At 74.4% G+C, this 41,119-nt stretch carries 39 protein-coding genes; 25 read left to right on the top strand and 14 right to left on the bottom strand.

Features of this window, described 5'->3' with window-relative positions; genetic code table 11:
- Positions 1–64: 64 nt before the first annotated feature.
- The 3 genes from ACFUEL_RS03780 to moaA all read right to left on the bottom strand — a co-directional run bounded on the left by ACFUEL_RS03780 (position 65) and on the right by moaA (position 2,801).
- Positions 65–814 carry an HNH endonuclease family protein gene (locus ACFUEL_RS03780; protein ID WP_380234331.1) on the bottom strand — a complete coding sequence of 250 codons (750 nt, stop codon included), beginning with the start codon at positions 812–814 and terminating at the stop codon, positions 65–67.
- A 180-nt stretch (positions 815–994) separates the two neighbouring features.
- Positions 995–1,678 carry a pyridoxal 5'-phosphate synthase gene (locus ACFUEL_RS03775; protein ID WP_380234329.1) on the bottom strand — a complete coding sequence of 228 codons (684 nt, stop codon included), beginning with the start codon at positions 1,676–1,678 and terminating at the stop codon, positions 995–997.
- Positions 1,679–1,781: 103 nt separating this feature from the next.
- Entirely contained in the window at positions 1,782–2,801 is a 1,020-nt protein-coding gene (gene moaA, locus ACFUEL_RS03770) for a GTP 3',8-cyclase MoaA (RefSeq protein ID WP_380234328.1), read from the bottom strand.
- 130 nt (positions 2,802–2,931) lie between these two features.
- Between moaA and ACFUEL_RS03765 the strand changes: the two genes are divergently transcribed.
- Positions 2,932–3,546 (top strand): NTP transferase domain-containing protein, encoded by a 615-nt coding sequence (locus tag ACFUEL_RS03765; RefSeq protein WP_380234326.1) that lies wholly within the window; start codon positions 2,932–2,934, stop codon positions 3,544–3,546.
- Positions 3,547–3,592: 46 nt separating this feature from the next.
- Here the strand turns inward: ACFUEL_RS03765 and ACFUEL_RS03760 are convergent, their stop codons facing one another.
- Positions 3,593–4,318, bottom strand: coding sequence for an alpha/beta fold hydrolase (locus ACFUEL_RS03760; RefSeq protein WP_380234324.1), 726 nt, complete (start codon positions 4,316–4,318; stop codon positions 3,593–3,595).
- A gap of 258 nt (positions 4,319–4,576) precedes the next feature.
- Here ACFUEL_RS03760 and ACFUEL_RS03755 point away from each other — a divergent pair, with 258 nt between their 5' ends.
- The 4 genes from ACFUEL_RS03755 (at position 4,577) to ACFUEL_RS03740 (ending at position 8,574) form a co-directional block, all read left to right on the top strand.
- Positions 4,577–5,440: a hypothetical protein gene (locus ACFUEL_RS03755; RefSeq protein WP_380234323.1), complete on the top strand. Its 864-nt coding sequence runs from the start codon at positions 4,577–4,579 to the stop codon at positions 5,438–5,440.
- Positions 5,441–5,725: 285 nt separating this feature from the next.
- A complete protein-coding gene (locus ACFUEL_RS03750; RefSeq protein ID WP_380234322.1) occupies positions 5,726–6,505 on the top strand; it encodes a hypothetical protein in 780 nt (259 codons plus the stop codon).
- 95 nt (positions 6,506–6,600) lie between these two features.
- Positions 6,601–7,401 (top strand): (2Fe-2S)-binding protein, encoded by an 801-nt coding sequence (locus ACFUEL_RS03745; protein ID WP_380234321.1) that lies wholly within the window; start codon positions 6,601–6,603, stop codon positions 7,399–7,401.
- 153 nt (positions 7,402–7,554) lie between these two features.
- Positions 7,555–8,574 (top strand): DUF2637 domain-containing protein, encoded by a 1,020-nt coding sequence (locus tag ACFUEL_RS03740; protein WP_380234320.1) that lies wholly within the window; start codon positions 7,555–7,557, stop codon positions 8,572–8,574.
- A 214-nt stretch (positions 8,575–8,788) separates the two neighbouring features.
- On the opposite strand, the gene ACFUEL_RS03735 is transcribed toward ACFUEL_RS03740, so the two are convergent.
- Positions 8,789–10,990, bottom strand: coding sequence for a SpoIIE family protein phosphatase (locus tag ACFUEL_RS03735; protein ID WP_380234319.1), 2,202 nt, complete (start codon positions 10,988–10,990; stop codon positions 8,789–8,791).
- 287 nt (positions 10,991–11,277) lie between these two features.
- On the bottom strand, positions 11,278–11,700 hold the full coding sequence (locus ACFUEL_RS03730; RefSeq protein WP_380234318.1) for an ATP-binding protein: 423 nt from the start codon (positions 11,698–11,700) through the stop codon (positions 11,278–11,280).
- Between the two features lie 560 nt (positions 11,701–12,260).
- On the opposite strand from ACFUEL_RS03730, the gene ureA reads away from it, so the two are divergent.
- The 3 genes from ureA to ACFUEL_RS03715 are packed head-to-tail and all read left to right on the top strand — an operon-like array spanning position 12,261 to position 15,844.
- Positions 12,261–12,971 (top strand): urease subunit gamma, encoded by a 711-nt coding sequence (ureA, locus tag ACFUEL_RS03725; protein WP_380234316.1) that lies wholly within the window; start codon positions 12,261–12,263, stop codon positions 12,969–12,971.
- Between the two features lie 46 nt (positions 12,972–13,017).
- Positions 13,018–14,739 (top strand): urease subunit alpha, encoded by a 1,722-nt coding sequence (locus ACFUEL_RS03720; RefSeq protein WP_380234314.1) that lies wholly within the window; start codon positions 13,018–13,020, stop codon positions 14,737–14,739.
- A gap of 58 nt (positions 14,740–14,797) precedes the next feature.
- A complete protein-coding gene (locus tag ACFUEL_RS03715) occupies positions 14,798–15,844 on the top strand; it encodes an agmatine/peptidylarginine deiminase (protein WP_380234313.1) in 1,047 nt (348 codons plus the stop codon).
- Between the two features lie 34 nt (positions 15,845–15,878).
- On the opposite strand, the gene ACFUEL_RS03710 is transcribed toward ACFUEL_RS03715, so the two are convergent.
- Complete coding sequence (locus ACFUEL_RS03710) at positions 15,879–16,715, bottom strand: hypothetical protein (protein WP_380234311.1); 837 nt, start codon at positions 16,713–16,715, stop codon at positions 15,879–15,881.
- Between the two features lie 192 nt (positions 16,716–16,907).
- On the bottom strand, positions 16,908–17,141 hold the full coding sequence (locus ACFUEL_RS03705) for a hypothetical protein (RefSeq protein ID WP_380234310.1): 234 nt from the start codon (positions 17,139–17,141) through the stop codon (positions 16,908–16,910).
- A gap of 140 nt (positions 17,142–17,281) precedes the next feature.
- On the opposite strand from ACFUEL_RS03705, the gene ACFUEL_RS03700 reads away from it, so the two are divergent.
- Together ACFUEL_RS03700 and ACFUEL_RS03695 are read left to right on the top strand one after the other, a co-directional pair.
- A complete protein-coding gene (locus tag ACFUEL_RS03700) occupies positions 17,282–18,040 on the top strand; it encodes a GntR family transcriptional regulator (protein WP_380234309.1) in 759 nt (252 codons plus the stop codon).
- Positions 18,041–18,166: 126 nt separating this feature from the next.
- The gene (locus ACFUEL_RS03695; protein WP_380234308.1) at positions 18,167–18,769 is read left to right on the top strand and encodes a TetR/AcrR family transcriptional regulator; all 603 of its coding nucleotides are present in this window, start codon (positions 18,167–18,169) and stop codon (positions 18,767–18,769) included.
- A gap of 270 nt (positions 18,770–19,039) precedes the next feature.
- Here the strand turns inward: ACFUEL_RS03695 and ACFUEL_RS03690 are convergent, their stop codons facing one another.
- The gene (locus ACFUEL_RS03690; protein ID WP_380234307.1) at positions 19,040–20,527 is read right to left on the bottom strand and encodes a protein phosphatase 2C domain-containing protein; all 1,488 of its coding nucleotides are present in this window, start codon (positions 20,525–20,527) and stop codon (positions 19,040–19,042) included.
- Between the two features lie 251 nt (positions 20,528–20,778).
- Here ACFUEL_RS03690 and ACFUEL_RS03685 point away from each other — a divergent pair, with 251 nt between their 5' ends.
- The 3 genes from ACFUEL_RS03685 to ACFUEL_RS03675 all read left to right on the top strand — a co-directional run bounded on the left by ACFUEL_RS03685 (position 20,779) and on the right by ACFUEL_RS03675 (position 22,929).
- Entirely contained in the window at positions 20,779–21,357 is a 579-nt protein-coding gene (locus ACFUEL_RS03685) for a hypothetical protein (protein WP_380234306.1), read from the top strand.
- A gap of 112 nt (positions 21,358–21,469) precedes the next feature.
- Positions 21,470–22,201, top strand: a complete 732-nt coding sequence (locus tag ACFUEL_RS03680) for a DUF3105 domain-containing protein (RefSeq protein WP_380234305.1) — start codon at positions 21,470–21,472, stop codon at positions 22,199–22,201.
- Positions 22,202–22,323: 122 nt separating this feature from the next.
- Complete coding sequence (locus ACFUEL_RS03675) at positions 22,324–22,929, top strand: DUF305 domain-containing protein (RefSeq protein ID WP_380234338.1); 606 nt, start codon at positions 22,324–22,326, stop codon at positions 22,927–22,929.
- Positions 22,930–23,063: 134 nt separating this feature from the next.
- Here the strand turns inward: ACFUEL_RS03675 and ACFUEL_RS03670 are convergent, their stop codons facing one another.
- Positions 23,064–24,491: an MFS transporter gene (locus ACFUEL_RS03670; protein ID WP_380234304.1), complete on the bottom strand. Its 1,428-nt coding sequence runs from the start codon at positions 24,489–24,491 to the stop codon at positions 23,064–23,066.
- Between the two features lie 470 nt (positions 24,492–24,961).
- Between ACFUEL_RS03670 and ACFUEL_RS03665 the strand changes: the two genes are divergently transcribed.
- A complete protein-coding gene (locus tag ACFUEL_RS03665) occupies positions 24,962–26,200 on the top strand; it encodes an RNA-guided endonuclease InsQ/TnpB family protein (protein WP_380234336.1) in 1,239 nt (412 codons plus the stop codon).
- Between the two features lie 27 nt (positions 26,201–26,227).
- A complete protein-coding gene (locus tag ACFUEL_RS03660) occupies positions 26,228–26,734 on the top strand; it encodes a MarR family winged helix-turn-helix transcriptional regulator (RefSeq protein ID WP_380234303.1) in 507 nt (168 codons plus the stop codon).
- A gap of 72 nt (positions 26,735–26,806) precedes the next feature.
- On the opposite strand, the gene ACFUEL_RS03655 is transcribed toward ACFUEL_RS03660, so the two are convergent.
- The 4 genes from ACFUEL_RS03655 to ACFUEL_RS03640 form a co-directional block, all read right to left on the bottom strand.
- On the bottom strand, positions 26,807–27,349 hold the full coding sequence (locus tag ACFUEL_RS03655; RefSeq protein WP_380234301.1) for a methylated-DNA--[protein]-cysteine S-methyltransferase: 543 nt from the start codon (positions 27,347–27,349) through the stop codon (positions 26,807–26,809).
- Entirely contained in the window at positions 27,346–28,932 is a 1,587-nt protein-coding gene (locus ACFUEL_RS03650) for a DNA-3-methyladenine glycosylase 2 family protein (RefSeq protein ID WP_380234299.1), read from the bottom strand. Before ACFUEL_RS03650 ends, ACFUEL_RS03655 begins: the two co-directional genes overlap by 4 nt.
- A 308-nt stretch (positions 28,933–29,240) precedes the next feature.
- Entirely contained in the window at positions 29,241–30,347 is a 1,107-nt protein-coding gene (gene rsgA, locus ACFUEL_RS03645; protein WP_380234333.1) for a ribosome small subunit-dependent GTPase A, read from the bottom strand.
- Between the two features lie 380 nt (positions 30,348–30,727).
- Positions 30,728–31,951: a YihY/virulence factor BrkB family protein gene (locus tag ACFUEL_RS03640; protein ID WP_380234298.1), complete on the bottom strand. Its 1,224-nt coding sequence runs from the start codon at positions 31,949–31,951 to the stop codon at positions 30,728–30,730.
- Positions 31,952–32,124: 173 nt separating this feature from the next.
- Between ACFUEL_RS03640 and ACFUEL_RS03635 the strand changes: the two genes are divergently transcribed.
- The 10 genes from ACFUEL_RS03635 (at position 32,125) to ACFUEL_RS03590 (ending at position 41,098) form a co-directional block, all read left to right on the top strand.
- Positions 32,125–32,208, top strand: a complete 84-nt coding sequence (locus tag ACFUEL_RS03635) for a putative leader peptide (protein ID WP_318264789.1) — start codon at positions 32,125–32,127, stop codon at positions 32,206–32,208.
- A gap of 177 nt (positions 32,209–32,385) precedes the next feature.
- Complete coding sequence (locus tag ACFUEL_RS03630) at positions 32,386–34,110, top strand: nitrite/sulfite reductase (RefSeq protein ID WP_380234297.1); 1,725 nt, start codon at positions 32,386–32,388, stop codon at positions 34,108–34,110.
- A complete protein-coding gene (locus ACFUEL_RS03625; RefSeq protein ID WP_167346421.1) occupies positions 34,107–34,283 on the top strand; it encodes a hypothetical protein in 177 nt (58 codons plus the stop codon). Before ACFUEL_RS03630 ends, ACFUEL_RS03625 begins: the two co-directional genes overlap by 4 nt.
- Positions 34,267–34,965, top strand: a complete 699-nt coding sequence (locus tag ACFUEL_RS03620) for a phosphoadenylyl-sulfate reductase (protein ID WP_380234296.1) — start codon at positions 34,267–34,269, stop codon at positions 34,963–34,965. The genes ACFUEL_RS03625 and ACFUEL_RS03620 overlap by 17 nt, the downstream gene beginning before the upstream one ends.
- A 47-nt stretch (positions 34,966–35,012) precedes the next feature.
- A complete protein-coding gene (gene cysC, locus ACFUEL_RS03615; protein WP_380234295.1) occupies positions 35,013–35,579 on the top strand; it encodes an adenylyl-sulfate kinase in 567 nt (188 codons plus the stop codon).
- Positions 35,576–36,514 (top strand): sulfate adenylyltransferase subunit CysD, encoded by a 939-nt coding sequence (gene cysD / locus ACFUEL_RS03610; protein ID WP_380234294.1) that lies wholly within the window; start codon positions 35,576–35,578, stop codon positions 36,512–36,514. The genes cysC and cysD overlap by 4 nt, the downstream gene beginning before the upstream one ends.
- Before the next feature lie 2 nt (positions 36,515–36,516).
- Positions 36,517–37,860, top strand: a complete 1,344-nt coding sequence (locus tag ACFUEL_RS03605) for a sulfate adenylyltransferase subunit 1 (protein ID WP_380234293.1) — start codon at positions 36,517–36,519, stop codon at positions 37,858–37,860.
- 226 nt (positions 37,861–38,086) lie between these two features.
- Positions 38,087–39,229 carry an ABC transporter substrate-binding protein gene (locus ACFUEL_RS03600; protein ID WP_380234292.1) on the top strand — a complete coding sequence of 381 codons (1,143 nt, stop codon included), beginning with the start codon at positions 38,087–38,089 and terminating at the stop codon, positions 39,227–39,229.
- A gap of 134 nt (positions 39,230–39,363) precedes the next feature.
- Positions 39,364–40,167, top strand: coding sequence for an ABC transporter ATP-binding protein (locus ACFUEL_RS03595; RefSeq protein ID WP_380234291.1), 804 nt, complete (start codon positions 39,364–39,366; stop codon positions 40,165–40,167).
- On the top strand, positions 40,154–41,098 hold the full coding sequence (locus ACFUEL_RS03590) for an ABC transporter permease (RefSeq protein ID WP_380234290.1): 945 nt from the start codon (positions 40,154–40,156) through the stop codon (positions 41,096–41,098). Before ACFUEL_RS03595 ends, ACFUEL_RS03590 begins: the two co-directional genes overlap by 14 nt.
- The last annotated feature ends 21 nt before the right edge of the window (positions 41,099–41,119 follow it).

Below are 41,119 nucleotides of genomic sequence, written 5' to 3'. Positions count from 1 at the left end.
TCCCCGGGGAGCCCCGGACGGCCCCGGGCCTTTCCCGTCGACCGCCGCCGACCCGGCCCCCGGGTCAGCCGCCGCACAGCGCGAGCATGGTCTTCTTGTCGGCGGGCGTCACCGGCAGCTGGTACTTCAGCGAGACCTGCGCCCACCGGATCGCGTACGAGCAGTGCACGGCGGTGTTGGCGGGGAGCCAGGTGGCCGGGCCGGAGTCGCCCTTCGAGGCGTTCTGCGAGCCGTCGGCGGGGATCAGGTTGAGCGGGTCGTTGGCGATCTGCACCCGCTTGGCCTTGTCCCACTGGGCGGCGCCCTGCTGCCAGTCGTAGGAGAGCGGCATCACGTGGTCGATCTGGATCTTCGACGCCTGCTGCTTGGTCCACTGCACGGTCTTGCCGGTGTACGGGTCCCAGATGGTCATGCCGGTGACCGTGCAGGCGGAGCCGTCCTTGTGCTGGACCTGCTGCCCGTCCCGGGCCAGCACGTCGTCGCGCGTCCCGCAGTTGTTGTGGCCCAGCGGCACGCCGTCCACGTTGTCGGTCCACGGCGGCCCGAACTGGTCGCGGTCGTAGCCGGTCTTCGGGCCGGCGTCGGCGGTCTTGACCTTGGCGATGAGGTCCCGTCCGGCCTTCTTGTCGGCGTCGCCGCTGACGGGGGCGAGGCCGGGCTTGGTCCCGTCCGGGTTCTGCAGCGGGTTCGTCCCCTGCGAGACCGCCCCCGAGGCGCCACCACCCCCGCCCCCCTTCTGCGCGCTGGTGCACCCGGCGAGGGCGAGCGGACCGAGCAACAGGACGGCGGCGACGGCGGTACGGCGGGAGCGCACGGTGTTCCTCTGCGGCTGGGCGACTCTGACGGCCCACCAGGAGACCAGCCCCCGATCCGCCGGGTCAAGCCGGTCGGGCCGCGACATGACCCACCTCACAAACCGGGCAAACCCCGCCCCGCCGCGCTCCGCCCCCGCCACGAACCGCAGAGCAACGGTCACCGGCCGCGCCGGATCCGCTCAGGGCCACAGCCGCCCGCGCGTCCAGTCCTCGCCCGCGCGCTCGTAGCGCAGCCTGGTGTGCCTGCGCTCCTTGTCGGCCTGCCAGAACTCGACCTGCTCGGCGCGGACGGTGTAGAGCGTCCACTCGGGCACGACCAGGCCGGGTTCCCGCTCGACCCGCTCCAGCGCCCGCTCGGTGGCCAGTTCGAGTTCCCGGACGTCCCGGAGCGGGCTGCTCTGCCGCCCGGCCAGCGCCTCGGCGCGCGCCCCGGGCGAGCGGGCCAGGAAGTCGTCCGCGCTGCGCTCCGCCGACTCCGGCGCGACGGTGCCGGTGATCCGGACCTGCCGGGCTTGCTGGGGCCAGTAGAAGGAGAGCGCCGCCACCGGGTTCGCGGCCAGGTCGCGCCCCTTGGGGCTGGCGGCACCGGCGGCGAACTGCCAGCCGCGCCGGTCCACGTTCTTCAGCAGCAGCGCCCGCGCCGAGGGCGTGCCGTCGGCGCCGACGGTGGAGAGCGTCATCGCGTGCGGCTCCCGGACGCCGGCGTCCACCGCCCCGGTCAGCCAGTCGACGAACAGCGTCTCGGGCCGCTCCGGCGCCGCGTCCGGATCGAACTCCGGCAACTCCCCGGCGAAGACCGCGAGGCCGCGCAGGTACTGCCTGATGTCCGTCGTGCCGAGGCCCGTCGTGCCGATGTCCGCCATGGGAAATCCCCTCCCCGCCCGGTGTCCTTCGTCCGCCCGGCGATCCTACGCCCGCTCCCGGAACCGCCCGGCCGCCCGGCCGCCCGCGCGCTCACCCGCGCGCTCAGCCGCCGATCGCGGACATCGGCCGGTCCGGGCGGACGAAGTCGGCGTCGCCGATCCGGTGCCCGGGAGCCTTGCGGGCCACGCAGTCCCGCCAGGCCCGTTCGATCCGTTCGTCGTCGGCGCCGCCGCGCAGCAGTGCCCGCAGGTCGGACTCGGCGGTCGCGAACAGGCAGTTGCGCAGCTGGCCGTCGGCGGTCAGCCGGACGCGGTCGCAGCCGGCGCAGAACGGGCGGGTGACGGAGGCGATCACGCCGACCACGTGGTCGGTGCCGTCCAGCCGCCACTCCTCGGCGGGCGCGTTGCCGTGCCGGCCGACCGGGAGGAGCGTCCAGCGGGCGGCGAGGACGGCGAGGATCTCGTCGGCGGTGAGCATCGCGGTCCGGTCCCAGGCGCCCTGGGCGTCCAGCGGCATGGACTCGATGAAGCGCATCCGGTAGCCGTGGCCGACCGCGAACTCCACCAGGTCGACGAGTTCGTCCTCGTTGACGCCGCGCACCGGCACCGCGTTGACCTTGACCGGCTCCAGCCCGGCGTCCCGCGCGGCGGCCAGCCCGGCCAGGACGTCGGCGAGCCGGTCGCGGCGGGTGAGCGCGGCGTACCGCTCGGGGCGCAGGGTGTCCAGGCTGACGTTCACCCGGTGCAGCCCGGCCTGCTTCAACTCGGCCGCGCTGCGGGCGAGTCCGATGCCGTTGGTGGTCAGCGACAGCTCGGCACCGAGTTCGGCGAGCCGGGCGACGAGCGCGGGCAGGCCCCGGCGCAGCAGGGGTTCGCCGCCGGTGAGGCGCAGGGTGCGGATGCCGAGGCGGTGGACGGCGATCCGGGCCAGCCGGAGCAGTTCGTCGTCGGTGAGCGCCTGGTCGCGCGGCAGCCAGTCGAGCCCCTCGGCGGGCATGCAGTAGGTGCAGCGCAGGTTGCACCGGTCGGTGAGGGAGATCCGCAGGTCGGTGTGGACCCGGCCGTACCGGTCGACGAGCGGTGCGGGAGCGCCGGTGGGGGTGTCTGGGGTGCGCGGTGCCATGGGGCCAGTGAACGGGGGCGGCCGGGGCCCGGTCCAGGGACGGAACGGCCGGGAGCGGCGGACGGGCGGCGGGCCCGGCCTGTCGGATCGTCCAAGGCGGCGGGGCGGGGTGCGGCAGCAGACTGTCCTCATGACTGGCGGCGCGGAGGAGTTGCGGGTGCCGGCCCTGGTGCCCGCCCTGGTACTGGCGGCGGGCGGCGGCTCCCGGCTGGGCGGGCGGCCGAAGGCGCTGCTGCCCTACCGGGGGCGTCCGCTGCTGGAGCACGTGCTCGGGGTGGCGACGGACGGCGGCTGCGACGGGGCGGTGGCCGTGCTGGGCGCGGCGGCGGCAGAGGTGCGGGCCCGGACGGCGACCGGGGACTGTCGACTGGTCGACAATCCCGACTGGCGCACCGGGATGGCCTCCTCCCTGCTGGTCGGCCTCGCCGCGCTGCCGCCGGAGGCCACCGCCGTCCTCGTCCTGCTGGTGGACACCCCGGGCGTGACCGCCGAGGCGGTACGCCGCCTGCGCGCCGTCCACACCGCCCGCACCGACCTCGCCGCCTGCGCCTACGCCGGGCACCGGGCCCACCCGGTCCTGATCGGCGCCGCGCACTTCCCCTTCCTGCGCACCACCGCCGCCGGCGACGCGGGCGCCCGGACCCTGCTGGCGAGCCGCCCGGTGACCCTGGTCGACTGCACCGGCACGGGCGCCCCGGACGACCTGGACACCCCGGACGACCTGACCCGGTGGGGCATCGACTGACCCCCGCCGCGCCACCGCGCCACCGCGCCCGCCCGGCGGCAGGGGCTCAGCGCTCGGCTTCGGCCAGCAGCGCGGCGGCGAGTTCGGCGGGCACCGAGAGCATCGGCCAGTGGCTGGACTCGATCACGGCCGACTGCCAGTGGCCGCCGTCGGTCAGTGCGGCGGCGTCGGGGCGGAGCGGTGAGCCGTCGCGGCGGCAGTGCAGGTAGGTGGCGGTGAGCGAGGCGAGCGGGCGGGGGAGGTCGACCGGGTCGGTGAGGGTGGCGCCGGGGTGCGGGACGGCGCGGGCGAGCAGGTCGCGGGTGTGGTCGGGGGCGAGGCCGTGGGCGGCGAAGGCGGCGGGCGGCAGCGGCGGCCAGTCGGTGCCGTGGGCGGCTATCGCCCTCCGGACGACCGTTCCGCCGTCGGGGAGCGAGGCGACGAAGGGCTGTCCGTGCACGGGGAGGTTGGCGTCCACGAAGACGGTGCGGCGCAGGCGGTCGCCGAGCCGGGCGGCCGCGATGCCGACGGGGACGCCGGAGTAGCTGTGCCCGACCAGGACGGTGCCCCCGCCGTCCCCGCCACCGACCGCCTCGGCCGCCTCGACCGCCTCGACCGCCGCCACGACGTCCCGCACGTGGGTCTCCAGTCCGGCGGTCTCGTCGCGGCGCTCGGCCAGGCCCGCCAGGGTGATCGGCACCGCCCGGTGTCCGGCCGCCTCCAGGAGCGGCGTCACCTCGTCCCAGGCCCACCCGCCGAGCCAGGCGCCCGCTGTCAGTACGAAAGTCGTCATGACGGAAACCTACGCCACGCGATCCCCAGCCTCTAAAGGGAGTTGACGGTACATCAGTACCGTCCCGCCGGCACCTTCCCGGCCCATCCGTCACCGGCGTCCCGCCCGGCCGCGTGCGCCCCCGGCGCGCGACCGTTCGCTCACCTTTCCGCCACCTCAACTGCATTGGAGGAATCCCTCATTCCGCACCGGCCGGGCCCCCGATCGGCCAGGATGGAGTCACCCCCTCCCGCTCGACCCGAACGGACGGTGACCGCCATGCCGCTGCCCGAGGACGCCGCCGACGCCACCGATGCCCCCGGCGCCGCGGTGCCCGCCGGTTTCTCCCCCGGTTCGCCGTCGGGGGCCAGCCAGGTCCGCTGCCCGGCCTGCCGGGCGGAGCACCGGTACGAGCCGCCGAGCCTGCCGTGCCCGTGCGGGGCGCAGTTGCGGGTGCCGCTGCTGCGCGGCGGGGTGCCGGTGCAGGTCAGGTTCCGGTCCTGGGAGGACTCCTGGCTGAGCATGCGCTGCCCGCACTGCGGGCGCAACGACCAGTGGCCGCAGCCGGAGTTCACCTGCGACTGCGGGGCGACGGTCCGGCTGCCGGTGGACCGGGTGCCGCGGATGCAGGGCGCGGACGCACGGTCGAGCCGTCCGGTGGAGAGCGCCCGCCCGTACACCACCGCGGTGCCGCCGGCCGCCGACCCGGCGCCGGACCCGCTGGCCGCCGGTTCGGGCGCGGCCCGGGCGCTGCGTCCGCCGTTCCGGCCGCAGCCGGTGCGCACGCCGCAGGACGCGGTGCTGACGGCGGCCCGGTACCTGCAGTGGCTGGGTTTCTACCACCTGGAGCTGACGCCGGGCCAGGAGCGCGACTCGACCACGCTGCTGGGCAGCCGGATGGTGGCCCGGGTGGACACCTGGTCGGAGCCGGCGGACGTGAAGGAGGTGGAGTGCCTGTGGCTGGAAACACTCCACAGCGAGGACGTCGCGGCCGCCATGTTCACCGTCGCCGGGTACTCCCGGCAGACCGTGGTGCGCGGCGAGCAGCTGCTGGTGGCGCTGTTCACGCTGGACGCGGCGGGCATCCCGCAGCCGTCGAACGGCGCCGCCGAGGCGCTGATGGAGACCGGCTGGACGTCCTGACGCCCCGTCCGCCCGCCCTGCCCGCACGCTCCCGACGCGCCCCTGCCGCGCGCCTGTCGCACGCCCGTCGCGCGCCCGGAACACCCCCTGGGCGCCCCCGTCGCACGCCCTTGACGACCACCGTCCGGATCGGGCCGTTCCGGATTTCCTCGCGCTCGTGATCTGGTGCACAAGCTCCCGCGCGTGTTGAATTGCCGCCACGACGCGGGCCCTCGGGCCGGCGGGTCGTTGCATGGCGCGCACAAGGAGGTGGCGTTGTCGGTGCACGGTACTGCCCCGGGGGGCATGGCGGACGTCGTCTGGCGGCTGCGGTCGCGCGGCTGCTGGCAGGAGGCCGCGGACCTGCTCCGCCCGCAGGCCGGGCGGGACCCGGCCGCCGCGCTCCAGCGGGCCGAGCTGTTGATCGAGCAGTGCCTGTTCACCGCGGACCACTGGGAGCGCGCGGAGGACGCGCTGCGCCACGCCGAAGCCTCGGTCGCGGGCATCGAGACGCGCGCGGCGGCGTCCTGCGCGCGCGGGTTCCTGGCGTACGTGGCGAGCGTGCTGGGCCGGCGGGACCGGCTGGACGAGGCGCAGGCCGCGCTGGGACGGACCTCGGCGCTGCTGGCCCCGCGGGCGCCGGGCCGTCCGCTGCTGGACTTCCGGCGGGGGCTGGTCGCGGAGAACCTGCTGCACGATCCGGTGGCGGCGCACAGCGCGTACACCCGGGCGCACGAGGGGGCCCGGGAGCGGGGGGACGAGCTGCTGCGCTCCTCGACCTGGCGGCACCTGGCGGGCCTGGCGCAGGCCGCGGGCGACCGGGAGCGGGCGCACGCGGGGTTCGCGGCCTCGCTGCGGCTGCGCGAGGAACTGGGTTTCACGGTGGGGGTGGCCCCGGCACTGGCCTCGCTGGCAGAGGTGTCGGATCCGGGGGAGGCGGAGCGGCTGCGGGCGGAGGCGGCCCGGCTGGTGCAGGCGCTCGGCGGGGTGCCGGTGTGGCTGGCGAAGCGGTTGGCGCAGGTGCCGGCGCAGCCCGGCCCCCCGGACGGCGGCGCCCGGCGCGACCTGCGGCACGGCATCAGCTAAGGTGAGCCTTACCTGCCCGGGGCGAGCAGCAGTCCGGGCAGGTCCACCTCGCCCTGCCCGGGTCCGCCCCCGGGAGCACCACCCCGGGAGCCCGCGTGACCGCCCACCAGGTCGAGCAGTCCCCCTCGTCCGCCGGAGCGCCGCCCTGCCAGGACAGCTGGCTGCGCCTCGGCCGGGCCTTCCCCGACCTGCGGATCCACCACGCCGCCCCGCGCACCGGCCCCGACTGGACCGGCGCCGCCGCGCTCGCCGGGGACCGCGCCGCGCTGGACGCGATGATCGCCTTCGACGAGCGGCTCGGCCTCGACCTGTACGGCACCCCGACCCGTCCGGACGTCACCGCCGGGTTCAGCCTGCACCGCTACGCCTGGCCGGTCGCGCTCGCCTTCACGCTGCCCTGGCTGCTGGAGCGCCGCGTCCCGGTGCTGCCGGTCGACCGGGTCTCGATCAACCGCACCACCGGCGAACTGACCGCCGACCCGGCCGGCTTCCACTGCCTGCCCGGCGACCCGGCGGCCGGCCGCCCCGGCGCCCTGGTCGTCCCGGACCGCCCGGCGCTCGACGCCGCCCTGCGCACCGCGCTCGCCGAGCACTTCGCGCCGCTGCTCGACTCCTTCCGCCCCGCGGTGCGCCGCGGCCCGCGCACCCTGTGGGCGCTGGTCACCGACGACGTGGTGGACGGCCTCTGGTACGCCGCCGGGCTGCTCGGCGAGGAGCCCCCGGCGGTGGCCGCGCTGGAGGCCCTGCTCACCGGCGACGCCGCCGCGGCCCCGTTCGTCGGTACCCCGGGCTTCCGCGGGACGGCCGGCGCCCGGACCAGGACCCGGGTCAGCTGCTGCCTGTACTACACCGTCCGCCCGGCCGAACTCTGCGTCAGCTGCCCGCGCGCCTGTTAGCACCGCACGGCACCGCCGGTCTGACGATAATTCATTAACTCCGCCGGAATTCCCCCCTAACGGGGTAATGCCCCCGATCCCGCCTTGATCGCCGAATTTCTCCGCCATGATGGTCCCCGCCATCACGACCGGAAAGCGAGGCTGGATCAGGCTATGAGACTGTCGGACATACCGCTGGGCTGGGCCGTCGCCGGTACGGCCGCACTGCTGGCCGTCGTCGCCCTGCTGGCCTTCGCCCGCAGCCGCAGCGGACCGGCCACCCGCACCACCGGCAGCGGACCGGACTCCGCCTGGGAGCGCGCCGAGGAACGCCGCCGCCGCACCGAGTCCCTCTACGGCGGCGCCTCCTACCTGCTGCTGTTCTGCTGCGCCGCGGTCGCCGCCGCGCTCTCCTTCCACGGGCTGGTCGGCTTCGGCGTCCAGAACCTCGGCCTCTCCGGCGGCTGGGAGTACCTCGTCCCGTTCGGCCTCGACGGCGCGGCCATGTTCTGCTCCGTCCTCGCCGTCCGCGAAGCCAGCCACGGCGACGCCGCGCTCGGCTCCCGCCTGCTGGTCTGGCTGTTCGCCGCCGCGTCCGCCTGGTTCAACTGGGTGCACGCCCCGCGCGGCCTCGGCCACGACGGCGCCCCGCAGTTCTTCGCCGGCATGTCGCTCTCCGCGGCCGTGCTCTTCGACCGCGCCCTCAAGCAGACCCGGGTCGCCGCCCTCCGCGAGCAGGGGCTCGTCCCCCGCCCGCTCCCGCAGATCCGGGTGGTCCGCTGGCTGCGCGCCCCGCGCGAGACCTACGCCGCGTGGTCGCTGATGCTCCTGGAGGGGGTCCGCACCCTGGACGAGGCGGTCGAGGAGGTCCGCGACGACAAGCGGACCGCCGCCGAGAACCGCGAACGCCGCCGGATGGCCTCCCGCCGCGAACGCGCCGAGATCCGCGCCATCGGCCGCCAGCCCGGCGCCGGCTGGCGCCACCGCGCCGCCCGCCAACTCGAACCCGCCCCCGCCCCCGCGGCCTCCGCCACCCCGACGGAGCCCGCCATAGCGACCCCCACCGGCCTCCCCGCCACCCCCACCACCCACCGCAGCGTCGTGGACCTCACCCCCGAGGAGGACACCGTGACACTGCCCCGGCTCGACTCGCTCGAGCAGAAGCTCAAGGACCTGGAGCAGCAGTTCGGCTGATACGGAGCCCCGACAGGGAGCCCCGACAGGGGCTCGGGGAACGGCGAGTCCGTGCTGCTGACGGCCGGAGCCCATCGAAGGTTCGTGCTGCTGCGTTGTAGTAACAGAACCCGAAGCCGATGCGCGCCACGGCAGTGAACCGCCAGCAGACCGGGCCTCGCCGTTCCCCGAGCCCCTGTATGCGCGCACCCGCCGAGCCCCCGGCAGGGGCTGCTCAGGTGCTGAGCTCGAACCACATCCGCTTGCCGGTCCCCCGGGGTTCCACGCCCCAGGTGTCGGCGAGCGCCTCGACCAGCATCAGTCCGCGGCCGGAGGACGCCTGTTCGCCGGGGGTGCGGCGGGTGGGCCAGAGGTCCGACTCGTCCTCGACCTCGACGCGCAGGCGGGCCCGGCCGTGCTCCTGGTAGAGGCGGGCGGTGAACATCGCGTCCCGGTCGGTGTGCCGGATCGCGTTGGTGACGAGTTCGGAGGAGAGCAGCTCGGCGGTGTCGATCAGCTCGGGCACGCCCCAGCGCCGCAGCGCGTCCCGGAGTTCGCCGCGCAGTTCGGCGATCCGGGCCAGGTCGGCCTGGCCGATCCGGCGGCGCAGCTGCTGCGCGGCGCGCCCGCCGGCCGGGCCGTCCCAGCGGAGCAGCAGCAGGGCGATGTCGTCCTCGCGTTCGCTGGTGTCGGCGGCCTGGGAGGCGATCCGGTCGGCGAGTTCCTCCAGCGGTTCGCGGGGGGACTCGTCGATGCCGGGGAGGTGGCCGGAGACGGTCGCGCAGAGCCGGGCGAACCCGGTGTCGAGGTCCATGTCGCGGGCTTCGACGAGTCCGTCGGTGCAGAGCACGACGGTCTCGCCGGGGTCGAGGCTGAACCGGGTGACCCGGTACTCCTCGTCGGGGTCGACGCCGAGCGGGAGGCCGCCGGAGACCGGGACGGGGTGCGCGGTGCCGTCGGCGCGGCGCACCACGGGGTCGAGGTGGCCGGCCCGTACGGCGTAGACCACGCCGTAGTCGACGTTGACCTCGGCGTAGGTGCAGGTGGCGAAGTGGTCGGTGTCGAGGTCGGCGAGGAAGCGGGAGGCGCGGGCCATCACGGCGGCGGGCGGGTGGCCCTCGGCGGCGTAGGCGCGCAGCGCGATCCGCAGCTGGCCCATGATGCCGGCGGCGTGCACGTCGTGGCCCTGGACGTCGCCGATGACCAGGCCGACGTGGCCGCCGGGCAGCGGGACGACGTCGTACCAGTCGCCGCCGATCTGCAGGCCGGAGCCGGCCGCGAGGTAGCGGACGGCGGTGCTGACGCCGGGGACGGCGGGGACGGTGCGGGGCAGCATGACGCGCTGCAGGCCGGCCGCGAGTTCGTGTTCGGCGTCGTGCAGGCGGGCTCGGGCGAGGGACTGGGCGACCAGCCCGCCGAGGGTGGAGAGCAGGGTGCGCTCGTCGGCGTCGAGTTCGCGGGCGTCGTCGAAGGAGACCACGCAGACGCCGGTGGGGCGGCCGCTGGCCACCAGCGGGAGGAACGCCCAGGAGGAGCGGCCGCTCTCCTCGGCCCAGTCCCACGCCTCGGGGTAGCGCTCCCGGTACTCCTCGCGGCTGGAGACGAAGACCGGGGCGCGCTGCCGGATCGCCTCGGCGGCGGGGTGGGCGGGGGCGAGCGGGATCCGGTCGAACTGGTCGCTGAGCCCGTTGTGGTAGCCGCTGGAGCCGAGCAGGGCGATCCGGCCGGCCTCCAGCGAGGCCAGTGCGAGGCCGTCGGGGCCGAGGCCGGGCAGCGGGAGTTCGGTGAACACCCGGGCGACGTCCCGCACGGTGACGGCTTCGGAGAGCGCCCGGGCGGCCTCCTTGATGAACCGGGAGCGCTCCTCGCGCAGCGCGGCCTGCTCGTCGGCGCGCTCGCGCTTGTGCAGTTCGACGGTGGCGTCCCAGACGAAGCCGACCATCCGGGACGGGCGGCCGAAGGCGTCGGCGAGGACCCGGCCGCGGAAGCGCACGGCGTGCAGTTCGCCGTTCGGGAAGACGGTGCGGTAGTAGGCGCCGCACTGGCCGAGCTCGGCGACGGCGCGCTCGACCCGGCGGCGCACCACGGGCGCGTCCTGGGGGTGCAGCAGGGCCAGGAAGGAGGCGGAGGTGCGGTCGAAGGGCTGGCCGACCAGTCCGAGGATGGTGCAGGCGCGCTGGTCGCCGACCAGCACGTCGCGGCGGATGTCCCAGTCGAAGGAGCCGATGCCGTTGGCGGCCATCGCGGGTTCCAGCCACTCCGGGCTGGAGTCCCCGGTGCGGGTGGGCAGGCCGCGGCCGGAGGGCGGCGGCACGGCCCGGCCGGCGGCGGGCGGGCCGACGGCGGTGCGCAGCGGGTTGGCGTTGCTCTCGTTCCTGGTGGCCTGGGCGGGCGGGGTGCGGCGGGCGGGCCCAGGCGCCTCGGGCTCTGTGGCCATGCTTCTCCTGCCGGTGCCTTGCCTGGCGGCCGCTGGTGTTCCCGTGTCCCCTGCTGGGCCGGCCGGACCGCGATGGTTGCGTGTGCCTACTGGCACACATTCTCACTACCCTCTCGTATGTTCGGCAAGGCGGCAATGCCAGTGCGCCGAACGGTACGGATCGCACACGATCGCCGCTGGCATATTCACCCGCACCGGCCCCCGCCGCGGCCCCGGAATTCCCCGCTCCCCCGCCCCACCCGTCCCGCCGGGCACCACCCGCCCCCGTCGGACGCCGCCGGCGCCGTTCAGGCCGCGGAGAGCTCGAACCAGGTGGTCTTCCCGTCCGCCCGCAACTGCACGCCCCAGTCGTCCGCCAGCGCCTCCACCAGGAACAGCCCGCGCCCCGACGTCGCCGTCTCGGAGGCGGCGCGCCGGCTGGGCACCTGGGCCGCGCCGTCCTGCACCTCGACCCGCAGCCGGGACTCCTCGGTCAGCACCGCGTCGAAGACCGCACCCCGCCCGGTGTGCACCAGCGCGTTCGTCACCAGCTCCGAGGCGAGCAGCTCCGCGGTGTCGGCCAGTTCCTCCGGCACCCCCCAGTGGTCCAGCGCCGCCCGCAGCCTGCGCCGGATCGCCCCCACCGCCGGCAGGTCCGCCGCGTCCAGCGAGGCGTGCAGCCGCCGGTGCAGCGCGCACGCGGGCTGGTACGCCGCCGCCGTCCCGTGCACCGGCCCCCGGTGCTCGGCCCCCTCCCGCCACGTCGCCGACCGCTGCCGCGGAAACCTCGCCTGACCGTCCATCAACCTCTTACGCCCCCGCCGTAGTCCCGTCCCGGCCACACCGTTCCCCCCACCGGGCCGATGGCCGCCTCTCGCCTTCCTCTTGCCCACTCCACCACCGGAAAACCCCTCCGTACAGGAGAGAGCAACCACAACGGGGGCTCGGGAGAGCACCGCCAGGGACTCGGAAGAGCACCGCCAGGGACTCGGAAGAGCACCGCCAGGGGCTCGGGGAACGGCGAGGCCCAGGCTGCTGACGGTGCACTGCCGTGGCGCGCATCTGCTTCCGGTTCCCTTGAAAACACGCAGCCGCCTCAACCTCCGATGGGCTCCGACCACCAGCAGCACGGACCCGCCGTTCCCCGGGCCCCTGATTTCGCCCCCCACCGTTCTCCCCGGACCCCTGGCAGTGCTCTCCCTTCCCGCCGGGAGTGTCGGCGGTGCTAAGTTTGAACGGCGTTCTAACATCTGTACCGACCACCCCCCGCGACCCCGCAGAGCGAGGCACCGTGCGACTGACCCCCACTGAACGGGACCGGCTGCTGATCTTCACCGCGGCCGAACTGGCCCGCGCCCGGCGGGCGCGCGGCTTGCGGCTGAACGTGCCGGAGGCCACCGCCCTGATCGCGGACACGGTCTGCGAGGCGGCCCGCGACGGCCGCCGGCTGGCCGAGGCGATCGAGGCCGGGCGGACGGTGCTGAGCGCCGCGGACGTGCTGCCCGGCGTCGCGGACGTGGTGACGGTGGTGCAGGTGGAGGCGGTGTTCGAGGACGGGACGCGGCTGGCCGTGGTCACCGACCCGTTCCGCGGCGCGGGCTCGCTGGGCGAGGACGCGCCGGGTGCGGCGCTGCCGGGCGCGGGCGAGGGGTACGACCCGGTGGAGGAGACGCTGCTGCTGCCGGTGCGCAACACCGCCTCGGTGCCGGTCTCGGTGACGTCGCACTTCCACTTCTTCGAGTCGAACCCGCGGCTGGCCTTCGACCGGGCCGCCGCGTACGGCACGCACCTGGCGGTGCCGGCCGGTTCCTCGGTGCGCTTCGACCCGGGCGCGACGGTCGAGGTGGGCCTGGTGCCGATCGGCGGGGCCCGGGTGGCGATCGGGTTCGCCGGGCTGGTGGACGGTCCGCTGGACGCGCCGGGCGCGAAGGAGGCGGCGCTGGCGAAGGCTCGGGCGACGGGCTACCTGACCGAGTTCGACGACGCGGAGCCGGCCCGGTGACCGCCCCCTCGACCCCCCGGAAGTCGACCACCCGGAAGGACCCCGCATGAGCGCCATCACCCCGCACGACTACATCTCGGTGCACGGCCCGCGCGCGGGCGACCGGGTCCGGCTGGGCGACTCCGGGCTGATCGTCCGGGTCGAGTCGGACTCGCAGGCCCCGGGTGACGAGTTCCTGGCCGGGTTCGGCAAGACCGCCCGGGACGGGCTGCACCTGAAGCCCGCCGCGGTCCGCGACACCTGCGACGTGGTGATCTCCAACGTGCTGGTGATCGACGCGGTGCTGGGCGTCCGGAAGACCTCGATCGGCATCCGGGCGGGCCGGATCGCGTCGATCGGCCGGGCGGGCAACCCGGACACCCTGGACGGGGTGGAGGTGGTGGTCGGCACCGGCACCACCATCGTCTCGGGCGAGGGCCTGATCGCCACCGCGGGCGCGGTCGACACCCACGTGCACCTGCTGTCGCCGCGCATCATGGAGGCTTCGCTGGCCTCCGGGGTGACCACGATCATCGGCCAGGAGTTCGGCCCGGTCTGGGGCGTGGGCGTCAACTCGCCGTGGGCGCTGCGGCACGCGTTCAACGCCTTCGACGCCTGGCCGGTCAACATCGGCTTCCTGGGCCGCGGTTCGTCCTCCGACCCGGCCCCGCTGGTGGAGGCGCTGGCCGAGGGCGGCGCGTCCGGCTTCAAGGTGCACGAGGACATGGGCGCGCACACCCGGGCGCTGGACACCGCGCTGCGGGTCGCCGAGGAGTACGACGTCCAGGTGGCGCTGCACACCGACGGGTTGAACGAGTGCCTGTCGGTGGAGGACACCCTCGCGGTGCTGGAGGGCCGCACCATCCACGCCTTCCACATCGAGGGCTGCGGCGGCGGCCACGTGCCGAACGTGCTGAAGATGGCGGGCGTGGAGAACGTCATCGGCTCCTCCACCAACCCGACCCTCCCGTTCGGCCGGGACGCGCTGGGCGAGCACTACGACATGATCGTCTCCGCCCACGACCTCAAGCCCGACCTGCCGGGCGACGCCGCGATGGCCCGCGACCGGATCCGGGCCGGCACGATGGGCGCCGAGGACGTGCTGCACGACCTGGGCGTCATCGGCATCACCTCCTCCGACGCCCAGGGCATGGGCCGGGCCGGCGAGACGGTGCGCCGCACCTTCGCGATGGCCGGGAAGATGAAGGCCGAACTCGGCCCGCTGGACGGCACCGGCTCGTACGGGACGGCCGAGGGAGGCGACGACAACGAGCGGGTGCTGCGCTACATCGCCAAGCTGACGATCAACCCGGCGATCGCGCACGGCCTCGCGCACGAGGTCGGGTCGATCGAGCCCGGCAAGCTGGCCGACATCGTGCTGTGGCGCCCGGACCACTTCGGCGCCAAGCCGCAGCTGGTCCTGAAGGCCGGCTTCCCGGCGTACGGCGTGGTCGGCGACCCGAACGCCTCCACCGACCGCTGCGAACCCCTGGTGCTGGGGCCGCAGTTCGGCGCGCACGGCGCCACCGCCGCGGACCTCTCGGTGGCGTTCGTCGCCCAGGCCGCCGCCGACAGCGCCTACTTGGACGTGGCGGGCGACCAACTGCCCACCCGCAGGCGGCGGGTGGGCGTGCGCGGGACGCGCGGCATCGGGCCGCGCTCGATGCTGCGCAACGGCCGGATCGGCCGGGTCGACGTCACCGAGACCGGGCTGGTCTCGCTGGACGGCGAACCGCTGCGCTCGGCGCCCGCCGACTCGGTCCCGCTCAGCCGCCTCTACTTCCTCTGACCTCCCGACGAATCCCCCGACCGAACAACCACCCTCCCCCGCTTAGGACTTCACCCTCATGACCAGCTCCCCCACCCCCGCCTCGCTCGGCTTCCGGATGCCCGCCGAGTGGCACCCGCACGAGCGCACCTGGATGGCCTTCCCCACCCCGAACCCGACCTTCGACGGCCCCGAGCAGCTGGACGCCGCCCGCCGCGCCTGGGCCGAGGTCGCCAACACGATCGTCCGGTACGAGCCGGTCACCCTGGTGGTCAACACCGGCGAGGGCGAGGACGCCCGCCGGTACGTCGCCCCGGAGGTGGAGATCGTCGAACGGCCGCTCAACGACGCCTGGATGCGCGACACCGGCCCGTCCTTCCTGCTCGGCGAGAACGGCGAACTCGCCGCCGCCGACTGGGTGTTCAACGGCTGGGGCGCGCAGTCCTGGGCCCGCTGGGACAAGGACCAGGACATCGCCGAGCACATCACCGACCTGACCGGCGTGCGGCGCTTCGCCTCCCGGCTGATCAACGAGGGCGGCGGCATCCACGTCGACGGCGAGGGCACCGTCCTGGTCACCGACACCGTGCAGCTCGGCGAGGGCCGCAACGCCGACTGGACCCGCGAGCAGGTCGAGGCCGAACTGCACGCCCACCTCGGCACCACCAAGGCGATCTGGCTGCCGCGCGGACTGACCCGCGACTACGACGAGTTCGGCACCCGCGGCCACATCGACATCGTCGCCGCCTTCGTCCGCCCCGGCACCGTCCTCGTCCACTCCCAGCCCGACCCGGCGCACCCCGACCACGCCGTCTGCCGGGAGCTCGCCGACCTGCTGCGCACCGCCACCGACGCCCGCGGCCGCACCCTGGAGGTCGTCGAACTACCGGCCCCCACCGTCCTGTTCGACGAGGACGGCGAACCGGTCGACTACTCGTACATCAACCACTACGTGGCCAACGGCACCGTCGTGCTGTGCGCCTTCGACGACCCCCGCGACGAGCAGGCCAAGGCGATCCTGGAGAAGGCGTACCCGGGCCGCACCGTCGAACTGGTCGACGCCCGGGAGATCTTCGCCAACGGCGGCGGCATCCACTGCATCACCCAGCAGCAGCCCCGCGCCTGACCCCGCCCGGCGGCGGTGGGGGGGCCGGCGGCGGTCACGGCCGGGCGGGACCGGTGCGGTAGCCCACCCTGAGGGAGAGCGCGAGGACGGCGGCGTGCGCGGGGTAGGCGGCGGACAGCCGGGCCCGGTCGTACTGCTGCCAGTCGACGTAGTACGAGGTGGTGGACGACGGCGACTTGAGCACCCGGTCGTGCGCGGCGGTCCCGTCGTCGAGGGTCGGCAGGTAGGGGGCCTGCGCCACCTGGACGGCTCCGCCCGGCAGTACGGCGGTCCCCGAACCGGCGGGCGTCACGGAGCCGGAGCCGACCGGCACGGTGTACCGCACGAGGGCCACGTTCGGCCGCGCGGCCGCCGCCGCAGCCTCCGACGGGCCCGCGCCGTCGCCGGGGTTGTGCGCGTAGGCCAGCGCGCCGACCAGCCCGCCCTGCTCCCCCAGGTAGTACGGGGGATCGCTGGGACGCCAGCCCGCGGCGGCCAGGGCCGCGTCGAGCTGCCCGAGGCGCTGCTGGAAGTCGCCGTCGAACGCCTCGTACACCGTGGTGGTCCTGGAGCAGGCCACCTCGGTCCACGTCCGACGGGTGAGCGCGAAGCCGTGGTTGACCGGCTCGGTGCCGCAGACGTCCGCCACCGTGGTGCCCAGGTAGGTCGCCCAGGGCAGGGCGGCGCGCAGCCGGTCGAGCCCGCGGTCCGACTCGGCGGTCACCTCCTGGTCCGCCGCACGGGCGGCGGCCGACCGCGCGGCCTTCGCGACGTCGGGCTGCGGCTCGGGCCGCAGGCTCAGGTAGACCCAGGCGGCCGCCCCGACGACCCCCGCGAGCACCACCCACACGACCGCCGCGCACCCGCGCGACACGCCTCCGCGCCCAGACATCGCACCCGCCCCCCGAGTCTTCGACCGCATCCGATCCGCATGAGATCAGATGCGCTTCCCGGCCGTTCGGTTGCCCCGCCCCCGCTCCCGCCCCATTTATCGATCAACTCGCTTTCCCTGGAAGGGATCTGACGTACAGTCAGTTCGTGGTGCGGCGTTTTCCGGCCATTCTCCCCGCCCTCTCGGAGCCGGTCAGGGCCGCTCCTCGACCTGGGCCCAGAGGACGGTCCGCCCCTCGGCGGTGACGGACCCCCAGCGGTCGGCGGTGCGCAGCGCCTCGAGCAGTTCGCCCCAGGTCGGGACGTCGGCGGGCGGGGAGGGGACGCTGATCCTGGTGGCGCCAACGGCGGCCCGCACCTCCGCCCGCGCGCCCGCGGCCCGTTCGATCGCCGCCCGCAGCCCGGACGCGCGTGCGCTGATCTGCACCACTCCCACCCCTCCCCCAGGTGTACGGATACGGCCAAACCCTACACGTAGAGTGGTGCGGCGGGGGATACTGTTCCCCCATCGGCCGGACCACTCGACCGGGCCACTCGGCTGGACCGCACACCTCCGGAGGACGATCCATGACCACCAGCGGGCCCTCCGCCTACCTGCAGGTCGCCGAGCAGGTCCGGGACCGGATCACCGCCGGCGAGTTCCCGCCGGGCAGTCAACTCCCGTCCCTGGCCGACCTCCAGGCCCAGTACGGCTTCTCCCACGGGGTCGGCCAGTCCGCGTACCGGCTGCTGGAGCAGGAGGGCGTGGTGCTCGCCAAGCAGGGCCGCGGCTACTTCGTCCGCCGACCGGAACCGCGCGCCGCCCTGGTCCGCCGCCGCCCCGCGGACGGCACGCCCGGCCCGGACAACGCCTGCCTCGCCGAGCAGGGCGTCAGCACCGGGCTGCACAGCCACTCCACCACCGAGCCCGCGACCTCGGACACCGCCGAGCGCCTCGGCGTCGAACCCGGCGCCCCGGTGATGCACACCTCGTACGTCTACCTGGTCGACGGCGAACCCGGGTACCTCGCCGACTCCTGGGAACCGATGGCCGTCACCGGCCACCACCTGATCGCCCTGCCCGAAGCCGGGCCGTACAGCGGCCTCGGCGTCGCCGCCCGGATGGCCGCCATCGGCATCGAGGTCGGCGAACCCGTCGAACTCGTCACCGCCCGCGCCCTCACCCGCACCGAGGCCCAGGCCCTCGCCCAGCTCCCCGGCGCCCCCGCCCTGGCCGTCCGGCGCACCCACTACGACCGGGCCACCGGCCGCCCCGTCGAGACCGCCGACCTCGTCCTGCCCGGCGAACGCTGGGCCACCCAGTACGGCCGGCGCCCCGGCGCCTGACCCGCCAAGGCCCACCAAGGCCCACCAAGACCCGTCCGCGCCACCGCGAACGCGGCGGCTGGTGGCCTCCGCCCCGACCCCGTGCGGGAGACTGGACCCGAACCAGCAACGCACCGAGGAGTACGGATGGCGCAGCCCCGCACCCGCCGGCCGGCCCGCCCCCGCGAAGAGGTCTACGCCGCCGCCCGCACCGCGATCGCCGAACACGGCCTGGCCCGGCTCACCATGGCCGGCCTCGGCGAACAGCTCGGCATGAGCGCCGGCCACCTCCTCTACTACTTCGGCAGCAAGGACCAGCTCCTCCTGGAGACCCTGCGCTGGAGCGAGGCCCAGCTCGGCGAGCGCCGCGGCCGCGAACTCGCCCGCCGCGAGGCGCCCGTCCTCGAACGGCTCGCCCGCTACCTGGAGCTGTACCTCCCGGAGGGCCCCGGCGACCCCCGGTGGATCCTGTGGATCGAGGTGTGGAGCCGCTCCCCCGGCACCGCGGACCTCCGCCAGGGCCAGCTCGAGATCGAAACCCCCTGGCAGGACGACCTCACCGCCCTCCTCGACGAGGGCCGCGCCACCGGCGTCCTCCCCGCCGCCACCCCGCCCGCCGCCCGCGCGACCCAGCTCCGCGCCCTCCTCGACGGCCTCGCCATCCCACTGGCCATCGACCTCCCCGGCACCACCCGCGAAGACGCCCTCACCCACGCGACCTCCGCGGCGCACGCCCTGCTGGGCGTATAAGAGGCGCAATCAGGGGCTCGGGAAGAACGGCGAGAGGCAAAATCAGGGGCTCGGGGAACGGCGAAGAGCCCCGCCAGGGGCTCGGGGAACGGCGAGCACGGGTCTGCTGACGGTTCACTGCCGGAGCGCGCATCTGCTTCCGGTTCCGTTCAAGACACGCAGCAGCACGGACACTTCGATGGGCTCCGACCACCAGCAGCACGGACCCGCCGTTCCCCGGGCCCCTGATTTCGCCTCTCACCGTTCCCAGAGCCCCTGGTCTGCCCCCTGTTAGTCCGTCCAGACCGCCACCGCGCTGCGGTCGTCCGCGTAGCCCTTGGCGCGGACCTGGATCTGGCGGAGGAAGTCGACGGTGCCGGGCGGGTGCGGGTGGGCCCAGTGACTGGAGAGGAAGTGGGCGACGGCGGGTTCCTCGGCGATCGGGGCGGCCATGCCCGGGGTGCACAGCAGCAGGATGTCGCCCGAGGTGGCCGGGACCAGGCGGAAGCGGAACGGCCGGGGCGTGGGCATCGAGGCCGGGGGCAGCGGGGGCTGCCCGTCGGGGTGGTGCAGGAGGCGCGCGGCGTAGGCGTCGATCCAGTGGCCCGAGCGCAGCAGGTAGAGGCCGCCGGGGCCGGTGCCGAACGCGGCGCGGTGGGTCGCGGCCGGGTCGGCGGACATCAGCAGGCAGTGCAGCGAGGCGGTCTCCTCGGGCGGCAGGTCGGACGGCGCGTCGCCGTCCTGCGCGGCCTGCTCCGCCGCGCTGCGCAGGTGCACCGCGGACTGCAGGGCGATCCGCTGGAGGCCGTAGCGGAGGCGGTCCCGGGCCCCGGCCCGCAGGTCGGCGGAGAGTTCGGCCCGGCTGCGGCCGATCGCCGCGGCGAGCTGCCGGGCGGACTCGGCGGCCGCGGCGGACCCCCACTGGGCGTTGGCCCGGCGGGCGGGCGCGGCCAGTACGGTCAGCACCAGCGCCTCCGTGCCCTCGCCGAACCGTACGGTGAGCAGGGCATCGGTGCGCGGCTCGCCCCGGTAGCGGGCCGAGTCGCCGCGGACGGACACCGCCCGCAGCGTGGTGCCCGCGAACTGGGCGCCGTCGATGGCGGTGTCGGGCACCACCGCGGCCAGCCCGGCCGGGTCGGCGGCGGCCAGCGCGGTCGGCTCGGGCGCGTACGTCGGGGGCCGCTCCCCCACGTGCGGCACGGCGGGCGCCTGCGGGCGCCCCAGCCAGGGCGCGGCCCGCTCGGGCTCGACCACCGGCCCGGACACCGGCTCCGGTTCCGGCTCCGCCGCGTCCTCTGGCACGGGCACGGGCCCGTCCTGCGAGGGCGGTTCCGGCTCCGCCACCGGAACGTCCGTCAGGGTCGGCGTCGGCTGCGGTGCCGACTCGGTGACCGGCTGCGGCTCCGCCCGCGGTTCCGGCTCCGGCTGCACGGCCGGTTCTTTCGAAAGGTTCGGCTGGAAGTCGGGCCAGGCGGCCTCCGCCCAACTGCGCGACGCGGGCCCGACCGGTGCCTCTTCCTCGACCGCCTCTTCCTCGACCTCGACGGCCTCGACGGCCTCGGCTTCGGACTCGGCCGCCGCCTCCGGCGTCCGGTCGTCCTGCGCGGGGCGGCGCTGCGTGCCGATGAGTCCGGCGGCGGTGGTGAACCAGTCGTCGACGGTTCCGGTGTCGGTGTTCGCGGCAGGGGTGTCGGGCAGGGTGTCGGCGGGGCCCGCGTAGACGGTGTGCCACCAGGTGTCGTCGGGACGGGGCTGCCTGGGTGCGCCCTGCTCGTTCAACTGACCGCTCCTGATCCGTGAGGGGGCCGGACGTCAGGTCATTCTTCCGAAGGAGGCTGACGGTGTCCGGGATTCGGGACATCGCGCGGACGGCCGGGAAGGGTTCCGGCCACGGGGAGCGGGGCGGGAACGGGGCCGGTCCGGGCGGGCCCCAACAGGGCCTTCGGGGGCCGGGTTGGAGGGCGTCGGGCCGGAAAATGAGAGTCCAAGGGGGGCATCGCTTCACCCGATCGGCTGATTAATATGTGCGCATGGCCGCGCCAGGATCTCGTACCCGCCCCGGGGGGCCCGCATTCGCGGTGCTCCGTCCGGTGGCGGTGCTGTGGTCCCTGCTGCTGGCCGCGCTGCTCGCGCTGCTGCCGTGCGCGGCGAGTTCGGCGAGCGCCCGGACGCTGAGCGCACCGGCCCCCGGCCAGGAGTCGCACGGCGCGTCCGCGCGTCCTGGTCACGCCCCCGCCGCGGGGCCGTCCGGTCAGGCCCCCGCCGCGGGGCCGTCCGGTGGGGCGGTCCGGACGGCGGCCGCCCGGCCGAACGCGCGGTCGGCCGGGGCGGCGGTGTCGCCGCACCTGCCGGTGGCCGCAGGTGCCCCCGGTGCGGAGTTCCTCCTGTGCACGGCGGAGGCCCCGGGCCCGGTGCCCGGCCACGGCTGTTCCAACCACCCCTTCTGCGGGCCGGAGTCGCACCTGCCGAACGCGCCCCCGCAGCCCGGCACGGCCGTCCGTCCGCAGCTGGTCGCCCCGCCGGTGACGCCCGCCGCCCAGGTGGGCGGCGCCCCGACGGGGTCGCACCACGCACCCGACCTGCACGTCCTGCAGGTCCACCGGTCCTGAGCGGAACCCACCGCCGGCCTGCGCCCCGCTCGGGCGGGGAGGCCGTCGGCTCCGCTGCCCCCACCTCACCGCAGACCGCCGTGCACACCACGGCGGGGACAAGGAAGACACCATGGGTTCCGCCTCGAAGCAGTCCAACCCCACCGGCAAGCAGCCCAAGCCGGGTGGCAAGTCCGCCCAGCAGGCCGACCGCCGGGCCCGGATCGCCGAGCTCCGCGCCATCGAGCAGCGCCGCGAGCGCCGGAACAAGGTGCTGACCATCGGCGTCTCGTCGGTCCTGGTGCTCGCCATGATCGGCGGCGGCACCTGGCTGGCGTTGGACGCCAAGCACAAGAGCGACAAGAAGGCCGCCGCGGCGCAGGCTTCGGCCGACGCCGCGCAGAAGGCCAGGGAGGACGCCGCGAAGGCCGACATCCCGGGCCTGCAGACCTTCGGCAAGCTCACCCAGAACCACGTCCAGACCGAGGTGAAGTACCCGCAGACCCCGCCGGTCGGCGGCGACCACAACCCGGTCTGGCAGACCTGCATGGGCAACGTCTACGACAAGCCGGTCAAGAACGAGAACGCGGTGCACTCGCTGGAGCACGGCGCGGTCTGGGTCACCTACAACGGCAAGGCCACCGCCGAGGACATCAAGATCCTGAGCGACAAGGTCAAGGCCACCCCGTACAGCCTGATGAGCCCGTACCCGGACGAGCAGGGCACCATCACGCTGACCGCGTGGAGCAACCAGCTGATCGTGGACTCGGCCAGCGACCCGCGGGTGGAGACCTTCTTCGCCAAGTTCGTGCAGGGCCCGCAGACCCTGGAGCAGGGCGCCAGCTGCAGCTCGGGGGCGATGTGACCGCCCCCGCCGGCGGCGGGCCGGAGCAGGAGTTCGACGGCGGGCAGGAGGAGTACGAGGACGCGTACGGGCCGGAGCGGCCCGTCCGGCGCGGTCGGCGGGCGTTCTGGTGGCCCGCCGCGCTGGCGGCCGTGGTCGCGCTGGGGCTCGGCGTCCCGGCGCTGGTCTCGGGCAGCACGCCCGCGTCCGGCAGTGCGGCGACCGCCCCGGCCGCTCCGGCCACCGACTCGGCGGACGCCGGGTTCGCCCGCGACATGGCCACGCACCACCAGCAGGCCATCGACATGTCGTTCATCGTCCGGGACCGCACCCAGGACGAGGCGGTCCGCGGCTTCGCGTTCGACATCATCAACACCCAGGCCAACCAGCGCGGCATGCTGATGGGCTTCCTCGACCAGTGGGGCCTGTCGCAGAGCACCACCGCCAAGCCGATGGCCTGGATGGGGCACACCTACGAGGCGCACGACGGTTCGCTGATGCCCGGCATGGCGACCAACACCGAGCTGGACAAGCTCCGTTCGCTCAGCGGCCGGGACGCCGAGGTGTTCTTCCTGCAGCTGATGATCAAGCACCACAGGGCGGGTGCGGAGATGGCCCAGGCGTACGTGGACGCGGGGACCAACGCCCCGGAGAAGCGGCTCGCCCAGGGCATGGTCGACGCCCAGCACGCCGAGATCCAGCTGATGACCGACATGCTCGCCGAGCGCGGCGCCCAGCCCGCTCCCTGAGCCGCCGGCCGAGCCGCAGCACGGAACGCACGTCGCGCCGGAGGGCGCCGTCCGGGGCACCGACCCCGGGACGGCGCCCTCCGGCGTTCCGGCGGCGGTGCCCCCGGCCCGCTTCAGCCCCTGCAGAGCCGGATTCAGCCCCTGCAGAGCCGGACGGCCAGCACGGCGGTCGCCGCGAGCAGCAGCGGGACGACCCGGCCGCCCGCCGGCGCCCCGACCTGGTGGACGGCCAGCACCGGCAGGGCGGTGCCGAGCGCGGTGCCCAGGCTGCGCACCATGTTGACCAGGCCGCCGCCGACGGCGGAGCTCTGCGCGGGGATCGCCCGCATCACCAGGGCGTTGTTGGCGGGCAGCAGCAGCCCGAGGCCGTAGCCGGTGAGCAGCAGCGGCGCGGCCGTCGTCCAGGGGCCGGGGGCGGGCAGGGCGGCGAGGGCGAGCAGTCCGGCGGCGGCGGTGAGCGCGCCGCGGCGGCAGCGGGCGGCGTCGCTCCAGTGGCGGGGCAGCAGGGCGCCGCCGACGGTGGCGGCGAGGGCGAACGCGGCGGGGAGCGCGGTGATCGCGGCGCCCGCGGCGGTGGTGGTGGCGCCGCGTCCGGCCAGCACGGCGGGCTCCAGCACCAGCGGGCAGAACAGCAGCAGGTAGCCGATCAGCGCGACCAGCAGGCCGGCCCGGATGCCGGGGGTGTTGACCAGGCCGGGCGGGATGATCGGACGGTCGGCGCGGCGCTCCTGCCGGACCAGGGCGAGCGTGCCGGCGGCGGCCGCGGCGAGCAGCACGGCGACCGCCCAGCCGGGCAGCGGCAGGCCGGAGGCGGCGGACAGGGCGAGCAGCAGGCCGGTGGAGGCGGCGGCCAGCAGCAGCAGTCCGGCCAGGTCGAACCGTCCCTCGCGGCCCGCCGTCCGGGCCGGGCGGCGGCCGTCGGGGAAGGTGCGCGGCAGCAGGAACCAGCCCGCCAGCATCCCGATCACGCCGATCGGCGCGTTGACCCAGAACGCCCAGCGCCAGGAGGCGTGCGCGACCAGCAGGCCGCCGAGGGTCGGGCCGAGCGCCAGTCCGAGCGCCTGGGCGGCGGCCTGCACGCCGAGCGCGGTGCGCATCGCCCGTTCCGGTACGCCGCGGGCGACCAGGGCGACGCTGTTGGCCTGCATCATCGCGCCGCCGACGGCCTGCACGGCCCGGCAGGCGATCAGCAGGCCGAGGTTCCCGGCCAGTCCGGCGCCGAGCGAGGCGGCCGCGAACACCGCGAACCCGCCCAGGTACATGGTCTTGCGGCCGACCAGGTCGGACAGCCGCCCGACCGGGGCGAGCAGGGCGACCAGGACCAGCAGGTAGGCCAGCGAGACCCATTCGACGGCGGCGAAGGGGGCGCCGAAGTGGTCCTCCAGGGTGGGGAAGACCAGCGAGGTGACACTGGCGGTGAGCTGGCCGAGGAAGGCGCCCAGGCAGACGGTGCCGACGGCCAGCCAGTGCGCGTGCGGCCAGCGGGCGACGGCCCGGGGGCGGGGGCGTTCGGCGAGTCGGAGGGTGTCGAGCAGCCGGGAGGCGACCGCGGGTTCAGCCATGCGCCGAACATATCTGCTCCCGACATATTCGTTCAAGGAGTGTTTCCGTCCCCGAGCAATCCGGCCCGGCCCGACCACCCCTCCCCCGCCGACCGACGGATGGACTCCCGGTAGCCCCCGGCTGCCGGGTGCTACCGGGTCCGATCGCAGTGCACCGGCTTCGGCCCGATGGTGAAGCGGTTCCGGGCCTGCTCTGACGCAGGCGGTGGACGTCCTACCGTGCTGCGGGCGGCGCCGGTCGCCGGTGTTCGGGTCGGGCGGTTGTGCTGCTCGGTGTACCGGCGTACCGCCGAAAGCGGGAGGCCGGTGAAGTGCGGGCGTTCCGCGTGATCGCTTCGGGTCGGCCCGGGTGGCGGTCGGCGGTCATTTTGTGCCGGTATCCGGTCACGAAGGCCGGGTGTGCGGGCGGGTGCCGACTGGACGGGTCGGGTTGCGGCGTCCTGTCGTGGGCCGGGGGCTACGGTGCGGTGGTGCAGCTCAGGTACTCCTTCCGCGTCTACCCGGACGGGCCTCAGCGTGCGGCGCCGGCCCGCACGTTCGGGTGTGCGCGGGTGGTGTACAACGACGCTTTGCGTGCCCGTGAGGACGCCCGCGCGGCGGGACTGCCGTTCCCGAAGGTGGGGGATCTGTCGAAGGCGCTGATCACCGAGGCGAAGAGGACCTCGGAGCGGGCGTGGCTGGGCGAGGTGTCGGCCGTGGTGCTCCAGCAGTCCCTGCGGGACCTGGAGGCCGCGTATCGGAACTTCTTCGACGGGCTGAAGGGCAAGCGGCCCCGCACGGGAGCGCCGCGCTTCAAGTCCCGCAAGGACACCCGGCAGGCTGTCCGGTTCACCGCGAACGCCCGCTGGTCGATCACGCCGGGCGGGAAGTTGCGCCTGCCGAAGATCGGCGACCTGAAGGTGAAGTGGTCCCGCACCCTGCCGTCGGTGCCGTCCTCGGTGACGGTGGTCAAGGACTCCGCCGACCGGTACTTCGCGAGCTTCGTCGTGGAGAGCGATCCGGCCGCCGACCTGGCCCGCATGCCCGACCCCGACAGCGTGGTGGGCATCGACCTGGGGCTTGCGCACTTCGCGGTCCTGTCCGACGGGACGAAGATCGACAGCCCCCGCTTCCTGCGCCGCGCCGAGAAGAAGCTCAAGAAGGCCCAGCGTGTCCTGTCCCGCAAAGAGAGGGGCAGCAGGAACCGCGACAAGGCCCGCCGCAAGGTGGCCCGCGCCCACGCGCGGGTGGCCGACGCGCGGCGCGAGTTCCACCACCGGCTCTCCACGAAGATCATCCGCAAGAACCAAGCGGTGGCAGTGGAAGACCTGGCGGTCAAGGCACTTGCGCGCACGCGCATGGCCAAGTCCGTGCACGACGCCGGCTGGTCGCGGTTCACGGCCGTGCTGGAGTACAAGGCCGCCCGCTACGGACGGCAGTTCGTCCGGATCGGCCGCTTCGAGCCCACCAGCCAGGTGTGCTCGCACTGCGGCGTCAAGGACGGACCCAAGCCGCTGCACGTCCGCGAGTGGACGTGCGGCGGGTGCGGGACGGTCCTCGACCGGGACGTGAATGCGGCGGTCAACGTCGCCAAGGCCGCCGGACTGGCGGTGACAGCCTGTCGAGCGCGGGTCGGACGGGCACCTGTGCCCGCACCGCGCGGCGAAGCAGGAACCCACCCGAAGCCCCCACCCGCGCGGTGGGAGCAGGCGGGAGTTCCTGGCCTTTAGGCCAGGGAGGATGTCAAGCTGTGCGGCATGTCTTCGCAGCCCCAGCCCGCCCCGTACCCGCCCGCTCCCGCGGCCGCGGACGCCGACGCACTCGCCGGGGCGCAGCAGCTCACCGACGTGATCACCCGGCTCCGCCGGGCGCTGCGGAGCTCGATCCGCTCCGAATTCCCCTGGGAGGCGCTGCCGATGGCCCAGGTCGAACTGCTCCAGACGCTCGCCGCCTCCCCCCTGCGGGTCGGCGAGCTCGCGGCCCGCCAGCGCCTCGCCCCCAACACCGTCAGCGGCCTGATCTCCAAGCTGCTGGACGCCGGCCTGGTCGACCGCCAGCCCGACCCCGGCGACCGCCGCACCGCCCGGATCGCCCTCACCGAGGCCGGCCACCAGCAGCTGCGCGACTGGCAGAGCGCCCACGAGCGCCGCCTCGCCACCGCCCTGGAGAGCCTCACCCCCGACGACCGCGAGGCCGTCATGCGCGCCCTCCCCGGCCTCGACCTGCTCGCCCGCTCCCTGGCGGGCACCGACCCGCTCCGCTGAGGCCCGACCGGCGCGTGCGGCCCGGCGCGCCGGGCCCCGCCGGGTCCGCCCGGGAGGAGCCGTCCGGCCCGTTCAGAACAGCCGGCCGCCGCCCACGTGCGCCCGCAGCCAGCGCTTGGCGTCGATGCCGGCGGCGAAGCCGGTGAGGCTGCCGTTGGCGCCCATCACCCGGTGGCAGGGGCGGACGATCAGCAGCGGGTTGGCGCCGACCGCGCCGCCGACGGCGCGCACCGCACGCGGGGACTGGCCCGCGGCGTCGGCGAGTTGGCCGTAGGTGAGGGTGGTGCCGTACGGGATGTCGTCCAGGGCGTCCCAGATCTGCTGCCGGAAGGGCGTGCCGACGGGGGCGAGCGGCAGGTCGAAGGCGGTGCGCCCGCCCGCGAAGTAGGCGGTGAGCTGCTCGACGGCGGGGGCCAGCGCGTCGGCGTCGGGCTGCCAGTGGGCGGCGGGGGCGGCGAGCGCGCCCTTCTGGCCGGGGGCGGTGACGGCGGCCAGCGCGAAGGAGCCGTCGGCGGCGCGGGGGCCGCTGAGCAGCAGGGTGCCGAGCGGGCTGTCCATGGTGGTGAACACGGTGGTGGTCGTGGTGGTGGACGCGGTGGCGGGCGCGGTGGTCATGACTGGTCCTCGTGGGTCTTGCGGGTACGGGGGGCGGGGCGGTGCTGGGCGGCGGCGGCCGTCCACAGGTGGTGCAGGGCGTAGGAGCGCCAGGGCGCCCAGTGGGCGGAGCGGTCGGCGGCGGTGCGCGGGTCGCCGTTCTCGCCGAGGGCGCGCAGGCCGTCGCGGACGCCGATGTCGGTGGGGAGGAACACGTCCGGGTCGGCCAGGGCGCGCATCCGCAGGTAGCCGACCGTCCACGGGCCGATGCCGGGCAGGGCGAGCAGTTCGGCGCCGGCCTGTTCGCGGTCCACCCCGCGGTCGAGCCGGACGGTGCCGTCGGCGAGCGCGGCGCACAGGCCGAGCAGGGCCCGGCGGCGGGCCTGCGGCATCGCCAGGTGCTCGGGGTCGGCGGCGGCCAGCGCGGCGGCGGTCGGGAACAGCAGGCGCAGGCCGCCGTCGGCGGCGGGCAGCGGGATGCCGTAGCGCTCGGCGAGCCGGCCGGCCAGGGTGCGGGCGGCGGCCACCGTGACCTGCTGGCCGAGCACCGCGCGGACGGCGAGTTCGTGCGGGTCGACGTGGCCGGGCGAGCGCAGCCCGGGGCGGGCGGCGGCCGGCCGGGCCAGCAGCGGGTCGGCGGCGAGGTGGGCGTCCACCGCGTCCGGGTCGGCGTCCAGGTCGAACAGGGCGCGCAGCCGGTGCACGGCGGTGGTCAGGTCGCGCAGGTCGGAGAGGGTCAGCCGGCAGTCCAGCCAGCCGCGGCCCGGGTGCTCGCCGGGGGCGAGCCCGTCGACCTCGGCCAGGCCGTGCCCGTACGGGAGGGCCAGGGTGCGCCGGTAGGTGCGGGTGCCGGGGAGCGGGCCGGGGACGACCTCCTCGACACCCGGGACGGCCCGCAGGCCGAGGAAGTCGAGCAGGTGGCCGGTGTCGATCGCACCCCGGTAGGCCAGCCGCAGGGCGAGCGTGCCGCCGCCGGCCGGGCCGCGGCGGTGGCCGCCGTGCTCGGTGCGCAGCGCCGAGGGGGTGCGGTCGTAGACCTCGCGGATGGTGTCGTTGAACTGCCGGACGGAGGCGAAGCCGGCCGCGAACGCCACGTCGGTGACCGGGAGTTCGGTGGTCTGCAGGAGCAGCCGGGCGGTCTGGGCGCGCTGGGCGCGGGCCAGTGCGAGCGGGCCGGCGCCGAGTTCGGCGGTCAGCTGGCGCTGGAGCTGGCGGGCGCTGTAGCCGAGCCGGGCGGCCAGCCCGGCGACGCCCTCGCGGTCGACCACGCCGTCGCCGATCAGGCGCACGGCGCGGCCGACCAGGTCGGCCCGGTGGTTCCACTCGGGCGAGCCGGGCACCGAGTCCGGCCGGCAGCGCCGGCAGGCCCGGTAGCCGGCGCCCTGGGCGGCGGCGGCCGTGGGGTAGAAGGTGCAGTTGGCGCGCTTGGGGGTGGTGGCCGGGCAGCTCGGACGGCAGTAGATGCCGGTGGTCCGCACCGCCGTGAAGAACACCCCGTCGAAGCGGGCGTCCCGGCTGTCCACGGCCCGGTACCTGGTCTCGTCGTCGATCACGCCTTCCAGTCTGCGCGATCCCCGGGGCGCCGACTGGCGGGATTCGGACATCGCCGTGGCGGGGGCGGCCGACCGGGCCGGGCCGGCCGTTCCGCGTCGCGACGAATCCCCCCGATCCGGATCCCGGGATTCCTCTGGTGGTGGATTTCCGCCGTGGATAGCGTGCGAACACCATTCACCGCGTCCATGAACTGGAGTGCGCATGAACAAGAACTCCGTACGCCCGGACAAGTCCGCCGAGTGCGGCGGCTGGTTCCCCTTCGGGTGGTTCCCCTTCGCCTGAGCACCGGCCTCCCGGTGACGCGGCGGCCCGGACCCGCACCCCGCGAGGGGCGGGGCCGGGCCGCCGGCACGCGATGTCAGGGCCTGGGGTACGAGCGGGCCGCCTTGGTGAGGTGCTTGCGGTGGCGGGCCCGTTCGGCGCGCAGGCGGGCGTCGGTGCGGGCGGCGATCCAGTCGTTCTCGCGCTGGAGCTTGAGGTAGCTCTCCCAGCGGCGCTCGGGCAGGGTGCCGTCGGCGAGGGCGGCCCGGACGGCGCAGCGGGGTTCGCTGCGGTGCGAGCAGTCGGCGTAGTGGCAGTCGGCGGCGACGGCGGTGATGTCGGCGAACGCCTGGTCGATGCCCTCGCCGCCGAAGAGGCCGACGCCGCGCAGGCCGGGGGTGTCGATGACGGCGCCGCCGCCGGGGAGCGGGACGAGTTCCCGGACGGTGGTGGTGTGGCGGCCCTTCTCGTCCACCGAGCGGACCTGTTGGACCGTCATGGCGGCCGTCCCGGTGAGCGCGTTGGTGAGGGTGGACTTGCCCGCGCCGGACTGGCCGATCAGCGCGCAGGAGCCGGTGGCGCGGGCGCGCAGCGCGTCCATCCCCTCGCCCGTTTCGGCGCTGACCGTCAGGACGGTGACACCGGGGGCGATCGCCTCGACGTCCGCCCGGACGAAGTCGCCGTCGTGGACCAGGTCGGACTTGGTCAGGACGATCAGCGGTTCGGCCCCGGACTCCCAGGCGAGGGCGAGCAGGCGCTCGATCCGGCCGGGATCGGGTTCCGCGGCGAGCGAGACGGCGATCAGTACGGTGTCGACGTTGGCGGCCAGGACCTGGCCTTCGGAGCGCTTGTGGGCGCCCTTGCGGACGATCGCGGTGGTGCGGGGCAGCACCGCCGCGAGGGCGGGGGCGGGCCGGGCGGCCGGGTCGTGGGCGACCCAGTCCCCGGTGCACGGGTTGTGCGCGGTGTCGGCGGTCATCACCGGACGGGTGGCGGCGCGGCGGACGGCCGGCTCGCCGCTGTCCGGATCGACGAGCAGCACTTCGCAGCTGCCGCGGTCCATCCGGACGATCCGGCCGGGGAGCAGCCCGGCCGCGGCGAACGGGGCGAACGCGGCGGCCCGCTCCTCCGTCCAGCCGAGCCCGGCGAGCGGGTGCGCGGAGGCGGTGGCGGGGGTGTCGGGGGTGGTGACGGGGTGGTGCATGGTGATCAACGGGGACCCTTCGAGGGAACGGGCGGCCCCGGCCGGTCGGCGTCAGCGCGTGGGCGACACCGGGGTACGGCGGACCGGGAGCCAGGGGGTGATGGACACGGGGGACTTCCGAACGCTGGGGAAAACACCTGCGTGAACCGGCCTCACGGCCATCACCTCCTTCCTTCTCCGGACGCGCCTCGCACGCCCCGCTCCGGGGCGCCCTCGATCGGCGAACGCCACGCTAGCGGCCGCCCGCCACCCGCGCCACCGAATTTCCCGGCACCCTCCGTGGCTCCCGGCGCCCCCGTCCGGACCCGTCCGGACCCGCCCGGCACTCTCCGTCCGGACCCGCCCGGCACCCTCCGTCCGGCCGCTCCCGGGCGCGGTGCTCACCTGCCGGAGCGGCGGCGGCTCCGGGTGCCGATCCGGCTGCTGATCCGGCGGCGGACGTCGCGGGGCGGCAGGAAGCCGGCCCAGCGCTCGGGGTACTCGCTGGGGGCGGGCCGGTCGTCGTCCTCGTCGAAGAGGTCCTCGTCGTGGCCGTCGGCGAGGCCGAACTGGCGGGCCCGTTCGGCGCGTTCGACGGCGCGGCGGGCGGCGGCCTCGCGGCCGCGCTGGACGGCGGCGTCCTCGGCGAGGCGCTCGTTCTCGGCGCGGGCGTCGGCGGTCTCGACGGTGGGCCAGCGGCGGTCTATCGCGGCGTTCATGGCGGCGCCGATGAGCACGGCCAGCGCCACCACGAAGATCCACAGCAGTACGGCGACGGGCGCGGCGAGCGAGCCGTAGACGGAGTGGCCCTCGACCGAGCTGACCAGGTAGAGCCGCAGGGCGACGCTGCACACCACCAGGACGAGCAGGGCGACCAGTGCGCCGGGGATGTCCTCGCGCCAGGGCGTGGAGACCGGCACGGCCACGTGGTAGAGGGTGGTGAGGGAGACCACCAGCAGGGCGATCGCGGCGGGCCAGTAGAAGCCGGTGATCGCCCCGGCCGAACTCGGGAAGGTGTTGAGCAGCAGTCCGGGCCCGGCGACCAGCAGCGGCAGCACCAGCGAGCCGATGACCAGGGCGCCGAGGTAGAGGCCGAGCGACATCAGCCGGGTCTTGACCAGGCCGCGCTTGCCGTCGAGGCCGTACATGACGGTGATGGTGTCGATGAAGATGTACAGCGCCCGGGATCCGGACCAGAGCGAGAGCAGGAAGCCGATCGAGATCAGGTCGGGCCGGGCGCTGTCGAAGACGTCGTTCAGCAGGGGTTGGACGATCTGGTCGATCGAGCTCGGTGAGAGCACCGTCCCAGCTGCTGAGACGATGTCGTGCTTGAGCTTGTCGATCGTCCCGGCCCCGAGGATGTCGTCGAGGTAGCCGAGGGTGCCGGCCAGGCAGAGCAGCAGCGGCGGGATCGAGAGCAGGGTGAAGAAGGCCGCCTCGGCGGCGAGCCCGGTCACCCGGTACTCGACGCAGGTGTTGGTGGTGTCCTTCACCAGCGCCCACAGGGTGCCGTACCAGGTGGTTCGCTTGGCGGCGCGGCGCCGTCCGCCGCGGCGGCGGGGGGGCCGTTCGCCGGTCGGGCCGGGCGCTCCGGCCGGGTGGGGGGTACTGCCTGCTCCTTGCACGCCCCTACGGTATCGGCCCGGGGCCGGGCGACCGGCGCGCCGTCGGACCGGACCGGCGGCGGGCGGGGCCCGGAGCAGCCCCGACCCGGATGTCGTCCCAGCATTCGGAACGTTGGAGTCCAGGATGCGGACGTTAGTGGACCGCGAGTCGCTCGCCGTGCGAATCTCTTGCCATGTCTAGCGCCGGAACCACCCTAGTTGGCCGACTCCACGTCGACCTCCTTCGCGTGTCCAGCGCCATCTGTCCGGTGACCTGAGCCCTCCGTACGCCGCACCGCACCGGCGCCATCCCCGCCGTCGCGGATGTGCGCAAGACCCTGCCCGGCCAGCGTCACCCCCTCCCGCCGCCTGCGTAGAACGCCGCAGGTGGGAGCGGAGCGCGTCCGGGGCCGCCAGCACCTCGCACCCGCCAAGCCGCTCAAAGGACTGACACCATGGCCCGCACTCCCGAAACGGTCGAGCCTCAGGCCGGCGCCGCCCCCGCGGCCCGCCCCGCCGCCCGCAAGGTGACCCGCCACCGCGGCGAGGGCCAGTGGGCGATGGGCCACTACACGCCGCTGAACGCCAACGAGCAGCTCAAGAAGGACGACGACGGTCTCAACGTGCGGACACGCATCGAGACGATCTACTCCAAGGGCGGCTTCCAGTCGATCGACCCGGCGGACCTGCGCGGCCGGATGCGCTGGTGGGGCCTGTACACCCAGCGCCGGCAGGGCATCGACGGCGGCCGCACCGCCGTCCTGGAGCCGCACGAGCTCGAGGACGAGTTCTTCATGATGCGGGTGCGCATCGACGGCGGCCAGCTGACGGTCGCGCAGCTGCGCGCCATCGGCGAGGCGTCCGAGCAGTACGCCCGCGGCACCGCCGACGTGACGGACCGCCAGAACGTCCAGTACCACTGGGTGCGGATCGAGGACGTCCCGGCGATCTGGGAGAAGCTGGAGTCGGTCGGCCTGTCCACCACCGAGGCGTGCGGCGACTGCCCGCGCGTGGTGATCGGCTCGCCGGTGGCCGGGATCGCCGCCGACGAGATCATCGACGGCTCCCCGGCGATCGACGAGATCAACCGCAAGTACATCGGCAACAAGGAATTCTCCAACCTGCCGCGCAAGTTCAAGACCGCGATCTCCGGCTCCCCGCTGCTTGACGTGGTGCACGAGATCAACGACATCGCCTTCGTCGGCGTGGTCCACCCCGAGCACGGTCCGGGCTTCGACCTGTGGGTCGGCGGCGGCCTGTCCACCAACCCGAAGCTGGGCGTCCGGCTGGGCGCCTGGGTACCGCTGGAGGACGTCCCGGACGTCTGGGCCGGCGTGGTCGGCATCTTCCGCGACTACGGCTACCGCCGCCTGCGCAACCGGGCCCGGTTGAAGTTCCTGGTCGCCGACTGGGGCGTGGCGAAGTTCCGCCAGGTGCTCCAGGACGAGTACCTGGAGCGCGAACTGGTCGACGGCCCGGCCCCCGAGCAGCCCGCGGACCGCTGGCGCGACCACGTCGGCGTGCACCCGCAGAACGACGGCAGGTTCTACGTCGGCTTCGCCCCGAAGGTCGGCCGCCTCAACGGCAAGCTGATCCAGCAGATCGCCGACCTGGCCGCCGAGCACGGCTCGGACCGGGTCGCCACCACGGTCGAGCAGAAGCTGATCGTGCTGGACGTCGCCGCGGACCGGGTCGAGTCGCTGGTGGCCGGCCTGGAGGCGCTGGACCTGCGGGTCAAGCCGTCCACCTTCCGCCGCGGCACGCTGGCCTGCACCGGCATCGAGTACTGCAAGCTCGCGATCGTCGACACCAAGGACCGCGGCCGCACCCTGATCGACGAACTGGAGCGCCGCCTGCCGGAGTTCGACGAGCCGCTGAGCATCAACATCAACGGCTGCCCGAACGCCTGCGCCCGGATCCAGACCGCCGACATCGGCCTCAAGGGCCAGCTGGTCACCGACGCCGACGGCCGGCAGGTCGAGGGCTTCCAGGTGCACCTGGGCGGCTCGCTCGGCTTCGAGAACGCCGCCTTCGGCCGCAAGATCCGCGGCCTGAAGGTCACCAGCGCCGAACTGCCCGACTACGTCGAGCGCCTGCTGACCCGCTACCAGGCGGACCGGCAGGACGGCGAGCGGTTCGCCCAGTGGGCGGTCCGGGCCACCGAGGAGCAGCTGTCGTGAGCGAGCGCGCGGCCCCCTTCTACTGCCCGTACTGCGGGGACGAGGACCTGCGCCCGTCCGAGGGCGGCCACGGCGCGTGGGAATGCCGGGCGTGCCGCCGGGGCTTCCAGTTGAAGTTCCTCGGCCTGCTGTCAACGAACCACGGGGGTAACGGACATGACGACCGCGACTGACTACGAGGCGATAGCCGTCGCCGCGGGCCGCGAGCTGGAGGAGGCCACCGCGCAGGAAGTGCTGCGCTGGGCGGCCGACACCTTCGGCAAGCGGTTCTGCGTGACGTCCTCGATGGAGGACGCGGTGGTCGCCCACCTGGCCTCCACCGCGCTGCCCGGCGTGGACGTGGTCTTCCTGGACACCGGCTACCACTTCCCGGAGACCATCGGCACCCGGGACGCGGTCGCCGCGACCATGCCGGTCAACGTGATCACGCTGACCCCGAAGCTCACCGTGGCCGAGCAGGACGCCCAGTACGGGCCGAACCTGCACGACCGGGACCCGGACCTGTGCTGCTCGCTGCGCAAGGTCGAGCCGCTGAACCGCGGCCTGGGCGCCTACGACGCCTGGGCGACCGGCCTGCGCCGCGACGAGTCGCCGTCCCGCGCCAACACCCCCGTGGTGGCCTGGGACGCCAAGCGCCGCAAGGTGAAGATCGCCCCGATCGCCCGCTGGACGCAGGACGACGTGGACGCGTACGTCCAGGCCAACGGGGTGCTGCTGAACCCGCTGCTGTGGGAGGGCTACACCTCGATCGGCTGCTCGCCGCTGTCCTGCACCGCCAAGCCCGGCGAGGGCGAGGAGGGCCGGGCCGGCCGCTGGGCGGGCTCCGGCAAGACCGAGTGCGGCATCCACCTCTGAGCCGCCTCCGCATGAACCACCGTCACCGACCTTCAGGAGTAACCACCGTGACCACCGCCGACACTCTGGCCGCGGGCCGCGAGCGCGGCGCCACCGTGTGGCTGACCGGCCTGCCCAGCGCGGGCAAGACCACCCTCGCGTTCGCGCTGGCCGAGCGGCTGCGCGCCGAGGGCCACCGGGTCGAGGTGCTGGACGGTGACGAGATCCGCGAGTTCCTCTCCAAGGGCCTGGGCTTCACCCGCGAGGACCGGCACACCAACGTGACCCGGATCGGCTTCGTCGCCGAGAAGCTGGCCGCCAACGGCGTCAAGGTGCTCGCCCCGGTGATCGCCCCGTTCGCCGACTCCCGCGCCGCGGTGCGCGAGCGGCACGCCGCGAACGGCACCGAGTTCCTGGAGATCCACGTCGCCACCCCGGTCGAGCTCTGCTCCGAGCGGGACGTCAAGGGCCTGTACGCCAAGCAGGCGGCCGGCGAGATCTCCGGGCTGACCGGGGTCGACGACCCGTACGAGGCCCCCGAGAAGCCGGAGCTGCGCCTGCAGACGCAGGGCCGCACGGTGGCCGAGTCCGCCGCCGAACTGCACGCCTTCCTGACCGAGAGGGGCTTGGCATGACCGTCACCACCCAGCGCCTGTTCCGGACCGAGGACACGCCCTACGCGCTGTCCCACCTGGACGCCCTCGAGGCGGAGTCGGTGCACATCTTCCGCGAGGTCGCGGGCGAGTTCGAGCGGCCGGTGATCCTGTTCTCCGGCGGCAAGGACTCCATCGTGATGCTGCACCTGGCGCTGAAGGCGTTCGCGCCCGCGCCGGTGCCCTTCGCCCTGCTGCACGTGGACACCGGGCACAACTTCCCCGAGGTGCTGGCCTACCGGGACCGCGCGGTCGCCAAGCACAACCTGCGGCTGCACGTCGCCGCGGTGCAGGACTACATCGACCGCGGCGTACTGCGCGAGCGCGCCGACGGGCTGCGCAACCCGCTGCAGACCGTCCCGCTGCTGGACGGCATCGAGTCGAACAAGTTCGACGCCGTGTTCGGCGGCGGCCGCCGCGACGAGGAGAAGGCCCGCGCCAAGGAGCGCGTCTTCTCGCTGCGCGACGAGTTCGGCGCCTGGGACCCGCGCCGCCAGCGCCCCGAGCTGTGGTCGCTGTACAACGGCCGGCACGCGGTCGGCGAGCACGTCCGGGTCTTCCCGCTGTCCAACTGGACCGAGCTGGACGTGTGGCAGTACATCGAGCGCGAGGGCATCGAGCTGCCGGAGATCTACTACGCCCACCACCGCGAGGTGTTCAAGCGCGACGGCATGTGGCTGACCGCCGGCGAGTGGGGCGGCCCGAAGGAGAGCGAGCCGGTCGAGACCCGCCTGGTGCGCTACCGCACGGTGGGCGACATGTCCTGCACCGGCGCGGTCGACTCCGACGCCGACACCATCGAGGCCGTGATCACCGAGATCGCCGCCTCCCGCCTCACCGAACGAGGGGCGACGCGCGCCGACGACAAGATGTCCGAGGCCGCCATGGAGGACCGCAAGCGCGAGGGGTACTTCTAAGCATGAGCACCACCCAGGCCGGCACGACCCAGACCGGCACCGCCACCTCGCTGCTGCGCTTCGCCACCGCGGGCTCCGTCGACGACGGCAAGTCCACGCTGGTGGGCCGGCTGCTGCACGACTCCAAGTCGGTGCTGGCCGACCAGCTGGAGGCCGTCGAGCACGCCTCCCGCCGGCGCGGCCAGGAGGCCCCCGACCTGGCGCTGCTGACCGACGGCCTGCGCGCCGAGCGCGAGCAGGGCATCACCATCGACGTGGCGTACCGCTACTTCGCCACCGCCCGGCGCCGGTTCATCCTCGCCGACACCCCCGGCCACGTGCAGTACACCCGCAACATGGTGACCGGCGCGTCCACCGCCGAGCTGGCCGTGGTGCTGGTCGACGCCCGCAACGGCGTGGTCGAGCAGACCCGCCGGCACGCCGCGGTCGCCGCCCTGCTGCGCGTCCCGCACGTGGTGCTGGCCGTCAACAAGATGGACCTGGTCGACTACGCGGAGCCGGTGTTCGCCGCCATCGCCGAGGAGTTCACCGCGTACGCGGCCTCGCTCGGGGTCAAGGACGTCGTGGCGGTGCCGATCTCGGCGCTGGCCGGCGACAACGTGGTCGAGCCCTCGGCGAACATGGACTGGTACGGCGGCCCGACGCTGCTGGAGCACCTGGAGACGGTGCCGGTCGGCACCGACCCGAGCGCCGAACCGGCCCGCTTCCCGGTCCAGTACGTGATCCGGCCGCAGAGCGAGGAGTTCCACGACTACCGCGGCTACGCGGGCCAGCTGGCCTCCGGCGTGCTGCGGGTCGGCGACGCGGTGACGGTGCTGCCCTCGGGCCACACCTCCACCGTCGCGGCGATCGACGCGCTCGGCACCGCCACCGAGATCGCCTGGGCCCCGCAGTCGGTGACGGTCCGCCTCGCGGACGACATCGACATCTCCCGCGGCGACCTAATCGCGGCCGGCCGGGTGCCCGTCCCCACCAAGGACGTCGAGGCCACGGTCTGCCACCTGAACGAGCGCCCGCTGCACGTCGGCGCGAAGGTGCTGCTCAAGCACACCACCCGCACGGTGCGCGCCCTCGTCAAGGAGATCTCGTACCGGATCGACATCGACTCGCTCGAACAGCGCTCCGGCGCCGAGGGGTTGAACGTCAACGACATCGGCCACGTGGTGCTGCGCACCGCCGAGCCGCTGGCCCTCGACGACTACACCGACAACCGCCGCACGGGCTCGTTCGTCCTGATCGACCCGTCCGACGGCACCACGCTCACCGCCGGCATGGCGGGCGAGGCGTTCGACACCGTCAGCACCACCGACGCACCTGACGCTCCGGCAGAGGAGGACTGGGTCTGATGCCCAGCGAGGCGTTCTCGGGCATGGACAAGGAAGGCGGCCGCATCGGCAGCGGCGTCCTCGGCAGCGGCCAGGGCGGCCTGACCCGATGTGGGGGCGGGCAGGGGCGCTGAGCCCCTGTCACCGGGCCCGCACGCCGCCGTTCCTCCCCACAGCAGGCACGGCGGAGGCGGCCCGGCCCCGGTCAGGCACGACCATTCCTCCTCCAGCGAACGGGACACCTCCCATGGCACCGATCCCCCAGTCCACCCATACCCCCGCACGCCCCCGCGCAGGCCGGATCAGACGCGCCGCCGTCGCGGCCGTCGCCGTGCTGACCACCGCCGGCCTGCTGTCGGCCTGCGGCTACGGCTCCAAGAGCGAGGACAAGTCCTCCGCCGCCCCGGCCGCGACCGGCGCGAAGCTGTCCGTGGACACCGTGAAGATCGGCTACTTCGCCAACCTCACCCACGGCACCGCGCTGGTCGGCCTCCAGCAGGGCATCATCCAGCAGGAGCTGGGCGGCACCCGGATCAAGGCCCAGGTCTTCAACGCCGGCCCGGCCGAGATCGAGGCGCTGAACGCCGGCTCGATCGACATCGGCTGGATCGGCCCCTCCCCCGCCATCAACGGGTTCACCAAGTCCGAGGGCAAGTCGCTGAGGATCATCAGCGGTTCGGCCTCCGGCGGCGTCAAGCTGGTCGTCAACCCGGAGAAGATCAACACCCTGGACGACCTCAAGGGCAAGAAGATCGCCACCCCGCAGCTCGGCAACACCCAGGACGTCGCCCTGCTCAACTACCTGGCGGAGAAGGGCTACAAGGTCGACGCCCAGACCGGCGACGGCGACGTGAAGGTGCTCCGCACCGACAACAAGGTCACCCCCGACGCCTACAAGTCCGGCTCCATCGACGGCGCGTGGGTGCCCGAGCCGACCGCCTCCAAGCTGGTCACCCTCGGCGCGAAGGTCCTGCTCAACGAGAAGGACGTCTGGCCGGACAAGAAGTTCGTCATCACCAACCTGATCGTCTCGCAGAAGTTCCTCAAGGAGCACCCGGACGTCGTGGAGGCCGTGCTGCGCGGCTCGGTGAGGACCAACGCCTGGATCAAGGCCAACCCGGACCAGGCCAAGGACGTCGCCAACGCCCGGATCAAGGCCGACGCGGGCAACTCGCTGGACGCCGCGATCCTCGACCCGGCCTGGCAGGACATCGACTTCATCGACGACCCGCTGGCCGGCACCCTGCAGGCCGAGGCCGACCACGCCGTCACCGCCGGCCTCCTCAAGAAGCCGAACCTGGCCGGGATCTACGACCTGACCCTGCTCAACAAGGTGCTGAAGGAGAACAACCAGCCCGCCGTCGACGACGCCGGTCTGGGCACCAGGTAAGTCCTCTCCTCCCAGGCCCCGAGGTCCGCGCCCCGCGCCCGCCCAACCGATGCCCACTCACCGGGCGGGCCGCGGGGCCGGACCCCGGACACCGATCCCCGCCCTGCCCGGAACCACACCCGCAGGAGGTGCCCGTGACCACGGCACTGACCACCTCGCCCGACGCCGCCGGCGCGGGCCGCCCGGACGGCGACACCGCCGTCCGGATCTCGCACGTGCACAAGACCTTCGGCCGCCCCGGCACCGCCGCACCGGTGCTGGAGGACATCAACCTCACCGTCGCACCCGGCGAGTTCGTCACCCTGCTCGGCGCCTCCGGCTGCGGCAAGTCCACCCTGCTCAACCTGGTGGCCGGCCTGGACAGGCCCACCTCCGGCACCATCGAGGTGCCCGGCGGCCGCCCCGCCCTGATGTTCCAGGACCACGCGCTGTTCCCCTGGCTCACCGCCGGCCGAAACATCGAACTGGCCCTGCGGCTGGCCGGCGTCCCCAAGGAGGAGCGCCGCCCCGAGGCCGAGCGGCTGCTCGAACTCGTCCGCCTCAAGGGCTCGTACAAGAAGCGCGTCCACGAGCTGTCCGGCGGCATGCGCCAGCGCGTCGCGCTGGCCCGCTCGCTCGCCCAGGGCTCCCAGGTGCTGCTGATGGACGAGCCGTTCGCCGCGCTCGACGCCATCACCCGCGACGTCCTGCACGACGAGATCACCCGGATCTGGGCGGAGAAGCAGCTCGCCGTCCTGTTCGTCACCCACAACGTCCGCGAGGCCGTCCGCCTCGCCCAGCGCGTCGTGCTGCTCTCCTCCCGCCCCGGCCGGGTCGCCAAGGAGTGGCGCATCGACCTGCCCCAGCCCCGCCGGATCGAATCGGCCGGGGTCGCGGACCTGTCCATCGAGATCACCGAAGAACTGCGTGGGGAGATCCGCCGCCATGTCCAGCACTGACACCGCCGCCGCCCCCCTCGCCGAGGACGCCGAGAACACCGGGTCCGCCAAGGACGCCGGGTCCGCCGGGTCCGCCGAGTCCGCGAGCGTCGAGGCCGGCCTCGACGCCCTGGAGACCGTCCAGACGCAGCGCACCCCGCTCTCCACCGTGCTGCGCCAGAAGGTCCTGCCGCCGGTCCTCGGCGTGGTGCTGGTCCTGGCCGTCTGGCAGCTCGCCTACAGCCTCGACCTCACCACCCCCGACAAGCTCCCCAGCCCCGCCGACGTCTGGCACTCGCTCACCGAGCTCTGGTACGCCGGAACGCTGTTCTCGATCATCTGGACCAGCGTGTGGCGCGGCCTGTCCGGCTTCGCGCTCTCCGTCGCCATCGGCACCCCGATCGGCTTGGTCGTCGCCCGGATCAAGCCGGTCCGGGCCGCGCTCGGCCCGGTCCTCTCCGGCCTGCAGTCGCTGCCCTCGGTGGCCTGGGTCCCGGCCGCGATCATCTGGCTCGGCATCACCAACTCCGCGATGTACGCGGTGATCCTGCTCGGCGCCGTCCCCTCCATCGCCAACGGCCTGATCAGCGGCATCGACCAGGTCCCGCCGATCTACCTGCGGGCCGGCCAGACCCTCGGCGCGACCGGCCTGCGCGGCGCCCGCCACGTCCTGCTGCCCGCCGCCCTCCCCGGCTACCTGGCCGGGCTCAAGCAGGGCTGGGCCTTCTCCTGGCGCTCGCTGATGGCCGCCGAACTCATCGCCGCCTCCCCCGACCTGGGCCTCGGCCTCGGCCGGTACCTGGAGAACCAGCGCGAGTTCTCCAACATGTCCGGCGTGCTGCTCGGCATCCTGCTGATCCTGTTCGTCGGCGTCGCCATCGACCTGCTGTTCTTCTCCCCGCTGGAGCGCCACGTCCTGCGCAGCCGCGGCCTGCTCGTCAACTCCCGCTGACCCCGTGGCCCCCCGCACCAC

Source organism: Kitasatospora sp. NPDC057198, from assembly GCF_042670125.1.
Lineage (GTDB): Bacteria > Actinomycetota > Actinomycetes > Streptomycetales > Streptomycetaceae > Kitasatospora.
The sequence above is the reverse complement of the archived record's forward strand: the minus strand, read 5'-3'. Positions and strand labels throughout refer to the sequence as shown.

Excerpts from the sequence above, each read along its gene's own strand:
- ACFUEL_RS03760 (WP_380234324.1), bottom strand. The coding sequence starts at position 4,318 with ATGACGACTTTCGTACTGACAGCGGGCGCCTGGCTCGGCGGGTGGGCC.
- cysD (WP_380234294.1), top strand. The coding sequence starts at position 35,576 with ATGACCGTCACCACCCAGCGCCTGTTCCGGACCGAGGACACGCCCTAC.
- ACFUEL_RS03685 (WP_380234306.1), top strand. The coding sequence starts at position 20,779 with ATGGCCGCGCCAGGATCTCGTACCCGCCCCGGGGGGCCCGCATTCGCG.
- rsgA (WP_380234333.1), bottom strand. The coding sequence starts at position 30,347 with ATGCACCACCCCGTCACCACCCCCGACACCCCCGCCACCGCCTCCGCG.
- ACFUEL_RS03755 (WP_380234323.1), top strand. The coding sequence starts at position 4,577 with ATGCCGCTGCCCGAGGACGCCGCCGACGCCACCGATGCCCCCGGCGCC.
- ACFUEL_RS03655 (WP_380234301.1), bottom strand. The coding sequence starts at position 27,349 with ATGACCACCGCGCCCGCCACCGCGTCCACCACCACGACCACCACCGTG.
- ACFUEL_RS03670 (WP_380234304.1), bottom strand. The coding sequence starts at position 24,491 with ATGGCTGAACCCGCGGTCGCCTCCCGGCTGCTCGACACCCTCCGACTC.
- moaA (WP_380234328.1), bottom strand. The coding sequence starts at position 2,801 with ATGGCACCGCGCACCCCAGACACCCCCACCGGCGCTCCCGCACCGCTC.
- ACFUEL_RS03680 (WP_380234305.1), top strand. The coding sequence starts at position 21,470 with ATGGGTTCCGCCTCGAAGCAGTCCAACCCCACCGGCAAGCAGCCCAAG.
- ACFUEL_RS03700 (WP_380234309.1), top strand. The coding sequence starts at position 17,282 with ATGACCACCAGCGGGCCCTCCGCCTACCTGCAGGTCGCCGAGCAGGTC.
- ACFUEL_RS03750 (WP_380234322.1), top strand. The coding sequence starts at position 5,726 with ATGGCGGACGTCGTCTGGCGGCTGCGGTCGCGCGGCTGCTGGCAGGAG.
- ACFUEL_RS03630 (WP_380234297.1), top strand. The coding sequence starts at position 32,386 with ATGGCCCGCACTCCCGAAACGGTCGAGCCTCAGGCCGGCGCCGCCCCC.
- ACFUEL_RS03775 (WP_380234329.1), bottom strand. The coding sequence starts at position 1,678 with ATGGCGGACATCGGCACGACGGGCCTCGGCACGACGGACATCAGGCAG.
- ACFUEL_RS03740 (WP_380234320.1), top strand. The coding sequence starts at position 7,555 with ATGAGACTGTCGGACATACCGCTGGGCTGGGCCGTCGCCGGTACGGCC.
- ACFUEL_RS03720 (WP_380234314.1), top strand. The coding sequence starts at position 13,018 with ATGAGCGCCATCACCCCGCACGACTACATCTCGGTGCACGGCCCGCGC.
- ACFUEL_RS03620 (WP_380234296.1), top strand. The coding sequence starts at position 34,267 with ATGACGACCGCGACTGACTACGAGGCGATAGCCGTCGCCGCGGGCCGC.
- ACFUEL_RS03660 (WP_380234303.1), top strand. The coding sequence starts at position 26,228 with ATGTCTTCGCAGCCCCAGCCCGCCCCGTACCCGCCCGCTCCCGCGGCC.
- ACFUEL_RS03695 (WP_380234308.1), top strand. The coding sequence starts at position 18,167 with ATGGCGCAGCCCCGCACCCGCCGGCCGGCCCGCCCCCGCGAAGAGGTC.
- ACFUEL_RS03600 (WP_380234292.1), top strand. The coding sequence starts at position 38,087 with ATGGCACCGATCCCCCAGTCCACCCATACCCCCGCACGCCCCCGCGCA.
- ACFUEL_RS03605 (WP_380234293.1), top strand. The coding sequence starts at position 36,517 with ATGAGCACCACCCAGGCCGGCACGACCCAGACCGGCACCGCCACCTCG.
- ACFUEL_RS03715 (WP_380234313.1), top strand. The coding sequence starts at position 14,798 with ATGACCAGCTCCCCCACCCCCGCCTCGCTCGGCTTCCGGATGCCCGCC.
- ACFUEL_RS03590 (WP_380234290.1), top strand. The coding sequence starts at position 40,154 with ATGTCCAGCACTGACACCGCCGCCGCCCCCCTCGCCGAGGACGCCGAG.
- ACFUEL_RS03765 (WP_380234326.1), top strand. The coding sequence starts at position 2,932 with ATGACTGGCGGCGCGGAGGAGTTGCGGGTGCCGGCCCTGGTGCCCGCC.
- ACFUEL_RS03635 (WP_318264789.1), top strand. The coding sequence starts at position 32,125 with ATGTCTAGCGCCGGAACCACCCTAGTTGGCCGACTCCACGTCGACCTC.
- ACFUEL_RS03710 (WP_380234311.1), bottom strand. The coding sequence starts at position 16,715 with ATGTCTGGGCGCGGAGGCGTGTCGCGCGGGTGCGCGGCGGTCGTGTGG.
- ACFUEL_RS03650 (WP_380234299.1), bottom strand. The coding sequence starts at position 28,932 with ATGTCCGAATCCCGCCAGTCGGCGCCCCGGGGATCGCGCAGACTGGAA.
- ACFUEL_RS03735 (WP_380234319.1), bottom strand. The coding sequence starts at position 10,990 with ATGGCCACAGAGCCCGAGGCGCCTGGGCCCGCCCGCCGCACCCCGCCC.